Annotated in this window: 49 protein-coding genes and 1 riboswitch (1 of these 50 running past the window's edge); of the genes, 26 read left to right on the forward strand and 23 right to left on the reverse strand. The window is 70.9% G+C overall.

Annotated features, from left to right (window positions below):
• Positions 1-336: 336 nt before the first annotated feature.
• The 5 genes from ACIG5F_RS46155 to ACIG5F_RS46175 form a co-directional block, all read right to left on the reverse strand.
• Complete coding sequence (locus tag ACIG5F_RS46155) at positions 337-1,203, reverse strand: transporter substrate-binding domain-containing protein (RefSeq protein WP_396526620.1); 867 nt, start codon at positions 1,201-1,203, stop codon at positions 337-339.
• Between the two features lie 194 nt (positions 1,204-1,397).
• Positions 1,398-2,144 carry a succinate dehydrogenase/fumarate reductase iron-sulfur subunit gene (locus tag ACIG5F_RS46160; RefSeq protein ID WP_396526621.1) on the reverse strand — a complete coding sequence of 249 codons (747 nt, stop codon included), beginning with the start codon at positions 2,142-2,144 and terminating at the stop codon, positions 1,398-1,400.
• 1 nt (position 2,145) lies between these two features.
• Entirely contained in the window at positions 2,146-4,056 is a 1,911-nt protein-coding gene (locus ACIG5F_RS46165) for a fumarate reductase/succinate dehydrogenase flavoprotein subunit (RefSeq protein WP_396526622.1), read from the reverse strand.
• A gap of 30 nt (positions 4,057-4,086) precedes the next feature.
• The gene (locus ACIG5F_RS46170; RefSeq protein WP_396526623.1) at positions 4,087-4,875 is read right to left on the reverse strand and encodes a hypothetical protein; all 789 of its coding nucleotides are present in this window, start codon (positions 4,873-4,875) and stop codon (positions 4,087-4,089) included.
• A 75-nt stretch (positions 4,876-4,950) separates the two neighbouring features.
• Positions 4,951-5,241, reverse strand: a complete 291-nt coding sequence (locus tag ACIG5F_RS46175) for a hypothetical protein (RefSeq protein WP_396526624.1) — start codon at positions 5,239-5,241, stop codon at positions 4,951-4,953.
• A gap of 371 nt (positions 5,242-5,612) precedes the next feature.
• Between ACIG5F_RS46175 and edd the strand changes: the two genes are divergently transcribed.
• The 6 genes from edd (at position 5,613) to ACIG5F_RS46205 (ending at position 14,933) form a co-directional block, all read left to right on the forward strand.
• Positions 5,613-7,460 (forward strand): phosphogluconate dehydratase, encoded by a 1,848-nt coding sequence (gene edd / locus ACIG5F_RS46180; RefSeq protein ID WP_396526625.1) that lies wholly within the window; start codon positions 5,613-5,615, stop codon positions 7,458-7,460.
• A gap of 5 nt (positions 7,461-7,465) precedes the next feature.
• Positions 7,466-8,089 carry a bifunctional 4-hydroxy-2-oxoglutarate aldolase/2-dehydro-3-deoxy-phosphogluconate aldolase gene (gene eda, locus ACIG5F_RS46185; RefSeq protein ID WP_396526626.1) on the forward strand — a complete coding sequence of 208 codons (624 nt, stop codon included), beginning with the start codon at positions 7,466-7,468 and terminating at the stop codon, positions 8,087-8,089.
• Between the two features lie 203 nt (positions 8,090-8,292).
• Entirely contained in the window at positions 8,293-9,972 is a 1,680-nt protein-coding gene (locus ACIG5F_RS46190) for a PQQ-dependent sugar dehydrogenase (protein WP_396526627.1), read from the forward strand.
• A 171-nt stretch (positions 9,973-10,143) separates the two neighbouring features.
• On the forward strand, positions 10,144-12,102 hold the full coding sequence (locus tag ACIG5F_RS46195) for a PEP/pyruvate-binding domain-containing protein (RefSeq protein WP_396526628.1): 1,959 nt from the start codon (positions 10,144-10,146) through the stop codon (positions 12,100-12,102).
• Positions 12,099-13,457, forward strand: coding sequence for an MFS transporter (locus ACIG5F_RS46200; RefSeq protein ID WP_396526629.1), 1,359 nt, complete (start codon positions 12,099-12,101; stop codon positions 13,455-13,457). The genes ACIG5F_RS46195 and ACIG5F_RS46200 overlap by 4 nt, the downstream gene beginning before the upstream one ends.
• 141 nt (positions 13,458-13,598) lie before the next feature.
• A complete protein-coding gene (locus tag ACIG5F_RS46205; RefSeq protein ID WP_396526630.1) occupies positions 13,599-14,933 on the forward strand; it encodes an MFS transporter in 1,335 nt (444 codons plus the stop codon).
• On the opposite strand, the gene ACIG5F_RS46210 is transcribed toward ACIG5F_RS46205, so the two are convergent.
• On the reverse strand, positions 14,890-15,546 hold the full coding sequence (locus tag ACIG5F_RS46210; protein WP_396526631.1) for an HAD family hydrolase: 657 nt from the start codon (positions 15,544-15,546) through the stop codon (positions 14,890-14,892). The two genes, ACIG5F_RS46205 and ACIG5F_RS46210, sit on opposite strands and share 44 nt — an antisense overlap.
• A 213-nt stretch (positions 15,547-15,759) precedes the next feature.
• Here ACIG5F_RS46210 and ACIG5F_RS46215 point away from each other — a divergent pair, with 213 nt between their 5' ends.
• On the forward strand, positions 15,760-15,951 hold the full coding sequence (locus tag ACIG5F_RS46215; protein WP_396526632.1) for a hypothetical protein: 192 nt from the start codon (positions 15,760-15,762) through the stop codon (positions 15,949-15,951).
• A gap of 366 nt (positions 15,952-16,317) precedes the next feature.
• Here ACIG5F_RS46215 and ACIG5F_RS46220 read toward each other — a convergent pair whose 3' ends face one another.
• The 3 genes from ACIG5F_RS46220 to ACIG5F_RS46230 form a co-directional block, all read right to left on the reverse strand.
• A complete protein-coding gene (locus ACIG5F_RS46220) occupies positions 16,318-16,860 on the reverse strand; it encodes a regulatory protein RecX (RefSeq protein WP_396526633.1) in 543 nt (180 codons plus the stop codon).
• A gap of 7 nt (positions 16,861-16,867) precedes the next feature.
• Positions 16,868-17,908 carry a recombinase RecA gene (gene recA, locus ACIG5F_RS46225; protein ID WP_211766269.1) on the reverse strand — a complete coding sequence of 347 codons (1,041 nt, stop codon included), beginning with the start codon at positions 17,906-17,908 and terminating at the stop codon, positions 16,868-16,870.
• A gap of 191 nt (positions 17,909-18,099) precedes the next feature.
• The gene (locus ACIG5F_RS46230; RefSeq protein ID WP_396526634.1) at positions 18,100-18,294 is read right to left on the reverse strand and encodes a DUF3046 domain-containing protein; all 195 of its coding nucleotides are present in this window, start codon (positions 18,292-18,294) and stop codon (positions 18,100-18,102) included.
• Positions 18,295-19,022: 728 nt separating this feature from the next.
• Here ACIG5F_RS46230 and ACIG5F_RS46235 point away from each other — a divergent pair.
• The 6 genes from ACIG5F_RS46235 to ACIG5F_RS46260 all read left to right on the forward strand — a co-directional run bounded on the left by ACIG5F_RS46235 (position 19,023) and on the right by ACIG5F_RS46260 (position 23,723).
• Positions 19,023-19,631: a cyclodeaminase/cyclohydrolase family protein gene (locus ACIG5F_RS46235; protein WP_396526635.1), complete on the forward strand. Its 609-nt coding sequence runs from the start codon at positions 19,023-19,025 to the stop codon at positions 19,629-19,631.
• Positions 19,628-20,449: a bifunctional 5,10-methylenetetrahydrofolate dehydrogenase/5,10-methenyltetrahydrofolate cyclohydrolase gene (locus ACIG5F_RS46240; RefSeq protein WP_396526636.1), complete on the forward strand. Its 822-nt coding sequence runs from the start codon at positions 19,628-19,630 to the stop codon at positions 20,447-20,449. Before ACIG5F_RS46235 ends, ACIG5F_RS46240 begins: the two co-directional genes overlap by 4 nt.
• Positions 20,450-20,528: 79 nt before the next feature.
• Positions 20,529-20,585, forward strand: a riboswitch (cobalamin riboswitch).
• Positions 20,586-20,653: 68 nt separating this feature from the next.
• On the forward strand, positions 20,654-20,860 hold the full coding sequence (locus ACIG5F_RS46245) for a CbtB-domain containing protein (protein ID WP_184869016.1): 207 nt from the start codon (positions 20,654-20,656) through the stop codon (positions 20,858-20,860).
• 25 nt (positions 20,861-20,885) lie between these two features.
• Positions 20,886-21,728, forward strand: a complete 843-nt coding sequence (locus ACIG5F_RS46250; RefSeq protein ID WP_396526637.1) for a CbtA family protein — start codon at positions 20,886-20,888, stop codon at positions 21,726-21,728.
• The gene (locus ACIG5F_RS46255) at positions 21,644-22,294 is read left to right on the forward strand and encodes a histidine phosphatase family protein (RefSeq protein WP_396526639.1); all 651 of its coding nucleotides are present in this window, start codon (positions 21,644-21,646) and stop codon (positions 22,292-22,294) included. The genes ACIG5F_RS46250 and ACIG5F_RS46255 overlap by 85 nt, the downstream gene beginning before the upstream one ends.
• Positions 22,295-22,463: 169 nt before the next feature.
• Positions 22,464-23,723 (forward strand): glycoside hydrolase family 27 protein, encoded by a 1,260-nt coding sequence (locus ACIG5F_RS46260; RefSeq protein WP_396526640.1) that lies wholly within the window; start codon positions 22,464-22,466, stop codon positions 23,721-23,723.
• Here the strand turns inward: ACIG5F_RS46260 and ACIG5F_RS46265 are convergent.
• The 4 genes from ACIG5F_RS46265 to ACIG5F_RS46280 form a co-directional block, all read right to left on the reverse strand.
• Positions 23,663-24,985 (reverse strand): MFS transporter, encoded by a 1,323-nt coding sequence (locus ACIG5F_RS46265; protein ID WP_396526642.1) that lies wholly within the window; start codon positions 24,983-24,985, stop codon positions 23,663-23,665. The genes ACIG5F_RS46260 and ACIG5F_RS46265 overlap by 61 nt on opposite strands.
• 43 nt (positions 24,986-25,028) lie before the next feature.
• Positions 25,029-26,882, reverse strand: coding sequence for an Hsp70 family protein (locus tag ACIG5F_RS46270; protein ID WP_396526643.1), 1,854 nt, complete (start codon positions 26,880-26,882; stop codon positions 25,029-25,031).
• A 129-nt stretch (positions 26,883-27,011) separates the two neighbouring features.
• Positions 27,012-27,593, reverse strand: coding sequence for a sigma-70 family RNA polymerase sigma factor (locus ACIG5F_RS46275; RefSeq protein WP_396526644.1), 582 nt, complete (start codon positions 27,591-27,593; stop codon positions 27,012-27,014).
• A gap of 804 nt (positions 27,594-28,397) precedes the next feature.
• Positions 28,398-30,077 (reverse strand): chitinase, encoded by a 1,680-nt coding sequence (locus ACIG5F_RS46280; RefSeq protein WP_396526645.1) that lies wholly within the window; start codon positions 30,075-30,077, stop codon positions 28,398-28,400.
• Positions 30,078-30,244: 167 nt separating this feature from the next.
• Here ACIG5F_RS46280 and ACIG5F_RS46285 point away from each other — a divergent pair, with 167 nt between their 5' ends.
• Positions 30,245-34,810, forward strand: coding sequence for an ATP-dependent helicase (locus ACIG5F_RS46285; protein ID WP_396526646.1), 4,566 nt, complete (start codon positions 30,245-30,247; stop codon positions 34,808-34,810).
• Between the two features lie 46 nt (positions 34,811-34,856).
• Positions 34,857-36,023, forward strand: coding sequence for a type I restriction endonuclease (locus tag ACIG5F_RS46290; RefSeq protein WP_396526647.1), 1,167 nt, complete (start codon positions 34,857-34,859; stop codon positions 36,021-36,023).
• A gap of 6 nt (positions 36,024-36,029) precedes the next feature.
• Here ACIG5F_RS46290 and ACIG5F_RS46295 read toward each other — a convergent pair whose 3' ends face one another.
• Positions 36,030-37,016 (reverse strand): 1-aminocyclopropane-1-carboxylate deaminase, encoded by a 987-nt coding sequence (locus ACIG5F_RS46295; protein WP_396526648.1) that lies wholly within the window; start codon positions 37,014-37,016, stop codon positions 36,030-36,032.
• A gap of 70 nt (positions 37,017-37,086) precedes the next feature.
• Positions 37,087-37,761 (reverse strand): GntR family transcriptional regulator, encoded by a 675-nt coding sequence (locus ACIG5F_RS46300; RefSeq protein ID WP_396526649.1) that lies wholly within the window; start codon positions 37,759-37,761, stop codon positions 37,087-37,089.
• 211 nt (positions 37,762-37,972) lie between these two features.
• Here ACIG5F_RS46300 and ACIG5F_RS46305 point away from each other — a divergent pair, with 211 nt between their 5' ends.
• On the forward strand, positions 37,973-38,257 hold the full coding sequence (locus ACIG5F_RS46305) for a ribosomal protein L7/L12 (protein WP_396526650.1): 285 nt from the start codon (positions 37,973-37,975) through the stop codon (positions 38,255-38,257).
• Between the two features lie 18 nt (positions 38,258-38,275).
• Here ACIG5F_RS46305 and ACIG5F_RS46310 read toward each other — a convergent pair whose 3' ends face one another.
• Complete coding sequence (locus ACIG5F_RS46310) at positions 38,276-39,040, reverse strand: maleylpyruvate isomerase family mycothiol-dependent enzyme (RefSeq protein WP_396526651.1); 765 nt, start codon at positions 39,038-39,040, stop codon at positions 38,276-38,278.
• Entirely contained in the window at positions 39,037-39,495 is a 459-nt protein-coding gene (locus ACIG5F_RS46315; RefSeq protein WP_396526652.1) for an SAV_6107 family HEPN domain-containing protein, read from the reverse strand. Before ACIG5F_RS46315 ends, ACIG5F_RS46310 begins: the two co-directional genes overlap by 4 nt.
• Before the next feature lie 159 nt (positions 39,496-39,654).
• On the opposite strand from ACIG5F_RS46315, the gene ACIG5F_RS46320 reads away from it, so the two are divergent.
• Together ACIG5F_RS46320 and ACIG5F_RS46325 are read left to right on the forward strand one after the other, a co-directional pair.
• The gene (locus ACIG5F_RS46320; RefSeq protein ID WP_396526653.1) at positions 39,655-40,152 is read left to right on the forward strand and encodes a YbaK/EbsC family protein; all 498 of its coding nucleotides are present in this window, start codon (positions 39,655-39,657) and stop codon (positions 40,150-40,152) included.
• Positions 40,149-40,718: a GNAT family N-acetyltransferase gene (locus tag ACIG5F_RS46325; protein WP_396526654.1), complete on the forward strand. Its 570-nt coding sequence runs from the start codon at positions 40,149-40,151 to the stop codon at positions 40,716-40,718. Before ACIG5F_RS46320 ends, ACIG5F_RS46325 begins: the two co-directional genes overlap by 4 nt.
• A 76-nt stretch (positions 40,719-40,794) precedes the next feature.
• On the opposite strand, the gene ACIG5F_RS46330 is transcribed toward ACIG5F_RS46325, so the two are convergent.
• The gene (locus ACIG5F_RS46330; RefSeq protein WP_396526655.1) at positions 40,795-42,477 is read right to left on the reverse strand and encodes a DUF885 domain-containing protein; all 1,683 of its coding nucleotides are present in this window, start codon (positions 42,475-42,477) and stop codon (positions 40,795-40,797) included.
• An 80-nt stretch (positions 42,478-42,557) separates the two neighbouring features.
• Here ACIG5F_RS46330 and ACIG5F_RS46335 point away from each other — a divergent pair, with 80 nt between their 5' ends.
• The 3 genes from ACIG5F_RS46335 to ACIG5F_RS46345 all read left to right on the forward strand — a co-directional run bounded on the left by ACIG5F_RS46335 (position 42,558) and on the right by ACIG5F_RS46345 (position 43,872).
• A complete protein-coding gene (locus tag ACIG5F_RS46335) occupies positions 42,558-43,238 on the forward strand; it encodes a DUF3153 domain-containing protein (protein WP_396526656.1) in 681 nt (226 codons plus the stop codon).
• Between the two features lie 191 nt (positions 43,239-43,429).
• Positions 43,430-43,654, forward strand: coding sequence for a type II toxin-antitoxin system HicB family antitoxin (locus tag ACIG5F_RS46340; protein WP_396526658.1), 225 nt, complete (start codon positions 43,430-43,432; stop codon positions 43,652-43,654).
• Positions 43,651-43,872 (forward strand): type II toxin-antitoxin system HicA family toxin, encoded by a 222-nt coding sequence (locus ACIG5F_RS46345; protein WP_396526659.1) that lies wholly within the window; start codon positions 43,651-43,653, stop codon positions 43,870-43,872. The genes ACIG5F_RS46340 and ACIG5F_RS46345 overlap by 4 nt, the downstream gene beginning before the upstream one ends.
• 66 nt (positions 43,873-43,938) lie before the next feature.
• Here ACIG5F_RS46345 and ACIG5F_RS46350 read toward each other — a convergent pair whose 3' ends face one another.
• Entirely contained in the window at positions 43,939-44,274 is a 336-nt protein-coding gene (locus tag ACIG5F_RS46350; RefSeq protein ID WP_396526660.1) for a hypothetical protein, read from the reverse strand.
• Positions 44,275-44,517: 243 nt separating this feature from the next.
• Positions 44,518-45,402, reverse strand: coding sequence for a methylenetetrahydrofolate reductase (locus tag ACIG5F_RS46355; protein WP_396526662.1), 885 nt, complete (start codon positions 45,400-45,402; stop codon positions 44,518-44,520).
• 111 nt (positions 45,403-45,513) lie between these two features.
• Here ACIG5F_RS46355 and ACIG5F_RS46360 point away from each other — a divergent pair, with 111 nt between their 5' ends.
• The 3 genes from ACIG5F_RS46360 to ACIG5F_RS46370 are packed head-to-tail and all read left to right on the forward strand — an operon-like array spanning position 45,514 to position 48,927.
• Positions 45,514-46,662: a polyprenyl synthetase family protein gene (locus ACIG5F_RS46360; protein WP_396526663.1), complete on the forward strand. Its 1,149-nt coding sequence runs from the start codon at positions 45,514-45,516 to the stop codon at positions 46,660-46,662.
• 1 nt (position 46,663) lies between these two features.
• Entirely contained in the window at positions 46,664-48,190 is a 1,527-nt protein-coding gene (crtI, locus tag ACIG5F_RS46365; protein WP_396526665.1) for a phytoene desaturase family protein, read from the forward strand.
• Positions 48,187-48,927, forward strand: a complete 741-nt coding sequence (locus tag ACIG5F_RS46370; RefSeq protein ID WP_396526666.1) for a lysophospholipid acyltransferase family protein — start codon at positions 48,187-48,189, stop codon at positions 48,925-48,927. Before crtI ends, ACIG5F_RS46370 begins: the two co-directional genes overlap by 4 nt.
• Positions 48,928-48,990: 63 nt before the next feature.
• Here the strand turns inward: ACIG5F_RS46370 and ACIG5F_RS46375 are convergent, their stop codons facing one another.
• Complete coding sequence (locus ACIG5F_RS46375) at positions 48,991-51,426, reverse strand: FUSC family protein (RefSeq protein WP_396526668.1); 2,436 nt, start codon at positions 51,424-51,426, stop codon at positions 48,991-48,993.
• Between the two features lie 49 nt (positions 51,427-51,475).
• Positions 51,476-52,474 (reverse strand): LacI family DNA-binding transcriptional regulator, encoded by a 999-nt coding sequence (locus ACIG5F_RS46380; RefSeq protein ID WP_396526669.1) that lies wholly within the window; start codon positions 52,472-52,474, stop codon positions 51,476-51,478.
• Positions 52,475-52,671: 197 nt separating this feature from the next.
• Here ACIG5F_RS46380 and pgm point away from each other — a divergent pair, with 197 nt between their 5' ends.
• Positions 52,672-54,312 carry a phosphoglucomutase (alpha-D-glucose-1,6-bisphosphate-dependent) gene (gene pgm, locus ACIG5F_RS46385; RefSeq protein WP_396526671.1) on the forward strand — a complete coding sequence of 547 codons (1,641 nt, stop codon included), beginning with the start codon at positions 52,672-52,674 and terminating at the stop codon, positions 54,310-54,312.
• A gap of 41 nt (positions 54,313-54,353) precedes the next feature.
• Here the strand turns inward: pgm and ACIG5F_RS46390 are convergent, their stop codons facing one another.
• A complete protein-coding gene (locus ACIG5F_RS46390; protein ID WP_396526673.1) occupies positions 54,354-56,834 on the reverse strand; it encodes a M14 family zinc carboxypeptidase in 2,481 nt (826 codons plus the stop codon).
• A 176-nt stretch (positions 56,835-57,010) separates the two neighbouring features.
• Between ACIG5F_RS46390 and ACIG5F_RS46395 the strand changes: the two genes are divergently transcribed.
• A protein-coding gene (locus tag ACIG5F_RS46395) for a PPOX class F420-dependent oxidoreductase (protein WP_396526674.1) crosses the window boundary here: on the forward strand, positions 57,011-57,305 show its 5' portion. Its footprint extends 116 nt past the window's final position; the window shows 295 of its 411 coding nt (coding positions 1-295); it begins with the start codon at positions 57,011-57,013; the stop codon falls past the right edge of the window.

Below are 57,305 nucleotides of genomic sequence, written 5' to 3' on the forward strand. Positions count from 1 at the left end.
GAGGGTGGATTTTGCGCGGAGGGGGGCGATGGCATAAGCTTTTTGCGTATCGAGGCAGGCGGAGCCTGCCCGATAGCGCCTTGATACGCCATCGCCCAGAGGCCTCCGCGCAAAATCCACCCGGAGTCACTAACCAAAAAAGCCCATCCCCCAGTCAGACAATGACCCCCGGCCTCTCAATGCAAACCCCACCCCACGGCAACCGCGCGGCGCGGGCACCCAAAGCACAACCACACCCACCAACCACACCCACCACCCACAACCGCACACCCAATGCACACCTCAAACATATGCCCGAAACCTACATTCGCTACGGGGCTAAGCGACTCGCGGGGTTCAGCTGGGGATGGTCGGCGGGGCGGGTTTGGGGCCGGCGGCGCCGAGGGTCTGGTCGTAGTCGCGTTGCCAGGTGCCGTCGGTGACGGCGGTGCGGATGATGCGGGTCAGCCGCTCCTTGAGGCCGGTGTCCCCGCCGGGCAGGGCGATGACGTAGTCCACGGGCTTGGGGGCGGCCAGGGCGGTGACGGCGAGGTTGGCGGGGTCGGAGGCAGCGTAGCCGGTCACGACGGGCAGGAAGTCGGCGACGGCGTCGACGGCGCCGGAGCCGAGTTCGTCGACGCAGTCCCCGATGGAGGTGCTGGCGACGAGTTTCTCGGGGTCGGTGAGCTTGGCGTCGCGGGCCAGGGCCTGCTCGGGCGAGTTGGAGACGGTGCAGACCTTGCGCCCGGCGGCGGTGGCGGCGTCGGTGACGGTGGGCCCGGATTTCCGGTACAGCAGCCCGAGGCCGGCGGTGAGGTAGGGCCCGACGGTGAACAGCCCGGCCTGCTGGGCCCGGTCGGCGGTGGCCCCGCCGAGGAAGATGTCGACGGTCCCGGCGGCCACGGACGGCAGCGCGGTGTCGGGGGTCAGCTGGGTGAAGGTCACCTGCTGGGGTGACAGGCCCAGGCCGGCGGCGATCAGCTGCCCCAATGCCACCTCGAATCCGCTGTATTCGCCGGAAACGGGATTGCGGTGGGACAGTCCGGGGGCATCGGACCGCAGACCGATAATGATCTTGCCACGGTCGGTGACGCGTTTCAGGGTCGCGGATTCGGCCGGCCGCGTGGACGTGGTCGGAGCCGGCTCATCCGGGCCGCCGCACGCGACGACCAGCACCGACGCCGCCGCCACCAGCGCGGCGAGGCCGGTGACTCGCTGGTTCACGCAACCCATCGTGCCCAGGGTTGACGCGACTGTCGACCCGAAGCGGGTGGGACGGCGCCCCCTCGTCGCGTTCCGCGCCGGCGGATTCGCCGCTGAGCCCCCGCCTTCCCTTGGCCGAGTCGGATCCGCCGGCAAGAGGCGATCCGACTCGGCCCGAAGCGGGCAGGAGCGATCCCACCCGCTTCGGAGACAACCTATTTCTTGGAACGCTTGAAGATCCGCAGGATCGGGTCGTAGTAGTGGTCGGCGACCCGTTCCTTCATGGGGATCAACGCGTTGTCGGTGATCTTGATGTGCTCGGGGCACACCTCGGTGCAGCACTTGGTGATGTTGCAGAAACCCAGGCCGTGATCGGTCTTGGCCTCCTGCGCCCGGTTCTCGTGCGCGTCCAGCGGGTGCATGTCCAGCTCGGCCACCCGCATCAGGAATCGCGGCCCGGAGAAGTTGACCTTGTTGTCCTCGTGGTCGCGGACCACGTGACAGGTGTTCTGGCACAGGAAGCACTCGATGCACTTGCGGAACTCCTGCGAGCGTTCCACGTCGATCTGCTGCATCCGGTACTCGCCCGGGGCCACGCCCTCCGGCGGCGCGAAGGCCGGCACTTCGCGGGCCTTCTCGTAGTTGTAGCTGACGTCGGTGACCAGGTCCCTGATCACCGGGAACGTCCGCATCGGCGTCACCGTGACGGTCTCGTCCTCGGTGAACACCGACATCCGGGTCATGCACATCAGCCGCGGCCGGCCGTTGATCTCGGCCGAGCACGAGCCGCACTTGCCGGCCTTGCAGTTCCAGCGCACGGCCATGTCCGGCGCCTGGGTGGCCTGCAGCCGGTGGATCACGTCCAGCACGACCTCGCCCTCGTTCACCTCGACGGTGAAGTCCTGCAGGTCGCCGCCGTCGGCGTCGCCGCGCCACACCTTGAACTTCGCCTTGTACCCCATGTCAGCTCTCCTTCGCGGGGATGTCGGCGAGCTCGCCGGGGGTGAAGTACTTGGCCAGCTCCGAGTACTCGAACAGGCCCATCAGGTCGGGCCGCAGCGGGATCTGGTCCTTGGGCGTCACGTCGATGCCCGTGCCGTCGGTGGTGACGTTGCAGACCAGCAGCTGCTTGCGCCAGTCGGGGTCCATGCCCGGGTGGTCCTCGCGGGTGTGCCCGCCGCGGCTCTCGGTGCGCAGCAGCGCCGCCTTGGCCACGCATTCGCTGACCAGCAGCATGTTGCGCAGGTCGAGGGCGAGGTGCCAGCCCGGGTTGAACTGCCGGTGGCCCTCGACCACGATGTTGCGGGCCCGCTGCTTGAGCTCCTCCAGCTGCACCAGGGCCTGCTCGACCTCGCCGCCACGGCGGATGATGCCGACCAGGTCGTTCATGGTCTGCTGCAACTGGGTGTGCACGGTGTACGGGTTCTCCTGCGCGCCCGCGTCGGAGCCGCCCTCGAACTCGGCGACCGCCCGCCGGGACGCGGCGTCCACATCGGACTCGGCGATGACCGGCTTCTTCTCACCCAGCTCGTCCACGTACGCCGACGCGCCGGCGCCGGCCCGCCGGCCGAACACCAGCAGGTCGGACAGCGAGTTGCCGCCCAGCCGGTTGGAGCCGTGCATGCCGCCGGCCACCTCGCCGCAGGCGAACAATCCCGCCACGCTGGAGGCCGCGGTGTCCGGGTCGACCTCGACGCCGCCCATCACGTAGTGGCAGGTCGGGCCGACCTCCATCGGCTCCTTGGTGATGTCGACGTCGGCCAGCTCCTTGAACTGGTGGTGCATCGACGGCAGCCGCCGGATGATCTCCTCGGCCGGCAGCCGCGAGGACACGTCCAGGAACACGCCGCCGTGGGGCGATCCCCGGCCGGCCTTGACCTCGGAGTTGATCGCCCGGGCCACCTCGTCGCGGGGCAGCAGCTCCGGCGGGCGCCGGTTGTTGCCCTGGTCGGTGTACCAGCGGTCGGCCTCTTCCTCGTTGTCGGCGTACTTGTCCTTGAACACGTCCGGGATGTACTCGAACATGAACCGCTTGCCGTCGCTGTTGCGCAGCACGCCGCCGTCGCCGCGGACCGACTCGGTGACCAGGATGCCCTTCACCGAGGGCGGCCAGACCATGCCGGTCGGGTGGAACTGCACGAACTCCATGTTGATCAGCGAGGCCCCGGCCCGCAGGGCCAGCGCGTGCCCGTCGCCGGTGTACTCCCAGGAGTTCGAGGTGACCTTGAACGACTTGCCGATGCCGCCGGTGGCCAGCACCACCGCCGGCGCGCTGAACAGCACGAACCGGCCGCTCTCGCGCCAGTAGCCGAACGCGCCGGCCACCCGGTCGCCGTCCAGCAGCAGCTCGGTCACGGTGCACTCGGCGAACACCTTGAGCCGGGACTCGTAGTCGCCGGTCTCGCGCTTGTCGTCCTGCTGCAACGACACGATCTTCTGCTGGAGGCTGCGGATCAGCTCAAGGCCGGTGCGGTCGCCGACGTGGGCCAGCCGCGGGTACTCGTGCCCGCCGAAGTTGCGCTGGCTGATCTTGCCGTCCTTGGTGCGGTCGAACAGCGCGCCGTAGGTCTCCAGCTCCCAGACCCGGTCCGGGGCCTCCTTGGCGTGCAGCTCGGCCATCCGCCAGTTGTTGAGGAACTTGCCTCCGCGCATGGTGTCGCGGAAGTGCACCTGCCAGTTGTCGTCGCTGTTGACGTTGCCCATGGACGCGGCGATGCCGCCCTCGGCCATCACCGTGTGCGCCTTGCCGAACAACGACTTGCACACCACGGCGACGCGCTTGCCCTGCTGCCTGGCCTCGATGGCCGCCCGCAGTCCCGCGCCGCCCGCGCCGATGACCACGACGTCGTAGTCGTGGCGTTCCAACTCGGTCATGAAGAACGCTCCACTATTCGGTTGTGGCCTTTAGAAGAACCGGATGTCGGTGATGGTTCCGCCGGCGACGAGCGCGACGTAGAGGTCGGCCAGCGCGACCCCGATCAGGGAGGCCCAGGCGAAGGCCATGTGCCGGGTGTTGAGCTTGGACACCAGCGTCCACAGCTTGTACCGCACCGGGTGCTTCGAGAAGTGGGTGAGCCGCCCGCCCATCACGTGCCGGCAGGAGTGGCACGACGCCGAGTACAGCCACAGCAGGGCGGCGTTGGCCAGCAGCACCAGGGTGCCAAGGCCCATGTGGCCCCAGGCCCCGGTGGAGTCGCGGAAGGCGATCACCGCGTCGTAGGTCAGGATGACGTTGAAGATCAGCCCGATGTAGAAGAAGTACCGGTGGATGTTGTTGAGCACCAGCGGGAAACGGCGCTCACCGGTGTACTTGCCGTGCGGCTCGGCGACCGCGCAGGCCGGCGGCGAGGACCAGAAGCCGCGGTAGTAGGCCTTGCGGTAGTAGTAGCAGGTCAGCCGGAAGCCCAGTGGGAAGATCAGGATCAGCAGCGCCGGGGACAACGTCCACCAGCCGCCGAACACCGCGACCTCGCTCGAGCCCGGCACACAGTTCGTGGCCAGGCACGGCGAGTAGAACGGCGAGATGTAGGGCGCCGCGTAGTAGTCGGCGTTCTGGAAGGCGCGAACGGTCGCGTAGATGATGAACGCGACGAGCACGGCGACCGTGACGGCGGGCTGGACCCACCACCGGTCGGTGCGCAACGTGCGCGCTGAGATCTGCGCCCGACCCGGGGCAGTGGTGCCAGCCGTCATGAAAGCCTCTTCGCTTCTTTGCGATGAAGTTGTGGGTCGGGCGCCTCGTTCAGTCAGCTCAGCCGCAGGCTGGGGTTAGCCGCGGTGGGCCTGGTAGCCGCCGACCCCCTCGTCGTCAGCACCATGCCACAGGGCCGGATCGTAGGGTGTGTCGGGGACCACAACGACTTCCAGCGGATCGGCGGCGCGCGGGGCCGGCGCCGGCCGCGACTGGCCGAGGTCCTCCGCGTCGATGTCCAGCCGCTCCAGGTCGTTGACCAGGCGCTTCACCACCGTCGCGTCGCCGTACTGGGCTTCCAACGCGGTGATGCACTGCCGAAGCTGTCCGATGGCGCGACGCAGGTTCGCGATCTCCGAAGTGGGCATTCCGGCACCTCCAAAGGCGTGTCAAGGCGTCAACGTGTTCGGCGCCACATCGCGCCCCTCACCATGCACTCTGCCTGAACCACAGCCCTGTGACAAGTGCCACACGCGATCTTGGCAGCCAGGTCTGCACGCGAGTTCTCCCAGCATCGGCGCCGGATCCGCGACCGGGGCGGACGACCAGGGACAAGACCAGCAAATCCCTAGACAGTGGCGAAGATCACGACTACTGGGCATTTCACTGAATCGGTTTTGATTCCCTCGGGGGACATCGATTAGTGTGGGACCCGTCACGTTGCCCGTGAACCGACGCCAGTGCCGTCGTCCGCCGGGCCGCACAGGCGGCCCGTGAATCCGGACAGGAGTACCCGGCTATGGCGCTTCACCCCGTGATCGAGCAGGTCACCGCCCGTATCGCCGTACGCAGCGAACGCACCAGGGCCGACTACTCACAACGAATGCGGGCCGCCGCCACCGAGCGGCCCGCACGCGCCGGCATGGCGTGCAGCAACCTGGCCCACGGCTTCGCCGCCTGCGCCGGCGAGGACCGGCTGGCGGTGCGGGGCCTGACCAAGCCCGGCGTCGCGATCATCTCCTCGTACAACGACCTGCTGTCGGCCCACCAGCCGCTGCACGAGTACCCGGACTGGCTCAAGGCCTCGGTGCGGGAGGCCGGCGGCGTAGCCCAGTTCGCCGGCGGCGTGCCGGCCATGTGCGACGGCATCACCCAGGGCCAGCCCGGCATGGAGCTGTCGCTGTTCAGCCGCGAGGTCATCGCCATGGCCACCGGCATCGCGCTGTCGCACGAGATGTTCGACGCGGCGCTGCTGCTGGGCGTGTGCGACAAGATCGTGCCCGGGCTGCTGATCGGGGCGCTGGCCTTCGGGCACCTGCCGTCGATCCTGGTGCCGGCCGGCCCGATGTCCTCGGGGCTGGCCAACAAGGAGAAGGCCCGCATCCGGCAGCTCTACGCCGAGGGCCGCGCCACCCGCGAGGAGCTGCTGGAGGCCGAGTCGGCGTCCTACCACGGGCCCGGCACCTGCACCTTCTACGGCACCGCCAACTCCAACCAGATGGTCGTCGAGGTGATGGGCCTGCACCTGCCCGGGGCCAGCTTCGTGCCGCCGAACACGCCGCTGCGCCGGGCCCTGACCGAGGAGGCCGGCCGCCGGGTCGTCGGGCTGGCCCGGTCGGTGTCGCTGGCCGAGATCGTGGACGTGAAGGCCGTGGTCAACGGGGTCGTAGCGCTGCTGGCAACCGGCGGCTCGACCAACCTGACCCTGCACCTGCCGGCCATCGCCGCGGCCGCCGGCATCGAGCTGACCTGGGACGACTTCGCCGACCTGTCGGCGGTCGTGCCGCTGATGGCCCGCGTGTACCCGAACGGCAGCGCCGACATCAACCACTTCCAGGCCGCCGGCGGCGTGCCGTTCCTGGTCGGCCAGCTGCTCGACGCCGGGCTGCTGCACCCGGACGTGAACACCGTCGCCGGGCCGGGGCTGGACCGCTACCGGCAGGAGCCGTTCCTGGACGACGGCGAACTGGGGTGGCGCGACGGTCCCACCGAGAGCCTGGACCTAGCAGTGCTAAGGCCGGCCGCTGACCCGTTCTCGGTCGACGGCGGCCTGCGCATGCTGTCCGGCAACCTGGGCCGGGCCGTGATGAAGGTGTCGGCCGTCGCCCCCGAGCACCGGGTCGTGCAGGCCCCGGCACGGGTGTTCACCACGCAGGAGGCTTTCTCGATGGCCTTCAAGGCCGGCGAGCTGGACCGGGACGTCGTGGTGGTCGTACGCAACCAGGGCCCGCAGGCCAACGGCATGCCCGAGCTACACAAGCTCACCGCGCCGCTGGGCGTGCTGATGGACCGCGGGCACCGGGTCGCGCTCGTCACCGACGGCCGGATGTCCGGCGCCTCCGGCAAGATCCCGGCGGCGATCCAGCTGACCCCGGAGGCCGCGACCGGGGGACCGCTGGCCCGCGTCCGGGACGGGGACGTCATCCGGCTCGACGCCAACCGTGGCAGCATCGAGGTGTTCGTCGACGTCGCCGAGCTGTTGGGGCGGCGGCTGGTGGACGGGCCGCCGCACGAGCCCACCGGCGCCGGGCGCGAGCTGTTCGGGGCGCTGCGCCGGGCCGTCGGCCCCGCCGACGAGGGCGCCAGCGTGTTCGGCAGCGCGCTGACCCCGGAGAAGTTCGCCGTCCCCGTGACCGCCTGGAAGTGAGGATCATGACAACGCCGGCCGAGTTGCTGGAACTGTCCCCCGTGATGCCCGTCGTCGTGCTCGACGACGTCGCGCACGCCGTGCCGGTGGCGCAGGCGCTGCTGCGCGGTGGCATCCGCGTGATCGAGGTGACGCTGCGGACTCCGGCCGCCCTGGCCTCCATCGAGCGGATCGCCGCCGAAGTGCCGGACCTGGTCGTCGGCGCCGGCACCGTGACCGCCCCGGAGCACGCCAAGCAGTCGGCGGACGCCGGTGCGCGGTTCATCGTCACGCCCGGGGCCACCGACGGGCTGTTGGACGCCGTCGCCGCCACCGGGCTGCCGTTCCTGCCCGGCGTGAGCACCGTGTCCGAGGCGATGCGGGCGGCCGAGCGGGGCTGCACCGTGCTGAAGTTCTTCCCGGCCGAGGCCGCGGGCGGGGCGGCGTACCTCAAGTCGATCCACGGCCCGCTGCCCGGCCTGCGGTTCTGCCCCACCGGCGGCATCACCGTGGAATCGGCCCCGAAGTACCTGGCGCTGCCCAATGTCGGCTGCGTCGGCGGCTCGTGGCTGACCCCGAAGGACGCCCTGGCCGCCGGCGACTGGGGCCACGTCGAGGCCCAGGCCGCCGCCGCCTCCCGCCTGCGCTAAACCTCCGCGAGTCCCGCTTACGTCACACCGAATGTCTGAATCCGTTTCATTCATTCGGTGTGACTGTGGGCGGGACTCGCCGATGGTGTGATCGGTTCCGTCGCTTGTGAGTCTTGCTCGCCGGATCGGCTGTTGACCGTGCTGCAACTTTATGAAAACGTTTGTGGCCCGCCGCCGCGATACCGAACCACCGGGAGGTATCCGTGGCACCACGCACACGGCGGTCGCTGGCCGTGGCCGGCGCCCTGCTCGCCGGCGCACTCGCCGCCGGCCTCGCCCTGACGACCGTGCCGGCGCTCGCGTCCACCCAGGGCGTCGCGGCGGTCCCCACACCGCCGAAGAACCTCAAGGCCGCCAACATCACCGAGACCACGGTGGACCTGTCATGGAGCGCCTCGACCAGCTCCGTCGGCCTCGCGGCGTACGACATCTACCACGACGGCCAGCTGACCAAGTCGGTCGACGGCAAGACGCTCAAGGCCACCGTCACCGGCCTGACCCAGAACACGTCCTACGGCTTCTACATCAACGCCCGCGACACCAAGGGCGGCGTCTCCCAGGCCAGCAACACGGTTCAGGTGACCACCAAGAAGTCCAGCGACAACACGCCGCCGAGCGCGCCGACCGGCCTGAAGGTCTCCGGTGTCACGGCCAACTCCATCTCGTTGGCCTGGACCAGGTCCACCGACAACGTCGGCGTCACCGGCTACACCGTGCTTGAGGGATCCTCACAGGTCGGGCTGGCCACCACGAACTCGTTCACCGTGCAGGGATTGGCCCCGAACTCCTCGCACACCTACACCGTCACCGCCCGCGACGCCGCCGGCAACGTGTCCAAGGCCAGCGCCGCGGTCACCGGCAAGACCTCCGGCGGTGGCGGCGGCAGCGGCACCACGCCCGGCCAGGTCACCAAGGTCGCCGACGACAAGGACGTGCCGTGGGGTCTGGCGACCCTGCCCGACGGCTCGATCCTGTTCACCGAGCGGGACACCCACAACCTGGTGCGCCTGGACCCGAAGACCGGCGCCAAGACCACCGCCGGCACGGTCCCCGGCGTGTCCGGCACCAACGGCGAGGGCGGCCTGCTCGGCCTGGAGATCTCGCCGACCTTCACGTCCGACAACTGGATCTACGTCTACTTCACGACTTCGTCGGACAACCGCATCGCCCGGTTCAAGTACACCGACGGCAAACTGGACACCGGCAGCCAGCAGGTGCTGCTGAAAGGCATACTGCGCAACCAGTTCCACAACGGCGGCCGGCTGCGCTTCGGGCCGGACGGCAAGCTGTACGCCGGCGTAGGCGACGGCGAGAACGGCAACAACGCCCAGGATCTCAACTCCCTCAACGGGAAGATCCTGCGGCTCAACCCGGACGGCAGCGTGCCGTCGGACAATCCGTTCCCCGGCAAGTACGTCTGGAGCTACGGCCACCGCAACGTCGAGGGCCTGGCCTTCGACTCCCTGGGCCGGCTGTGGGAGGCCGAGCTCGGCAACTCGGTGATGGACGAGCTGAACCTGGTCCAGAAGGGCGGCGACTACGGCTGGCCGTCCTGCGAGGGCACCTCGGGCAGCGGCTGCGGCAACGCCAAGTTCATCAAGCCGGTGCAGACCTGGCCGGTGGCCAACGCCTCGCCCAGCGGCCTGGCCATCGTGCACGACGTGCTGTTCATGGCGGCGCTGCGCGGCCAGCGGCTGTACCGGATGGAGATCACCGGCAACACCACCACCAAGCCGGTGGCCTACTTCAACGGCACCTACGGCCGGCTGCGCACCGTCGAGCCGGCGCCGGACGGCGGCCTGTGGCTGACCAACTCCAGCGGTGACAAGGACAGCACCGGCAACAACAGCAAGGATTCGATCTTCCACGTGCAGCTGAACTAGCGGCGCGCGGATGGCGGAAGCGGGGGCCTCCCGGGCGGGTGAGGTCCCCGTTTCTCGTATTCGAGGGCACTAATCAGGTGATACCGAGCACTCCCCCACTTTGCTAGGGGAATCCCTTTTGTCGCTCGTGGTAGGTTCCCTCGCCGTTCGCACGAGACCTGGGGAGTGACAATGGACGCGCCGGCGTTGATCGACGCACAGCTGACTATGACCGCCTTCACACAATTGGCCGGCCGCCTGGGCGGCTACCCGTTCGTGAAGGTGGTGGTCGACCGGCCCGGCGGACACATCCACTTCATCAACGACGCGCGGTACTCATTCCACGCCGAGTACATCGCGGCCGAGATCCTCGGCATCTCCCGGGCCGAAATCGAGGCCACGATCGACGAGTTCAATCACAGCGTCTATCAGGCCGAAGATCGACGGTTCTATCTCGGCATCCTGGCCCTGCACACCACCGACGACCGCGCCCTGCTCTCGCTGGAGACGGTCGAGGTGGACACCATGTCCGGCCCGATGCTGGCCTACTTCTACCGGGCCGTGCGGGACGCGGTCGACCCGGCGCTGCCGATCCTGGTGAAGCCGGCCAACCACCGCCAGGAGCAGCTGCTGGCCGAGATCCCCGCCGCCGAGGTGCCGCGCATCCGGGCCCACGAGCTGTTCTCGTCGGCCCGGTTCGTGCCGCTCAACGCCGGCTCCGCGCACGGCCGGCTGCGGGCCTTCCGCACCGAGGCCGACTACCGCGCCGCGGCGGATTCCCTTGAGTGGTACGACATCATCGTCATGCACCGGGTGCCCGACGACGTGCCGCGGCTGGCCGGCATCGTCAACGCGCACCACACCACCCCGCTGTCGCACACCAACGTGCTGGCCTCGGGCTGGCAGATTCCCAACGCCGTGCAGCTGGGCATCTTCGACCGCATCGACGCCGAGCAGCTCAACGGCCGCTGGGTGCGCTACTCGGTCGACCCCGACGCCGACGAGATCACGCTGACGCCGACCGAGGACGCCGTCGACATCGGCCGCAAGCCGGCCTGGTACGCGCAGCGGATCGTGTTGGAGGAGCCCGAATCCCACACCTCGCCGATCACCAGCCTTGACCGGCTGCGGCTGCACGACCGGCACCGCTACGGCACCAAGGCCGCCAATCTCGGTGAGCTGCACCATGTTCTGGCCAACGGCTCCGGCCGGCTGCTGGGCTTCTACCAGGTGCGGCGGCCTCCGCGCGAGAACCTGTTGCCGTACCTGGCCAAGCTTCTGGACGTGCCGGTCGACGCCGACCTCAACGACGCCGCCATCCGGCTGCTGCGCGAGAACATCGCCGTGCCAAGGGGAATCGCCCTGCCGTTCTCGGTGCAGCGGCGGTTCCTGGAGTCATCGCCGCGGGTGCAGCAGGCCATCGGCAAGCTGAAGATGGCTCTGGAGCTGGATGTTCCCGACGTCGACCGGCTCTGTCTCGAACTACAGCGGCTCATCCGCCTGACCCGCATCCCCGACGACCTGAGGGACTCCGTCGACGCCGCCCTGGTGGCCGAGCTCGGCGGCGTGCGCACCTTCGTCGTGCGCAGCTCCTCCAACGCCGAGGACCTGGCCGGGTTCTCGGCCGCCGGCATCTACGAGTCGATCAACCACGTGACCACAGCCGACCGGATCTTCGCGTCCATCAAGGAGGTCTGGGCCTCCCTGGTGTCGCCGCGCAGCGTCCGGCTGCGCCAGCAGGCCGGCATCTCCCTGGACGACAGCTACATGGGCGTGATCGTCCAGGAGCAGGTCGACGGACAGCGCGGCGGCGTCATGGTCACGACCAACCCGTTGAACCGCAACGACTTCCGCAACGTCTACGTGAACGTGTCGGTCAACTCCGTGATCGACGTCGTCTCCGGTTCGACGCTGCCCATCCAGTACCTGTACAGCACCGTCGAGGGCGACGGCCGCACCGTGTCCCTCGGCGACGCCACCGAGGACCTGGATGTCGGCGCCCGCCAACAACTCCAGCGCCTCGCCGTGGCCGGACGCCTGCTACAGGCCCACTTCTCGCCCGACTACACGTTCGACTCCCCCGTCGACGTCGAGTGGATCGCCGACGACTCCCGCGTCACCGTCGTCCAGCTCCGCCCCTACAGCGCATGAGCGCCGTCAAGCGGGCGGTGTGGCTGAGCTACTCCTTCCAGTTCTTCTTCGGGCTGCTGCTCTGGCTGCCGGTGTTCTACGAGTACCAGCGCCAGATCGGCCTGTCCGACGCGCAGATCTTCGGCATCCAGAGCATCTACTACATCGCCTTCTGCCTGCTCGAGATCCCCACCGGCATGGTCGCCGACCGGTTCGACTACCGGCACTGCCTCGTCGCCGGCGGCGTCGTGCTCATCGCCGCCAACATGACGCCGGTCTTCCTGTCCGACTACACCGGCTTCCTCGTCCACTTCCTGCTCATCGCCCTGGCCCGCTCGCTGGTCTCCGGCGCCGCCAGCGCCTACCTGTACGAGTACATGCACGCCGCCGGCGCCGGCGCCGACTACCTCCAGGCCGAGGGCTACGGCCGTTCCTACAGCCTCATCGGCAAGGTCGTCTGCTGGCCCGTCGTCGGCCTGCTCATGCAGTGGAACATGCCGTCCCCGTACTGGCTCAGCGCCATCAACGCCGCCATCGCCGTGCTGGCCGCCGTTCTGCTGCCGGCGATCCCCTTGCGTCCCTCGGCTTCCGCCCCATCGGACAGCTCTTCTCGAGCCGTGGATTCCGCCGACTCCGGCCGCTCTTCTCGGGCCGTGGACATGGATTCCCCCACGCCTTCGGGCGAACCCGTCTCCGGGGCTGCCGGCGCTTCGCCCGTCGCCGCGCCGACCCCGTCCGGTCGGCCTCCCCGGCCGCCGATCTTGGTCGCCCTGCGCGGCGCCTTCGCCCAGATGCGGGGTTCCCGGCTGCTCGTGCTGTTCATGGTGCAGGGCGTCGCCATCTTCACCCTGGCCCGGATCTGCACCGTCAACCTGTTCCAGCCCATCCTGGACAGCAAGCAGACCCCGGTTGTCCTCTACGGCGTCGTCATGGCGATGATGACCCTCTTCGAGTCCTTCGGGGCCGCCCGGCCCAACCTGCTGCGCAAGCGGATCAGCGATGTCCGGTCCGTGTTCGTGCTCACCGTCGTCATGGCCGTCGCGCTCGCGCTGGCCGGCGTGCTCGGCATCGCCGGCTCCGTGATCGCCCTGGGCGTGTTCTCCCTGGCGTGCGGGCTCTCCTTCCCCATCCAGCGCGCCCTGCTCAACGCCGCGATCACCGATTCCCGTTACCGGGCAACCCTGCTGTCCATCGAATCCATCATCGACCGCGCCGTCTGCGCCCTGGTCGCCCTGGCCCTTGGCTCCTATCTGCAGAACGGCCGACTCACCGATTTCCTGGTGCAGACCGCCATCGTCACCTGCGTGGTGATGGTCGTCATCGCCGCCCTGATCACCATCACCCGCCGCCGCACGGGAGCCACCACCCCGGCCTGACCACCACTCACCCCGCACCGACACGGCACGGTCGGCGCCCCCGGCCGTGCCGTTCCTTTCGCCGCAACGATCGGCCAGCCGCCACTGTGGGCCGACCTTCGGCAGGCCACGCGGCCGGGTCGGGACCGGTACCGTGGGCTGATGTTCCGCTCGGTGCTGGCGGTGGGGGACTTCCGGTGGCTGTGGTCCGGTGAGGCGCTGTCCCAGGCCGGAGACCAGCTGGCGCGGGTGGCGCTGGCCGTGCTCGTGTTCCAGCGGACCGCATCGCCCGCCCTCACCGCCCTGTCCTACGCCCTCACGTTCGTGCCGACATTGGTCGGCGGCGCACTCCTCGGCTGGGTCGCCGACCAGGTGGCCCGGCGGACGGTCATGGTCACCTGCGACCTCATCCGAGCGGCCCTCGTCGCCCTCATGGCAGTCCCGGGCATGCCGCTGCCCGTGCTCTACCTGCTGCTCATCGCCGTCACCCTGCTCGGCGGTCCCTTCCGCGCCGCCCAACAGGCCTTGCTCCCCGACATCCTCGACGGCGACCTCTACGTCGCCGGCCTCGCCATTCGCGGCATGACCATCCAGGCCGCCCAACTGGCCGGCTTCGCCGGCGGCGGCCTCCTCGTCGCCGCCCTCACGCCGTACTGGGCCCTTTTTGCCGACGCCGCAACCTTTGTGGCCTCAGCCCTGCTGGTGCGTTTCGGCGTCCGGCACCCGGCGGCGGTGACGCCGCCCGTCACCACCGCACCCCTCGCTGCCGCGCCACCACCTTCCCTTCCCCCGCCTCGCTCTCCCACGCCTCCTCCCACGCCTGTCCTTCCCGCATCTCCCTCTCCCCTGCCTCCGGCCCGGCCGGGGTGGAGATCTGGCGGCGGGTCGGTGCTGGCCGGGTTTCGCGTCGTGCTGAGGGACCGGGCGGTGCGGGCATTGGCGGTGCTGAGTTGGCTGGCCGGGTTCTACGTGGTCCCGGAAGGGCTGGCGGCGCCATACGCGGCGGCGATCGGGACGGGCACGGTGGGTGTCGGTCTGTTGATGGCGGCGGACCCGGCGGGGTCGGTGGTGGGGGCCTTCGTGCTGGCGAAGTGGATCCCGGAACGGCTTCGGCCGCGACTGATCGGATTGCTAGCGGTGCTAGCGGGCCTGCCGCTGCTCGTGTGCGCAGTGCAACCGGGGCTGCTCGTTTCCCTAGCGGCGCTAGGGATCTCGGGCGCGCTGGCGCAGGCGTACCAAACACAGGACACGGCGTCGTTGGCCCGAGCGGTGCCGAGTGCGGGACGGGCGCAGGTGATGGGCATCGTCGTCAGCGGTCTCGTCACCGTGCAGGGCATGGGTGTCCTGGTGGCGGGCGTTCTCGCCGACGTGATCGGGACACCACTGACCATCGGGCTGGCCGGACTGGGCGGCATCGCCGTCGGCGTGCCGGCCGCGCTGTCATGGCATCGCGCTACGCGTCGATCAGCGCCAGGGCTTCCGGAATCGAGTCGGTGACCGGCACGCCCGCCGCCTCCAGCCGCGACCGCGGCATCATGCCCGTGGTCACCAGCACGCACTGGGCCCCGACCTGCGCCGCGGCCTCGGCGTCGTCCACGACGTCGCCGATCAGAACGACCTCGGCGGGATCCAACTCCTGCGCCTTCAGGTGCTCGACCAGGTGCTGCGCCTTCGAGCCGCCCATGTTGTAGCCGCGCAAGCCGTCCACCCGGGCGAACAGGTCCATCAGGCTCAGCTTGCCGACCAGCGGCACCAGCTCGTCGTGGAACCACATCGACAGCAGCGACTGGGTGCGGCCGGCGTCCCGCCACTCGTGCAGCAGGTCCGGCACCCCCGCCGCCAGGCCACACGTGTCCAGCTCCAGCCGGTACGCGCTGTGGTAATGCCGGTCGATCACGTCCCAGTCGGCTTCGGTCAGCGGCTGGGCCAGCACCTTCTCGTAGCAGGCGAGGATCGGCCGGCTGAACACCGCGCGCCACTCGTCCAGCGTCACCGCCGCCCGGCCGTACTGCGCGCACACGGAGTTCACCGCTGCTAACACCGCGTGGTTGTCGTCCAGGAGCGTTCCGTTCCAGTCCCAGACCACATGGCGTGCCCGCAGCTTCGTCACCGGATCAGCCTACGTAACACGCCGCCGCGATCGACGCCCGCGGCATCCCCGCCGCCACGACTGCCCTCAGGTCCCGGTGAATCACCCGAAGCTCGTGGCGGATCGGACATACGCCCGGTTCCGCTCATCCCAAGGAGTGAAGTCCGGGACTTTCCTCGCACCGATCCGCGGTGGCGCTGAGCACATCCGGCTCTCACCGCGTAGATGAACGACATGAGCAGCGATGACCCGGACACCATCCGCTTCCACCGCTTCGTGCCGCCCGAGGAGGGCGACGAGATCGAGGCCCAGGCCCGCTTCTTCGGCGTCACCGTGGACCAGATGATCCAGGACACCGAGACCCGGACCATCATGACCGGCGGCGGCCGTCACCAGGCCATCCACGAGTTCCACTGGCAGCGCTGACCACCCGCGACACGCACCCGGCCGATCTCGGCGCTCCGCCCGTGGCCCAGCCCGGCGCCGAGCTCATCGGCCCCTACCCCGGCCCCGTGACGCCGCCGATCCGGAGCCCGAACCAAGCCCGGCCGGCACCGCAGGAGCCGAGCCCGGTCGCCGTCAACACCGCGGGGATTGCCGACCGAGGCGCGGCCGGTCGGCGGAGCGTCGGGCCGGAAGGCGGTGCGGCACTGCCGGCCGAGGTGGGTCTGCCGTGATTCGATCCCGCTGTTCGGCGTGCCGACGGCGATGAAGGACCTGACGTGGTGAAGGCGCTGCGGTGGCCGGGCACATCAGCCCGGGCAAGACCATGGCCTGCCCTCGGGGCGGCGGTCAGAAGTCGTCGTCGGGGAGGCCGGGGGCACCGTCGCGGCTGAGTTCCTCACGCACCACCCGGACCGCCATGCCTTCGGGGTAGCCCTTGCGGGCGAGCACGCCGACCAGGCGACGGAGCTTGGTGGTGTCGTCGAACCGGGCGACGGAGGACAGCTTGCGGCGCACCAGGTCGCGGGCTCGCTCCAGTTCGCTGTCCTCGTCCACGGCGGCGACGGCCTCGGCAGCCACCGAACTGTCGACGCCCTTGCGGCGCAGCTCGTCGGCCAGGGCCCGCTTGGACAGGCCCCGGTGGTTGTGCCGGGAGGCCACCCATTCGTGCGCGAACGCCTCGTCGTCGATCAGGCCGGCCCGGTCCAGGCGGCCGAGCACCAACTCGGCCACCTCCTCTTCGACCTCTTTACGCGCCAAGGCCTGCCGTAGCTCGGTGCGGGACCGGGCCCGCACGCTGAGCAGGCGCACGCAGAGATCCTGCGCCCGGCGCACCTCCGGCGCGTCACGCACCGTCGGAGTCTCGCCGGACGCCTCCTCCCGCTTCGTCACCGCGTTCTCAGAAGTCGACCGGAGCCGGCGCGTCCTCGGCGTCGACCTGGGCGCCGATGCCCAGCTTCTCCTTGATCTTCTTCTCGATGTCGTTGGCCACGTCCGGGTTCTCCAGCAGGAACTTGCGGGCGTTCTCCTTGCCCTGGCCCAGCTGGTCGCCGTCGTAGGTGTACCAGGCGCCGGACTTGCGCAGGATGCCCTGCTCGACGCCCATGTCGATGAGCGAGCCCTCGCGGCTGATGCCGTGGCCGTACAGGATGTCGAACTCGGCCTGCTTGAACGGCGGGGCGACCTTGTTCTTGACGACCTTGACCCGGGTCCGGTTGCCGACCGCGTCGCCGCTGTCCTTGAGCGTCTCGATCCGGCGCACGTCCAGGCGCACCGAGGCGTAGAACTTCAGCGCCTTGCCACCGGTCGTGGTCTCCGGCGAGCCGAACATGACGCCGATCTTCTCGCGCAGCTGGTTGATGAAGATGGCGGTGGTGCCGGAGTTGTTCAGCGCGCTGGTCATCTTGCGCAGCGCCTGGCTCATCAGGCGGGCCTGGAGGCCGACGTGGTTGTCGCCCATCTCGCCCTCGATCTCGGCCCTGGGCACCAGCGCGGCCACCGAGTCGATCACCAGGATGTCCAGCGCGCCCGAGCGGACCAGCATGTCGGCGATCTCCAGCGCCTGCTCGCCGGTGTCCGGCTGGGAGACCAGCAGGGCGTCGGTGTCCACGCCCAGGGCCTTGGCGTAGTCCGGGTCCAGCGCGTGCTCGGCGTCGATGAACGCCGCGATGCCGCCGTTGCGCTGGGCGTTGGCCACCGCGTGCAGCGCGACCGTGGTCTTACCGGAGGATTCCGGGCCGTAGATCTCGATGACCCGGCCGCGCGGGTAGCCGCCGATGCCCAACGCCACGTCGAGCGTGATGGAGCCGGTCTGGATCACTTCGATGGGCGCCCGGGTCTCCTGGCCGAGGCGCATCACCGAGCCCTTGCCGAAGTTCTTGTCGATCTGGGCGAGAGCCAGTTCGAGCGCCTTGTCCTTGTCCGGTGCTGCTGGTGCCATGGAAGTCCACCTCTGTCTGTCTGGCCGGCCCGCTTGCCCCGTCTGACTGCTTGGGTCTGACTGGTTGGCCCGCCGCCGGGGTTGTCGTCACCGAGGACGCTACGGGGAGGGTCTGACAATTTCGGCGGCCTGCGGATCCCCAGGCTAGCCGAACACCTGTTCGAGGGAAAACCGACACGCCGTCCGCGTCGTCAGCGCCGCTCGACCGGGACGTCGAACGCCTCGCACACCACCCGCCAGATCGTCCTGGTCGGCACGCCGGCCTCCAGCGCCTGGTCGACAGTGCGCCCGTCCAGCTCGGAGAACACGTGGTCGCGGGCGATCATCTCGGACCGGACCCGTCCGAACTCCTCGGCCATCAGGGCCCGAAAGGCAGTGATACGCATCGTGGTCAAGCCTACGCTGACAGCAAATTGCAGAAAGTGGGGACCGAGGGCTTCCCTGCCCCGGGAAACACGCTATCCTTGGTGTGGGCCCGTGATCCCCCCGACCTCAGCAGTTGGAAACTCACGGCGAGGCGCCGCAGTCGACCCCCAGGGCTGCGGCGCTTCTTTATGTCCGCGGACCGATGGCATTTCCACAGGTCAAGGACGCTTTTCGCCTCGGCAGGAGAGGCGAGGCGCCGACGCCGCGCGGCCGAGCCGGGCGCGACGAGGGCGGCCCCCGTGGCCGACAGCGCAACGAAGGCGGACCTCGCGGCGGAACCAGGCCGGCGGCGCCGATTGAGCCCGCAACCGGCAGCCCGAAGTCAAATGGTGACGATGAGTGACTTCCGCGGCGATCGACCGGGATGACCAAGAACCAAGGGCGGCCTTGGGTGCGAGGGACGCCACGAAGGCGGACCTCGTGGCCGACCATCGGATGCGGCCAAGGCGCGCCGGCAGTCACCCCCAAGGCGACAGGCAGAAGCGAAGGCGGCCTTGGGTGCGCATGGGGCAGCGAAGGCGGGCCTGGTGGCGGGGGAATGGGGTGTCCGGGCGGGCAGGGGTTGGGGGCCGCGGGAACGGGAGCGGTGGGCCGGAAGTGGGAACTGGGGGCCTTGGGGCAGGACTCGAGGACGGCTGGGGCGGCCTGTGCCACTTTCAGGGGTGGGAAGCGGTTCTAGGCTTGATCCATGCGGGAGCAGACGATCGGGAGCTGGCTCGGCGAGCTGGCGTCGGCGGAGCCGGCGCCGGGGGGCGGGGCGGTGGCGGCGATGCACGCGGCGATGGCGGCGGGGCTGGTGTCGATGGTGTGCGAGCTGACGGTGGGCCGCCCCAAGTACGCGGAGCACGAGGCGACGATGCGAGAGGTGCTCAAGGAGGCGGCCGAGCGGCGGGAGGAAGCGGTCGGGCTCGCGGAGGAGGACGCGAAGGCGTTCAAGGGGGTGACGGACGCCTACAAGCTGCCGAAGGGGACCGACGAGGAGAAGGCCAGCAGGACCAAGGCCATCCAGGAGGCGCTGGTGGAGGCGGCCGAGGTGCCGCTGCGGACGGCGGCGCTGGCGGCCGGGATCCTGGAGCTGGCGAAGAGGATCAGGCCGGGGGCGAACGTGAACGTGCTGTCGGACGTGGCGGTGGCGGCGGTGTCGGCCCGGGCGGCTCTGCAGGCGGCGGCGGTGAACGTGGCGGTGAACCGGGCGTCGATGACCGACGTAGTCGCCCGAGCCCGACTGGAAGCGGAACTGGCCCGTATCGGCGACGAGGTCGCCGCGGCCGAGAAGTTCATCAAGGAGATCCGATGACCCTGATCGACGGCCGCGAGGTGGCCGCCACCATCCGTGCCCAGGTCGCGGCGGACGCGGCCCGGCTGCGGGCCGCCGGCATCACGCCGACGCTGGCGATCGTGGTCCCGACCGACGACGAGGCGACGGCGTGGTACGTCCGCTCCCTCGTCCGCACGGGCGAGAAGATCGGCGTCGCGGTGCGGGTGGTGGACGAGCACGAGATGGTGGGCCCGTGCCTGGCCGAGCTGTCGGCGGACCCGACGGTGCACGGCGTGATGTGCCAGACGCCGCTGCCGCCGGGGATCACGCGCGACGAGGTGGCGATGCACATCGACCCGGTCAAGGACGTGGACGGCGCGAACCCGGCCAGCCTCGGCCGGCTGGCGGCGGGCCTGCCGGCGTTCGCCCCGGCGACGGCGCAGGCGGTGGTGGAGCTGCTGCACGCGCACGGCACGACGCTGGCCGGCGCGGACGTCGTGGTGGTGGGCCGCAGCACGGTGGTCGGCAAGCCGGCGGCGCTGCTGCTGCTCGCGGAGAACGCGACCGTGACGGTGTGCCACTCCCGCACCAAGGACCTGGCGGTGCAGACGAGCCGCGCGGACGTGGTGGTGGCCTGCGCCGGCAGCGCCCACGTGCTGGGCGCGGCGCACATCCGGCCGGGCGCGGTGGTGATCGACGTCGGCACGAACCCGACCGCGGACGGCGGTCTGATCGGCGACGTGGACACGGAGGCGGTGGAGCCGATCGCGGAGGCGATCACGCCGGTGCCGGGAGGTGTCGGACCGGTGACGACCGCGCTGCTGTTGCGCAACGTCGTGACGGCTGCCTCACACTGATTTCATACGCCCTGCTCGGCGGATTGACGTGCGGCGATCGAGATCCGTAGTGTGCCGCGCTGAGTGATGGAGTGCGTAAGCCGGTGGGATTCCGGCACGGTCGCGCCACTGTGAGCCCGGAGACGGGCGAGTCAGACACCACGCCATCGCCTGCCCCACGAACGAACGGGACGCACGATCCCCGAAGGAGGCCCCGTGAGCACCATGCCCGCGACCACCGCGGTACCCACACCGGTTGTCCTGCCGCTGCCGAAGGCGATCCTGTGGCTGGGCGGCACCGTCCTGCTGGCACTGGCGCTGTACTACTTCATCGGCATCGACCAGGGCGCCACGTCGGTGTTCGGCGACAACATGTACATCCACGAGTTCGTGCACGACGCGCGCCACTTCCTCGGCTTCCCCTGCCACTGACCGATCAGAGGCGGGACAACCGAACATGGAAAAGCGAATCATCCTGCGGGGCGTGCTCGTCGGCGCCCTCGCCGGACTGCTGGCGTTCGTCTTCGCCCGGATCTTCGCCGAGCCGCAGATCCAGGCCGCGATCGACTACGAGAGCGGACGGGACGAGGCGCAGGCCGCCCTGGACAAGGCGGCCGGCCTGCCGGTCGGCGACGAGGGCCCGGAGATCTTCAGCCGGGCCGTCCAGGCCAATCTCGGCATCGGCGCGGGCATCGTGCTGTTCGGGGTGGCCATGGGCGCCCTGTTCGCCGTGGCCTACGCGATCTGCCTGGGCCGGGTCGGCAACCTTCGGCCCCGCACGCTGTCGGTGCTGGTCGCCGGCGGCGGCTTCCTCGGCATCTACCTGGTGCCGTTCGTGAAGTACCCGGCCAACCCGCCGTCGATCGGCCATCCGGAGACGATCGGCGTGCGCGGCGCGGTGTACGTGCTGATGATGGTGTGCTCGGTGGCGTTCCTGATCGGCGCGGTCATCCTGGGCAAGCGGCTGGCCAAGCGGTTCGGCAACTGGAACGCCACGTTGCTAGCGGCGCTGGCTTTTGTCGTGGTGATCGGGGTCGTGATGGCGTTGCTGCCCTCGCTGGGCGAGCTCGCCGCCAACGTCCGCGACTACGGCCCGCAGGCGACCGAGACGCCGCAGCCGCTGCGCAACCCGGCCGGCCAGATCGTCTATCCGGGATTCCCAGCCGATCTGCTGTGGGACTTCCGCTTCTACTCGGTGGCCGCGCAGGCGATCCTGTGGGCGGCCATCGGCCTGCTGTTCGCGCCGCTGGCCGAGCGGCTGCTGGCCCCCAAGGCCAAGGCCGAGCAGGTGGCGGCCTGAACCGGATCTTCCTGGTCTGCCACGGCGCCACCGACGCCGTGCGGCAGGCCCGCTTTCCCGCCGACGAGCCGTTGTCGCGCCAGCAATCGACGCGACAGCAATCGACGCGACAGCCGGCGGCGCTGGCCGGACCGGCCAGGACGGATGCTCTCAGCCGGGGCCCGGAGCTGCGCTGCGCGCAGACCGCCGAGGCCCTCGGCTGGGACGCCGTCGTCGACGACGCCCTGGCCGATCTGGATCACGGCTCGTGGCGCGGACGGTCCCTGGCCGAGGTCGAGCAGGCCGAGCTGATGGCGTGGATGACCGATCCGGACGCCGCCCCGCACGGTGGCGAGCCGGTCAGCGGTGTGCTCAAGCGGGTCGCCGCCTGGCTGGACCGGCAGAACGACGTCGGCCGGCTGGGCGTGGTCACCTCGCCGGCCGTGATCAGGGCAGCGGTCCTAGCGGCGCTAGGGGCGCCCGCCTCGGCGTTCTGGCGGGTGGACATCTCGCCGCTGACGGTGACCCAGCTGACCGGCGGACCCGGCCGGTGGACGGTGCGGGAAACCGGCCTGCCCCTCGAATGACCGCCGGCAAGGGCTAGCCGGGTGTCCTCCGCCCACCTACACTGCAAACGTTTCCACAACGTTGCAAGGCGCCGCCGCCGCACGACGTGGGTAGGAGGATCCCGTGCGCCGGTATGCGTTACCGCTCGCCCTGCTAGCGGCGCTAGCAGTGGTAGCGACGACAACACCTGTGGCCAATGCCGAGAACAACGGCCTGGCGGCCAAGCCGCCGATGGGCTGGAGCAGCTGGAGCTTCATCCGCAAGGCCCCGACGGCGGCGAAGATCGAGGCGCAGGCGGACGCGATCAAGAACTCGGGCCTGGCCCAGCACGGGTTCGAGTACGTCAACCTCGACGACTTCTGGATGAAGTGCGACGGCAGCGGTCCGGTGGTGGACGGCAACGGACGCTGGGTGGTGGACCCGGCCAAGTTCCCGGACGGCATCAAGGCCGTGGCCGACCACGTGCACGCGGACGGCCTGAAGTTCGGCTTCTACGTCACGCCCGGCATCGCCGAGAACGCGGTGAAGGCCAACTCCCCCATCGCCGGCACGAGCTATCACGCGAAGGACATCGCGGTGACCTCGACGCTGGAGAAGAACTACAACTGCAAGCACATGTACGGCATCGACTACGGCAAGCCGGGGGCGCAGGCCTTCGTGGACTCCTGGGCCAGGCAGTTCGCGGACTGGGGCGTGGACTACCTCAAGATCGACGGCGTCGGCAGCCCGGACATCCCGGACGTGAAGGCGTGGTCGGCGGCGCTGAGGAACTCGGGGCGTCCCATCCACTTCGAGCTGTCCAACAACCTGGCCATCGCCGACGCGAAGACCTGGCAGCAGTACGCGAACGGCTGGCGCACGCAGGGCGACGTGGAGTGCTACTGCGGTGCTAGCGGCGCTAGCTTCCCCTTGACCGACTGGAAGCACGTGTCGGCGCGGTTCGACACGGCCTCGTCGTGGCAGCAGTACGCGGGCCCGGGCGGCTGGAACGACCTGGACTCGCTGGAGATCGGCAACGGCGACAACACCGGCCTGACCAGCGACCAGCGCCGCAGCCACCTGACGCTGTGGGCGATGGCGGCGGCCCCGCTGCTGCTGGGCACCGACCTGACCCAGCTGGACGCCACCGACAAGGCGATGCTGACCAACGACTCGGTGCTGGGCGTCGACCAGGACGCCATCGCGGCGAAGCGGCTCACCAAGAGCGGCAACACCCAGGTGTGGGCCAAGAAGGAGCCGTCCGGCGGCTACGTCGTCGCCCTGTTCAACACCGGGACCAGCGGCAACGCCACCATCACGGTGAACTGGTCGCAGGTCGGCATCACCACCGGCAGCGCCGCGGTGACGGACCTGTGGGCGCAGAAGGCCAAGGGCACCGTCAAGACGAGCTACAGCGCGACGCTGCGCCCCGGCGAGACCCGGCTCATCCGGGCGGTTCCGGTGTCCTGAGGCTCGACCTCAGGGGGCGCCTCGGCCGGCGCAGCCACGGGCCGCAGCGTGGTGCCCATGCACGCCATCAGCACCGGCAGGGCGGCGAAGCCCACGACGAGTCCGAGCACGGTGAACGACGAGGTGCTCATGATGACGCCGGCGAGCAGGCCGCCGAGCACGCCGCCGCCGTTGAGCACGAGGTCGGCCAGGCCCTGCGTGGAGGGGCGCAGGGCCGCCGGCACCGACTCGGTGAGCAGCGCGGAGCCGGCGACGACGCCGGCCGACCAGCCGCAGCCGAGCAGGACCATGCCGATGGCCATCTGGGGCGCGTCGTGGGCGGAGGCCATGCCGCACACGCCGGCCCCGGCCACCACCAGGGCCGCGCCGAGGGCGAGCACGGGCATCCGGCCGATGCGGTCGGCGAGCACGCCGAACAGCGGGCTCGCGGCGTACATGCCGGTGACGTGCACGCTGACGACGATGCCGACCACGGTCAGCGTCGAGCCGCCGCCGGTCATCTGCACCGGCATCATCGACATCATCCCGGTCATCGCCGTGTTGCAGAGGGCGACACCTAGCAGTGCTAGCCGAACGTTGGGGCCGAGCGCCCACCACACCTCGGCCCGGGTGTGCCGTTGGGGCAGCTCGGAAGCGCCTACGCCGCAACAACTGTCGCCGACGACCACGGCGACTCGCCCGGCCAGCAACGGATCCGGCCGCAGGCCGAGCAGAACTCCGGCGCCGGCCAGGACAAACGCGCAGGTCGAGAGCAGGAACGGCCCGCCGGCACCGAAGGCGCCGGTCGCCGGCGCGGCCAGGTTCGGCGCGGCGATGACGCCGATCGTGGTGGCCCACACGACCGTGGACATCGCGCCGGCCCGCCGTCCGGGATTGGCCAGGTCCGCGGCCGCGTAGCGGGCGGCCAGGGTGGCGGCCGTGCCGCCGCCGAAGGCCGTCAACGCGAGCAGAAGCAGTTGCCACGAACCGAAAGCCGTCGCAGCGGCGCAGCCGACGCCGCCCAGCGCGCCGACGCCGTAGGCCGCCGCCAGCGCACGCCGTCGTCCGAACCGGCGGGCGAGCGCGGCGACCGGCACCGCCAGCAGCGCCGCGCCGACGGCGATCGCGGTCGCCCCCAGCCCGCCGACCGCCACCGACCCGGACAGCGTTGTCGCGGTGAGGGCTCCGAGCGTGATGCCGGTGCCGACGCCGACGGAACCGATCGCCTGAGTGCCCACGAGAAATCCGAGCACCCGGCGCTGCGCGGGATGGCGGCGGTCCACCATTTGATCGTCACACGCGGTGGCCATGGCCGTTGACGACCAATCAGGTACCGGGCTGCACCGAACGTTCGAACATGCCGCCCGCCTTCGCTGCCGTGAGTGAGCTCGGCGACGAGGTGGCGGGCGCGGTGAGCACGCCGACGAGCGGGCGGTCCGACACCGTGAACACCACGACGCCCACGCCGCTCGGCGCGAGCGCCTCGTAGTCGCCGGACAGCCCGTTGCCCTTCCACCGCGCCTTCACCTTGGCGCTGCTGGGGTAAGCGTCCATCATCGCGGCCACCTTCCGGTTCACCTCATCGAGCGACGTTGCCTGGATGTAGACAACGGTCTGCCCGCTGGTGTGACAGGTGACGGTGCTGCCGGCCAGTCCCGGCACGGTGAGGCCGCTGCCGTCGTAGCCGCCGTGGCAGTCGCCCTGGTCGGCCACCGGGCCCGCGAGCTGGCGGGTGCAGCTGGTGAACCCCTTGCCGTCCGGCGACCCCGGCTGGCCCGTGCAGTCCGCCGCGCTCGGGAAGCTCCGCTGGCCGAACACCAGGAAGCCGCCGAGCACGAGCAGCGCCACGGCCACGATCGCCCCCGACGCCACCAGGGTCGCCTTCGATGCGCCTCGGCGAGCGGGGGCGGCCTCTGGTGGCAGCTGGGGAAAGTTGGCCCCGGCCATGAAGTCGCCGGAGCCGGCGGCGTTCTGGGGAGAAGGCGCGGGCTGGGCGGGTTGCGGGTAGGTCGATGACTGATAGACCGACGACTGCTGGGACGCGAACTGCTGGACCGAGGGCTGGCCGGCCGGCAGCTGCGACCGGGCGGGTTGTGGGAAGGCCGTCTGCTGCCCGTGAGTGCCCGTCGGCGTCGGATGCACGGCGCCGGCCGCTCGGTGCGAGACGCCGTTGCGGGGCACGAGGTGTGCGCCCAGGGCGGCGGCAGCCGAGGGGTGGTCGGCGAGGGTGGGCACAACCCCCAGGCGTTCGCCGATGAGGGCGGCGACGAGTGGCATGCGGCTGGCCCCGCCGATGAGGTAGACGCCGGAAGGGCGTGCCCCGCTGGCGGCGACGGTGGAGGACAGGAGCTCAACGCTGTGGATCAGGCCGGGGCGGACCAGGGCGGCCAACTCGGGCCGGGTGAGGAGCACATCCGAGAAGGGCTCGGGCATGGGCAGCTCGGTCTGTGGCTGGCCGGAGAGGGCCTCACGGGCGGCGCGGACCTCGGAGAGCAGGGCCCGGTGGTCGAGCTGTTGCCACTGGGCGGCGCCACGGTTGGAGACCTGGCGGCCGACGTACTCCAGCAGCAGCCGGTCCATGGCGGAGCCGCCGAGGTCGGGCCGGGAGTCGGAGGAGAGGACGGTGAAGCCTTGGCCGGTGGCCTCGATGACGGCGACGTCGAAGGAGCCGCCGCCGAGGTCGTAGACGGCGACCGAACTGCCCGGGGCGAGGCGGGAGTGGGCGGCCGCCGCGACCGAACCGGGCACGAGCACGATGTCGCCGGTCATGCCGGCGAGCCGGGCGGCGGACATCAGGGTGTTGCGCCGGGACGGACCCCAGTGAACCGGGTAGGTCATCCGGAACTCGTCCGGCAAGGCCCCGCCGAGCTGGCGAACGGTCTCGTCGAGCACCCGCCGCAGCACGGCGGCGAGCGCGTCGGCTACGGGCACGACACTGCCGCCGAGGCGCAGCACGCCGTCGTCGATGCGGCCCAGCGGGGCGGCCTCGAAGCGTGCGGGGTCGACGCGGGCCTGCCGTTCGGCGTCCCGGCCGACGAGGATCACGCCATCCTCGCCGGCGTGGACAGCGGACGGCATGACGGCCGCGCCGTCGACCTCGACGACGCGGGGATCCTGACCGGGCACGGCCAGCACCGCCACCGTGTTCGACGTCCCCATGTCGATCGACAGCACCCGCACGCGCGCCCCCTGAACCCGCTGGCCTCGCGCAGATGCTGCCACACGGCACGGTGTCCGGCGGCCCGGTTCACCAAGCCCGTCACGAGCCCGATGGGATGACACTCCCTCACCCCATCGGGTGCCCGACCTTCAGAACTCCTTCGTGCTGCCGACCAGCTTGCGCAGCCTGGTCAGCGCCCGGTGCTGGGCCACCCGAACCGCTCCCGGGGTGGACCCGACCAGGTCGGCGGTCTCCTCGGCGGACAGGCCGACGACCACCCGCAGCACCACGATCTCGCGCTGCTTGTCCGACAGGACCGCCAGCAGCCGGTCCATGTTGCTCTTCAACTCGTCCTGCAGCACCCGCTGCTCCGGACCCGCGACCGTCTCCGGCCGGTCCGGCACCTCCGGCACCGGCAGCGACCGGTTGCGGGCGGCGGCCCGGTGCGCGTCGGCGACCTTGTGCTGGGCGATGCCGTACACGAAGGCCAGGAACGGCTGCCCCTGGTCGCGATAGGACGGCAACGCCGAGATCACCGACAGGCAGACTTCCTGCACCACGTCGTCCGCGGAGGCGAACGACCGGTCCAGCCGGCCGATCCGGGCGCGGCAGTACCGCAGCACGATCGGCCTGATCGACTCCAGAACCCGCTGCGTGGCAACCGGATCGCGGTTGACCGCGGCGTCGACGAGCTGACGGAACTGCTCGTCCTGCGGACCGTACGCTGCCACCGGCCTCACCGGTGCGACGGCCGCCCTCACAGGCAGAACCTGTGCCAAGTTATTCATCTGTCCCCGCACGTGAAATTGGGTGATAATCCGCCGTTGACGGAGAATCTCCGGCGAATCGACTACGGTTGTGCACCCCACGCGCCGGGTAATCAGGCCGTCTCCGCCGTGGCCGGCGACCCGAACACCCCCGACACCCCTTGCCCCGTGCTGCCGCGCCGTCGGACCATTCCCAAAGCCTTCCGGTGCGGCGTGTGCCCGGGTTGTCGTCCCACCGACTTCCCGGGCGCACCGAGAACGCTAACGCTGCGTGGCCGCCCTCACAAGGACCCTGGGAAAGTTTCCAGAAATGGATCCGCGCTGGTGAACACGCAGCTACCGACCGTGAGGAGTATGCAGTCTTCGGCCGCATGGTCCAGGGCGGCTCGTGCAGACACACCAGGAAAAGGTGCATCACCCGGCTCGAGGACACTCCCTCCTGCCAGGGAGAACACGAAACGCAACCGTGACCTGGGCGCCGCGTCGCCGCCGTGGTCACGCTATGGCAACGACCCACAGTTGTCGTCACAACCACCGGTGAGCGTTACGCGCCCGTCCGAACACCGGACGTAGTACGTCCAGGTGAATGCCCAAGAAAAGGCTTTCCATCGGCCTACTCATTGGTAATCGATAATCCGGGGCATTGCCCCGAGATACTCGTTCGATCGAGTGACAGTCCAGAACGAAGGGACCCATTCCTGCGAGAATGGGCCCCTTCGCGATAGTCGACACGGATTAAGGGTTACCGCGAGTACGGTGTCGAACGTCCTACAGCGAGCCGAGGTGCGGGTGCACCGTGTTGGCGAAGGCGTAGCCGTTGGACGCGTCCCAGTTGATCGACCAGGTCATCGCGCCGCGAATCGTGGGATACGTGGCGCTCGGCTTGAAGCTGCCGCAGTTCGTGCCCTTGGCCAGGCAGTCCAGCGCCGCGTTGACCGTGGACGGCGCGGTGTAGCCGCCGCCGGCGGCCGAGCCCGACGCCGGCAGGCCCAGGCCGACCTGGTCGGCCCGCAGGCCGCCCTGAAGCTGGATGCAGGCCAGCGCGGTCAGGAAGTTCTCCGAGCCCTGGGCGTAGACGGCCTGGTCGCAGCCCAGCATCGTGCCGGAGTTGTAGTACTGCATGTTGACGATGGTCAGGATGTCCTTGATGTTCAGCGCCAGCTGGAAGTACGCCATGCCGGTGGACTGCATGTCGATGGTCTGCGGGGCCAGCGTCACGACCAGGCTGGAGCCGACCTTGCCGGCCAGCGAGTGCAGCGCCTGGCCCATGTAGGTGGCGTTGACGCCGTTCTCCAGGTCGATGTCGATGCCGTCGAAGCCGTACTTCTGGATCAGCGAGTACGCGCTGTTGGCGAAGTTGGCGGCGGCGGTCGCGTCGCCGACGCTGATGGTGCCGTTCTGGCCGCCGACCGAGAGGATCACCTTCTGGCCGCGGGCGTGCAGGGTGGCGATGTCCGCGGTGAACTGGGCGTCGGTGTAGCCGCCGACCTGGCCGGCCAGCCCGGAGTCGAGGGTGAACGAGATGGCGCCGGGGGTGCTGGTGGCGTCGGCGAAGGCGACCGCGACGAGGTCGTAGGTCGTGGGCACGTCAGCCAGCTTCAGGGCCTTCGCGCCGTTGTAGAAGTTCTGCCAGTAGCCGGTGAGCACGTGCGTGGGCAGCGTGCCGCCGCCGGGCGGGTTGCCGCCGCCGGCCGTGGTGGTCGCGCTGATCTGGTTGGACTTGGGCGACTCGCCGACCGAGTTGTAGGCCGTCACGGCGTAGGTGTAGCTGGTGGAGGCGGACAGCCCGCTCGCGGTGTACGAGGTGCCCGAGGCCGTGCCGACCTTCGCGCCGTTCTGGTACACGTTGTAGCCGCTCACGTCGCCGGACGGGGCCGTCCAGGACAGCGACACCGAGGACGACGTAGTGCCGGTCGACCGCAGGCCCGTGGGCGCGGCCGGGGCCGTCGGGGTGGTGCCACCGCCGCCGGGGCCGCTGAGCACGAAGTCGTCGGCGTAGTACGTGGGCTGCCCGTACCAGCCGTGGATGTAGATGGTGACGCTGGTGGTGCTGGCGCCCGTGGTGAAGCTGGTCGACAGCTGCGAGTAGCTGCTCGACGAGGTCCAGGTCTGCGGGTCGGTGCCGCCGGTGCCGGTGGCGCCGAGGTAGATGTAGCTGCCCTGCACGTAGGCGGACAGCGTGTACGCGGAATTGGGCAGCACGGTGACCCGCTGGCTGCACTGCGCGTAGTCCTGGCCGGCAGGGGTGGCGGCCAGCGCGTACGAGCCGCTGTGCACCGGGCTGCCGACCGTGGTCGCGCCGCTGCACGTCCAGCTGCTCGTGTTGCCGGCCTCGAAACCAGGGTTGGCCAGCAGGTTGGTGGCCGCGGCCGCGGTGGCGACCGAGCCGAGCACGACCGTGGCGGCGGCGACCGCTCCGGCTAACCAGCGTGTCCACTTCCGTGACATAGCTGAACCTCCATGCGCAGGGGTGGCGGCCTGGGCATCGAAGTGACGCGCACACGTATCCGTGAACAATGGACTAGACCATTTCCCCGGTCAAGAGAAAGTCACGTTTCCGCAGGTCAAGACCTCTTGCACGGGAAGTGTCATACCCGCTTGCCATGATGGTGGGCATGGCGGAAGCGCTGTCGGCGTTCTCCCCCGCGACCAGGGACTGGTTCACGGGGGCCTTCGTCGCGCCCACGGCCGCCCAGGAGGGGGCCTGGGCGGCGGTGTCGGCCGGCGAGCACGCGCTGGTGGTCGCGCCGACCGGCTCCGGCAAGACGCTGGCCGCGTTCCTGTGGGCGCTGGACCGGCTGGCCTCGCAGCCGCCGCCGGAGAACCGGCAGCACCGCTGCCGCGTGCTGTACGTGTCGCCGCTGAAGGCCCTCGCGGTGGACGTGGAGCGCAACCTCCGCGCCCCGCTGGCCGGCATCCGGCAGGCCACGCACCGGCTGGGGCTGCCGGAGCCGTCGATCACCGTCGGCATGCGGACCGGCGACACGCCGCCGGAGGAGCGCCGCGCCTTCAACCGCACGCCGCCCGACATCCTGGTGACCACGCCGGAGTCGCTGTTCCTGATCCTGACGTCGCAGGCCCGGGAGTCGCTGCGCGGCGTCGAGACGGTGATCGTGGACGAGGTGCACGCCGTCGCCGGCGGCAAGCGCGGGGCGCACCTGGCGCTGTCGCTGGAACGGCTGGACGCGCTGCTGCCCAAGCCGGCGCAGCGGATCGGGCTGTCGGCCACGGTCCGTCCGGTCGAGGAGGTCGGCGCGTTCCTGGCCGGCGGGCGGCCGATCAAGGTGGTGCAGCCGGCGGCGAGCAAGACCATCGAGGTCACCGTCGAGGTGCCGGTGCAGGACATGGCGACGCTGGGCGAGCCGACCGGGGAAGTCAGCGGCTCGGCGTCCGGTCCCGAACAGCGCACCTCGATCTGGCCGTCGGTGGAGCAGCGGGTGCTGGAGCTGGTGCGCCAGCACCGGTCGACCATCGTGTTCGCCAACTCGCGGCGGCTGGCCGAGCGGTTGACTGCGCGGCTCAACGAGCTCGCGGGCGAAGAGTCCGTGGAGATGGAGCGATTCCCGGCAGAGGCCGTCGGTGGTTCGGGGATAACCACCGGGGCCCTGCCGGTGATCGCCAAGGCTCATCACGGCTCCATGTCCCGGGATCAGCGCACCCTGGTCGAGGAGGAGCTCAAGTCGGGGCGGCTGCCGTGCGTGGTGGCGACGTCCTCGCTGGAGCTGGGCATCGACATGGGCGCGGTGGACCTGGTGGTGCAGGTGGAGGCGCCGCCGACGGTCGCGTCCGGGTTGCAGCGGGTCGGCCGGGCCGGGCACCAGGTCGGCGCGGTGTCCAAGGGCGTGGTGTTCCCGAAGTTCCGCGGCGACCTGGTGGCCTGCGCCGTGGTGGCCGAGCGGATGGCCGCCGGGGCGATCGAGTCCGTGCGCTATCCGCGCAATCCGCTGGACGTGCTGGCCCAGCACATCGTGTCCATGGTGGCGATGGAGCCGTGGTCGGTGACCGAGCTGGGCTCGGTGGTGCGGCGGGCCGCGCCGTTCGCCGGGCTGCCGGAGTCGGCGCTGAACTCGGTGCTGGACATGCTGGCCGGGCGCTACCCCAGCGAGGAGTTCGGCGAGCTGCGGCCGCGCGTGGTGTGGGACCGGATCGCCGGCGAGCTGCGCGGCCGGCCCGGCGCGCAGCGGCTGGCCGTCACCTCCGGCGGCACCATCCCCGACCGCGGGCTGTTCACCGTGATGACGCCCGGCGGCGAGGACGGGCGGCCGGGGTCGCGGGTCGGCGAGCTGGACGAGGAGATGGTGTACGAGTCGCGGGTCGGCGACAACATCCTGCTGGGCACCAGTTCCTGGCGTATCGAGGACATCACCCACGACCGGGTGGAGGTCGTGCCGGCCCCCGGCCAGCCGGCCCGGCTGCCGTTCTGGAAGGGCGACACCGTCGGCCGGCCGCTGGAACTCGGCCGTGCGCTGGGAAAGTTCGTCCGGGAACTGTCCAGTATGGACTCCGCGAAGGCCCGGGCGCGCGCGGTCGAGGCCGGGCTGGACGAGTGGGCGTGCGACAACCTGCTGTCCTATCTGGACGAGCAGAAGTCGGCGACCCGGCACGTGCCCGACGACCGAACCGTGGTGGTGGAACGGTTCCGGGACGAGCTGGGCGACTGGCGGATCGCCGTGCACTCGCCGTTCGGGGCGCAGGTGAACGCGCCGTGGGCGCTGGCCATCGGGGCCCGGCTGCGCGAGCGGCGCGGGCTGGATCCGCAGGTCGCGCACTCCGATGACGGCATCGTGGTGCGGCTGCCCGAGGCCTTCGACGACACCGGGGCCGATGTGCTGCCCTCGGCCGAGGACATGCTGCTCGACCCGGAGGAGGTCGAGCAGGTGGTGGTGGCCGAGGTGGGTGGGTCGGCGCTGTTCGCCTCGCGGTTCCGGGAGTGCGCCGCGCGGTCGTTGTTGTTGCCGCGCCGGGATCCCCGCAAGCGGCAGCCGCTGTGGCAGCAGCGGCAGCGGTCCGCGCAGCTGCTGGCCGTGGCGTCGCAGTACGAGCAGTTCCCGGTCGTGCTGGAGGCGATGCGGGAGTGCTTGCAGGACGTGTACGACCTGCCCGGCCTGCGGGAACTCATGGGCGATGTGCGGGCGCGGCGGGTTCGCGTCGTGGAGGTGGAGACGCCGCAGCCCTCGCCGTTCGCGCGCAGCCTGTTGTTCGGCTACGTCGGCATGTTCCTGTACGAGACCGACACTCCGCTGGCCGAACGCCGGGCGGCGGCGCTGTCCCTGGACACCACGCTGCTGGCCGAGCTCCTCGGCTCCGAGGCGATCCGCGAGCTGCTCGACCCCGAGGTGCTGGCCGAGATCGAGCAGCAGCTCCAGCGGTTGGCGCCCGACCGGCACGCCCGCAACGTCGAGGAGACCGCCGACCTGCTGCGACTGCTGGGAGATCTCACCGTCGAGGAGGCCGCCGAGCGCGGGGCTCGGGTGGAGTGGCTGGAGCAGCTGGTGGCCGAGCGGCGGGCCATCCAGGTGCGGATCGCCGGTTCGGCGCGGTACCTCGCCATCGAGGACGCCGGCCGCGTGCGCGACGCCCTCGGCGCGGCGCTTCCCGTTGGCGTGCCCGAGGTTTTCACCGAGCCGGTGGCCGATCCGCTCGGGGACCTGCTGACCCGGTACGCCCGGACGCGGGGCCCGTTCCCCGCAGCCCAGGCGGCCGAACGGTTCGGTCTCGGCGTCGCCGTCGTGCACGGCGTCCTGGACCGGCTGGCCGGCGCCGGCCGGCTTGTCCGGGGCGAGTTGCGGCCCGGCGGCATGGGCACCGAGTACTGCGACGCCGAGGTGCTGCGGCGGCTTCGACGGGCCTCGCTAGCACGACTTCGGGCCGAGGTCGAGCCCGTTGAGCAGGCGGCATATGCCCGTTTTCTGCCCATTTGGCACGGCATTGTGTCTTACGGGACACCCGCACCCGGGCTCCGGCGGCTGCGGACCGCCCCGACCGTCGACGACGTGCTGTCGGTGGTGGAGCAGCTGGCCGGGGCCCCGCTGCCGGCCAGCGGCCTGGAGTCGCTGATCCTGCCGTCGCGGCTGCCCGGCTACAACCCGGCGCTGCTGGACGAGCTGACCGCCACCGGCGAGGTCACCTGGGCCGGGTGCGGGGCGCTGGCCGGCGGCGACGGCTGGATCGCGCTGGCCCCGACCGATGTCGCCGACCTCGTGCTGCCCGATCTCGAGGAGACCGCGCCGGAGTCGCCGCTGCACTCCGCCGTGCTGGCCGCCCTGGCCGGCGGGGCGCTGTTCTTCCGTCAGCTCACCGACCGGGTCACCGGGCTGGTCGAGGATCCCGTGGACGATCCGGCCGTGGTCGCCGCGCTGTGGGACCTCGTGTGGGCCGGGCTCGTCACCAACGACACCTTGGCCCCGCTGCGTTCCCTGGTCTCTGGCCGCGGGGCCGCCCACAAGCCCCGCCGACCGTCGCCGCGTGGCCGCTATGCCCGGCTCGGCCGGGCCCAGATGCCCAGCCGCACCGGGCCGCCGACCGTGGCCGGCCGCTGGTCGCTGGTGCCGGCCCGGGAAGCCGACCCGACCCGGCGGGCCCATGCCCGGGCCGAGGTTTTCCTTGAGCGGCACGGAGTTCTCACCCGCGGGGCGTTGGACACCGAGCGGGTGTCCGGCGGCTTCAGCGGCGTGTACCGGGTGCTTCGGGCCATGGAGGACTCCGGGCAGGTCGTCCGCGGCTACGTCGTCGAGGGTCTCGGCGCCGCCCAGTTCGCCGCCCGTGGCGCCGTCGACCAGCTTCGGGCCCAGTCCCGCCCCGACGAGGCCGCCCTGAACTCCCTTGTCCTCGCCGCCGCCGACCCCGCCCAGCCTTACGGCGCCGCCCTGCCGTGGCCCGACCCCGTCGGCGACGGCAAGCACCGCCCCGCCCGCAAGGCCGGCGCGTTGGCCGTCCTCGTCGACGGCTCCCCCGTCCTCTACGTCGAACGCGGCGGCCGCTCCCTGCTCTCGTTCACCGAGGCCGAACCCCAACTCCGCCACGCCGCCGAAGCCCTCGCCCGCTCCGTCCGCGACGGCTGGCTCGGCCAACTCGCCGTCCAACGCGCCGACGGCGAAGGCGCCCTGGGCTCCAAGCTCTCCGTCGTCCTCCAGGACGCCGGCTTCCGCGCCACCCCCAAGGGCCTACGCCTGCGCGCCTAGCCGATCAGCAGGTAACGCGACGACGCAGGCGGTCGATGTGGCGGCCATGGAGATCGCCGAACGCACGGGGGCGTTGGCCCTCAAGATTCGCAAGCACAAGGCGGACATCGAGACGGAGGAGGCGACCAAGAACGCCTTCGTGATGCCGTTCATCAGCACCGTTCTCGGCTACGACGTGTTCAATCCCGCGGAGGTGATCCCGGAGTTCACCGCGGACGTCGGCACCAAGAAGGGCGAGAAGATCGACTACGCGATCGCCCACAACGGACAGGTGCAGCTGCTGGTCGAGGTCAAGAAGATCAGGGAGCCGTTGCGCCCCGAGCACGCGTCCCAGCTGTTCCGGTACTTCTCGGTGACCAATGCCAGGATCGCGATCCTGACCAACGGTGAGACCTACGAGTTCTACACCGACCTCGACGCGCCCAACCGGATGGACGCCAAGCCGTTCCTGGTGCTGGATCTGTCGGACATCGACGAGACCCTGCTGCCCGAACTGGCCAAACTCACCAAGGAGTCGTTCGACCTCGACTCGGTGATCAGCGCGGCCGGCGAGCTGAAGTACATCGGCCAGATCAAGCGGATCCTGGCGGCCCAGTTCAAGGAGCCCGAGGACGAGTGGGTGCGGTTCTTCACCAGCCGCGTGTACGACCGGTCGTTCACCCAGCGGATCCGCGAGCAGTTCGTTCCCCTGGTGGAGAAGGCGGCCCGGCAGTTCCTCAACGAGCAGGTCAACGACCGGCTGAAGAACGCCCTCGGCGGACCGGACAGCTATCTGGTCATGCCCAGCGACGCCGGTGTTTCCAGCGAGGCCGTCGCGTCGACACCTGCGGACAGCACGCCGGCCGAGGAAATCCGATCGAGCGACAAGGACATCGTCACCACCGAGGACGAGCTGGAGGGCTACCGGATCGTGCGGGCCATCGTGTGCGGCGAGGTGGCTGCCGCCCGGGTCGTCGCCCGCGACACGAAGACCTACTTCGGCGTGCTGCTGGACGACAACAACCGCAGGCCGATCGCGCGGTTGTGGTTCAACCGGTCGAAGAAGTACCTCGGGGTGTTCGACGAGAACAAGATCGAAACCCGGATCCCGGTCGACCGGACCGAGGACATCTACCACCACGCTGACCACCTGCGGAAGACGGTGGCCCGCTATCTGGCCGGCACGACCACTGTCGAAACGCCGGCCGCGGGCGAACTCGGCGCCGCGTTCTAGTCCGGCCTAGCCGATGGCGCTGTAGGCGCTCAGGGCCGGCTGGCCGCCGAGGTGGGCGTAGAGGACAGTGCTGGTGGCCGGGATTTCCTTGCGGGACACCAGGTCGATGAGGCCGGCCATGGACTTGCCCTCGTAGACGGGGTCGGTGATCATGCCCTCGGTGCGGGCGGCCAGGCGCATGGCGTCCAAGGTGGACTCGTCGGGAACGCCGTAGACGCCGGCGTGGTAGCGGTCGTCGAGGATGACTTCCAGGGGCTCGGCGCCGATGAGGTCGGCGGTGTTGTCGGCGATGCGGGTGACCTGGTCGAAGGTCTCCTTGGGCTTGGCCGAGGCGTCGATGCCGATGACGCGGCGGTCGCGGTTGGTGAAGCCGGCGAGCATGCCGGCCTGGGTGCTGCCGGTGACGGAGCAGACGATGACGGTGTCGAAGAAGACGCCGAGTTCGCGTTCCTGGCGCTCGACCTCGCGGGACCAGCCGGCGAAGCCGAGGCCGCCGAGGCGGTGGTCGGAGGCGCCGGCGGGGATGGCGTAGGGCTTGCCGCCGGCCCGCTCGATCTCGGCGATGGCGTCCTGCCAGCTCTGCTTGAACTCGATGCCGAACGAGGACTGCACGAGCCGGACGTCCGCGCCCATCAGACGGCTGAGCTGGATGTTGCCGACACGGTCATAGCCCGGGTCGGCGTACTCGACCCAGCTTTCCTGCACCAGCACGCATTTCAGCCCGGCCCGGGCCGCCGCGCCGGCGACCTGGCGGGTGTGGTTGGACTGCACGCCGCCGATCGACACCAGGGTGTCGCAGCCCTGCGCCAGGGCGTCGGCGACCAGGTACTCCAGCTTGCGGGTCTTGTTGCCGCCGTAGGCGATGCCGCTGTTGCAGTCCTCCCGCTTGGCCCACACCCGCGCGCCGCCCAGGTGCGCGGTGAGCCGCTCCAGTTCGTGCACGGGCGAGGGGCCGAAGGTCAGCGGATAACGGGCGAAGTCCTCGAGTCCCAAGGGAAAACTCCGTTCACTGGGTGGGGGTGATGGTCGCGCCGGACGATCGAACCGGTCGGGCGGGCGGGCATTACTTCGTCGGCGCGGGCGGCTCGTCGGTGTGCTTGGCCAGTTCGGCGGCGAGGGTGGCCCAGTTGCGTTCGGCGAGGCGGCTGGCGAGGTCGCCGTCGCCGCGTTCGCAGGCGACGACGATCTCCTCGTGCATGGCGACGGAATCGGCGCCGCAGCTGGAGGAGAAGCGTTGGTACTCAAGGCGTCGCACCAGCGGGGTGTAGCGCTGGATGGTGGCGGCGACGGCGAAGTTGGCGCAGGCCTCGACGGGGACGCGGTGGAAGTCGTCGTCGGCGGCCAGGGCACCGGCGATCTCGCCGGCGGACAGGGCGGCGTCGAAGCGGGTGTTGGCGGCGCGCATCCGGGCCAGGTGGTCGACGGTGAGCAGCGGCACGGCGAGCCGGTGGGCGAGGCCGTGCATGGCCTGCACGACCTGGAGGGCATCCCGCACGGCGACGGGATCGATGGGCGTGACCCGGGTGTAGCTGTGCGGCTTGGACTCGACCAGTCCCTCCTCGGCCAGGTGGCTCAGGGCCTCCCGGACCGGCGTGCGGGACAGGCCCAGCCGCTCGGCCAGGTCCAGGTCGCGAATGGCCTCGCCCGGCACCAGGTCCCCGGACACGATCGCCTGCCGGATGGTGGCCAGCGCCCGATCCCGCAGGAGCGGCCGGTCCAGGCGACTAATATATTGCATTTCAGTATGGTGGCCGGTCGGGGCGCGGCAGTCAAGGGCGGCGACAACCGTCCTGGACAAGGCGGGGAGCCTGCCGCTGGCCAGCAGCGTCCGCACCCTCACCACCGGCCAGCCGACCACCCTGAACATCCCGGCCGACCTGCGCGAGAAGTGGCTGGACGCGGGCGTCTGCCCGGCAGCCAAGGCCTGAGCCACCGGCTACCGTGCAGTGGTGGATCCCACGACGGTGATAGTTCTCGGAATCGCGGTGGTGGCGCTGCTCGGCGCGCTGATGAGCCGAACCGGCTCGACCAGGCTGCTGGAGCGGCGGCTGGAACGCCTGGAACGCAAGGTCGACCAGCTGATGCAGCACGTGGGCGTCGAGCAACCGGGCCCCGACCAGGACGTGCTGCATCTGGCCCGGGCCGGCCGCAAGATCGAGGCGATCAAGCGCTACCGCGAGCTCACCGGAGCGGGCCTCAAGGAGGCCAAGGACGCGGTGGAACGCCTGCACTAGGCGGTCCACCGCGCCGGCTCAGTGCGTGGCCAGGCGGAGCAGGGCCCACAGCGCGGCCACGGCGTCCACGTCCCCGGTGATCCGGACGGCCGTGAACGGCAGCCGGCCCCACAGCCACAGGTACACCGTCATCGGCTCGCCGGTGACGGTGGCCTGGACGGACTCGGCGTCGACCGGCGCGGCCCGCCAGGCGGCCTTGTTGTCGCCGTGCGACGAGACGAGCCAGACCCGGCCGCCGGATCGGACGGCGACCTTGAACTCGGAGCTGCCGGAGACGCCGATCACCGACAGCCGGTGGGCGAACCACAGCGTGAGGGCCTCGTCCACCCCGTCCACGGCGACGTCGTCGTCGACGGTGATGAGCGGGGTCCGGGTGGCCGACTGGAGGTCGACCCGGTGCATGGTGGCCTCGTGGGCCATCCGACGGCGCCAGAAGCCGTAGGTCTGGTCCAGCGGCCACCAGGTGTCGCAGACCGCGTCGGCGGGATGCGCCGACAACTCATCGACCAGCTCGTGCAGGCCGCCACGCAGGAACTCGACGAGCGCGCCGCCCGGGGGCGGAGTGCTCTCCCAGCGCACCGGACCGTTGCCGCCCCGCAGCCGGGCGGCGACCATCCGGAACACGCCGCCGACGTGGCGGACGGTGTCGGCCAGGGTGCTGGTCGGCTTGCTGGGGACGGGCAGGTCCGCCGGGGCGCCGTCGGCCGTGCTGGCCATCAGCTCCCCTTCGGCGACAAGAACGTCGAGCAGGCGGTCGTGGTCGATGAGGGCCCGCCCGGTCACCGCCCCGCCCCGTGCACGGCACGGTCGACGAGGTCCACGAACTGGCCGGCCTGCCGGACCAGGTCGTCGGCGCTGCGGGCGGACACGAGTCGGGTGATGCCGGACTCGACCGCGTGCCGGGTGGACGCGCAGGACTGGAAGAACGAGGCCCACTCGGCGAACTCGGGCGCGACCTTGGCCAGCAGCACCCAGGCGCTCATGGGCTTGGTACGGGTGCGGTGCGGCCGCCCGCGCAGGGCGAGCACCGCGGCGGCGGCCCGCAGGGCGGCCAGGTGCGCCCGCACGAAGCGCTCGGCGGCGTCGGGCTCGTGCTCGGCCTGGAGCAGCCCCTGGCGGGCCTGGGCCAGCAGCGTCCGCGCCGACGGGGACGCGCCGGGCGAGGGAACCGCGCGAAGTCGGGACCTGGGCGGGGTGGGCACCAGGAACGACTCGGGAAGACGAACGGGCACAGACATCAGCGGCCTCCTCGCGGCGTCGTGGGCTCGACGTCTCCGCCGTGGGGAAGCCGGCGGCTCGTATCGAACATCTGTTCGATACATCGAGGATAGCGCGTTCGGGACGGCCGGTTCAACCCCGTTGGGGCCTGCTACCCCAGCCGTGGTGTCATTGGTTTCGTGAGCGATCAGGAGCACCCCGGGGTGAGCACGGTCCGCAGCGCCCTCGTCGAGAGGGGCGCGACCGGCGCGGCCGCGGGAATTCGAGTGCTCGATGACGCCGTCCGCACCGCCGCGGCGGCGGCCGAGGCCGTCGAGGCGCCGGTGGGCGCGATCGCCAACAGCCTGTTCTTCCTCGCCGACGGCGCGCCGCTGCTGGTCCTGACCTCGGGCGCGCACCGCGCCGACACCAAGCGGCTGGCCGAACTGGTCGGCGTGGCGAAGGTGCAGCGGGCCGACCCGGATTCGGTCCGCACGCACACCGGCCAGGTGATCGGCGGCGTCTCGCCCGTCGGGCACCCGGCCCCGATACGTACCCTGGTGGACGTGCACCTCGCCGAGTACGACGTCGTCTGGGCCGCCGCCGGGCATCCCAACGCCGTCTACCCGACGACGTTCGACGAGTTGGTCGCCGTCACCGGCGGCATCCCTGCGACCGTGGCCGGAGACCAGCGATGACAGCGTCGCCCCAGACCGAGCGGCTGGTCGAGTTCAGCGCCGAGACGCTGCGGGCCCGACTGCCGGAAGCGCTCAACCTGTACGTGACGGCGATGCGCTACCCCGCCGGCACCGCCCAGCAGCGCGCCCCCATGTGGCTCGCGCACATGATCCGGGCGGGCTGGCGCTGCGTCGGCGCGCTCGACCAGGACGGCGCGCTGGTCGGCGTCTGCTACGGCTATCGCGGCGCCGCCGGCCAGTGGTGGCACGAGCAGGTGCGCCGGGGGCTGACCGCCGTATCCACGCCGACCGTGGTCGACGAGTGGATGCGGGACTACTTCGAGCTGACCGAACTGCACGTGCTGCCCGAGGCCCAGGGCCGGGGCATCGGCGAACGGCTGTTGCGAGGCCTGCTCGACGGCGTCGCCTCGGAGCGCGTGCTGCTGTCGACGCCGGAGGGCCCGTCCCGGGCGTGGCGACTGTACCGGCGCGTGGGCTTCCAGGACGTGCTGCGGCACTACCAGTTCGCCGGCGACCCCCGCCCCTTCGCCGTCCTGGGCCGCACCCTCCCCGTCGACCAGTCCTGATTGCTTGGAAGGGGGCTTTCCTGCACTCCGAGTGGAGGAAAGCCCCCTTCCAAGCGTGAGAAAAGGCGAGAGGGGCTCAGATTTGGGCCAGGCGCTCGCGGAGGGTGTCGAGGCCCATCGAGCCCATGTCCAGGGCCTGCTTGTGGAAGGCCTTGAGGTCGAAGGCGTCGCCGTGGCGGGCGCGGGCCTCGTCACGGGCGGCCAGCCAGAGCCGCTCGCCGAGCTTGTACGACGGGGCCTGCCCGGGCCAGCCCAGGTAGCGGTCGATCTCGTCGCGCACGTGGGCCGGGTCGGTGATGGTCCGGGTGAGCATGAACTCCAGGCCCAGCTCCGGCGTCCAGCGCTCGCCGTCGTGGAATCCGCTGCCGGCGGGGATCTCCAGCTCCAGGTGCATGCCGAGGTCGACGATGACGCGGGCGGCCCGGAACAGGTGGCCGTCGAGCATGCCCAGCAGGTCGCCGTCGTCGTCGAGGTAGCCCAGCTCGCGCACCAGCCGCTCGGCGTACAGGGCCCAGCCCTCGCCGTGGCCGGACACCCAGCACATGAGCCGCTGGAACCGGTTGAGCCGGTCGGCGCGGTGCACGGCGGTGGCGATCTGGAGGTGATGGCCGGGCACGCCCTCGTGGTAGACGGTCGTGGTCTCCCGCCAGGTGGAGAACTCCTCACGGTCGGCCGGCACCGACCACCACATCGCGCCCGGACGGCTGAAGTCGTCGGTCGGGCCGATGTAGTACGCGCCGACGCCGCCGCCGGGCGGGGCGATGCGGCAGTCCAGGGCCATCAGCGGGTCGGGGATGTCGAAGTGCACGCCCCGCATGTCGGCCAGGGCCTTGTCGGACAGCCGCTGCATCCAGTCGCGCAGCTCGTCCTGGCCGTGCAGCCGGTAGCGCGGGTCGGCGTCCAGCACGGCGGCGGCCTCGGCCAGCGTGGCCCCCGGCTTGATGCGGCCGGCGACCTCCCGCATCTCGGCCTCGATGCGGGCGAACTCCGCCCAGCCCCACTCGTACGCCTCCTGGAGGTCGAGGCGCGCGCCGGTGAAGTAGCGGGAGTTGAGCCGGTACACGTCCACCCCGACCGCGTCCTTGGCCGGGGCCTTGGGCGCGAGCTCGTCACGGAGGAACGCGGCCAGGTCGGCGTAGCCCTGGGCGGCGGCGTTCGCGCCGGCCTCCAGACGGGTGCGCAGCTTGGCGTCGACGTCGTCGGCGCCGGAGATCAGGTTGGCGAAGAAGGAGGATCCGCCGCTCAGGCCGGCCCAGGTGTCGCACTGCTCGGCGACCCGGGTCACCTGGCGCAGCGCCGACACCACGCCGCGGTCGGCGGCCTTGGCCAGCGATGCCCGCAGCCCGGCCAGCGCCTGCGGCACCTTGGCCAGCCGGACCGCCACCGTGGACCACTGCTCGGGGGTCTCGGTCGGCATGAGGTCGAACAGCTGGCGTAGGTCCTGCACGGGGCTCGCGATCACGTTCAGCGAGGACAGGTCCAGCCCGGCCTCGTGGAACTCCGCGGACAGCCCGTTGCGCTCCAGGAACACCGCCTGGGCCACCCGCTCCGACTCGTCGGCCGGCGTGGCCGCCCCGATGTCGCGGATCGCCCGGGCCGTCAGCTCCGCCCGGCTCTCGTGCCCCTCGGGCGAGAAGTCGGTGAGGTCCTCGTCGTACCCCGTGATGCCGAGGTGGGTCGCCGCGTTCGGGTCAAGAGCGGCGTAGTCCGCAACGTAGTCGTCGCTCAGCTGGTGCACGCCTCGTGGGGTGGATGACATGGCCGGCACGCTACCGGGCCGTGTAGCTCCATCGGGCGTTGATACGCCGTACGGAGGGCCGGCACTGGCAGGATGACCCGGTGCTTGTGGGACGTGTGGCCAGGCCCTTCGCCCGAACCGCCGGGCTGGGCCTGGCGCTGCTGGCCGCGCTGGCGATGCTGACGGGCTGCGTCCGCGCGCGGGCCGACCTGACCGTGTCCGGGGACTACAAGGTGTCCGGCACGATGATCGCCGCCACCGTGCCGACCTCGCCCGACGATCACGGCCCGCAGCTGTCGATCCCGTCCGACCTGGGCGAGCAGGTGCTGGTCCAGCCGTACGCCGCCGACGGCTACGTCGGCACCCAGCTGTCGTTCGCCAACATGGACTTCGACCAGTTCACCACCCTGGTCGGCGGGTCGAGCGCGGCCAGCAGCAACTACCAGCTGCTGCTGCGCCGGGTCGGCGACCTGGTGTACTTCACCGGCTCGGTCGACCTGCGCACCATGCCGACCGACCATGCCGACGTGGAACTGAAGGTCACCTTCCCGGCCGGCGTCAGCAGCACGACCGGCGAGGTCGCCGACCAGACCGTGACGTGGCAGCCCAAACCGGGCTCCATCACCTCGCTGTCGGCCACCTCCGACCTGTCCACGCTGGCCACCGCGGCCTGGATGCGGTGGAGCGTGCTCATCGGGGCGCTGCTGATCGCCACCGTGGTGGTGGTCAGCGTGCTGGCCCTGCGGGGGCACCGCCGCAGCCTGCGGGTCCGCCGGCGGTGAAGGCGCGGGGCCGGAACTGAGCAGCCCCCGTTTTCCAGGCTAGACCGCGAAGCTGGCAATGCCGGTCGTCCGGCGGGGCGGGAAGAGGTCGGCGGCGGTGGGGCGTTCGGAGCAGCCCCCGAATCGAGGCTAGACCGCGAACCTGGCAGCGCCGGTCCTTGCGACGCCGGTTCCCCGTCTATCCTGCTGGTATGGCCGAAACGCGCGCACTCACAGCCGCGGTGCACCAGGAAGAGGACTGGTATGTCGCCCAGTGCCTCGAGGTCGACGTGGCCAGCCAGGGTCCGACCATCCAGGAGGCGCTGGCCAACCTGGCCGAGGCCGTCGGACTGTACCTCGAAGAGGTCGACGACCCCGCCGAGCACATCACTGCCACGCCGCTGGTGACCTCGTTCCAGGTGCCGGGCGCCGCGTGAGCCCAGCCCTGTCGGACCTCCCGGTCCGCAAGGTCACTCGCGTCCTGGAATCCCTCGGCTTCGCCTACGTCCGGACCAAAGGCAGCCACGCCGTCTATCGCCACCCGGACGGCCGTGCGGCCGTGATCCCTCAGCACGGTGCCGTGAAGCGGGGTGCCCTCGCGTCGATCGTTCGCCAGGCCGGTCTCACCAGCGCCGAGTTCCTCGACCTGCTGTAGGAGCACCCTCGCGCGCGAAAACGGGGCGTGCCCCGGAGGGCCCGCCCCGTTTCTGTCGCGCCGGACTCAGCCGGCGGTGTTCGAGCTGTTGTCGGCGTTGGAGCCGAGGTACTCGAGGTAGCTGCTGATCGGCAGGGTGTTGCCGGCGATCTGGATCGGCAGGAAGTCGGACTCCTGCAGGTCGCCGCCGCCGCCCAGGACGTTGGAGGAGTTGGTGTGGCTGGCGCCGCCGTCCACGTACTCCTCGGAGGACACCGGCACGTGGTTGTCCACGATCTGGATCGGGACGTAGTGCGTGACCTGGGTGTCGCCGCTGTCGCTCATGACCAGGTCGCCGTACGGGGCGTCCGCGAACGCCGGCGAGCCGACGATCATCAGACCGGCCGCGACGCCTGCGATCATTCCGGCTTTCTTCAGCACGGACTCCACACTCCTTGAGTTGCATCGCTGTTCATGACAGGCACCGCTTCGGCGCTGAACGCCTCGGCCATGCAGGCGTGGAAATTACCGCCATTCGGAGCAATCCCGCTGAGTGAGGACCCCATTGAGTGACAGCGCGGGCGCCCGGCGTGTCGACGCCTCTACCCCGGTTGACCAGCGGGTTCACTCGCCCGCCGGCCTACGGGGTGTCACCCGGCCGAACGATCATGCCCGGGCCGGCAGCAGCCCCAGCCGGCCGACCACCTCGGTGGTGGCCCTGGACATGTTGAACGTGTAGAAGTGCACCCCGGGCACGCCCTCGTCGATCAGGCGCTGGCCCAGCTCGGTGACCACGTCGATGCCCTCGGCCCGGAAGGCCTTGGGGTCCTCGGCGTAGCGGTCAAGCCGGCGCGCGATCGACGCCGGCACGGGCGCGCCGGACAGCTCCACGGTCTTGCGCAGCGTCCGAACGGTGGTCAGCGGCAGGATCCCGGGCAGCAGCGGCGCGTCGCAGCCCCGCGCGGCCATCCGGTCCCGCAGCCGCAGGAAGTCCTCGGCCTCGAAGAACAGCTGGGCGATGGCGAAGCTGGCCCCGGCCCGGAACTTGCGCACCAGGTTCTCGGTGTCGGCGTCCAGGTCGGTCGAGCGGGGATGCCCGTACGGGAACGCCGCCACGCCGACGCAGAAGTCGCCAAGGGAGCGGATGAGCGACACCAGCTCCTCGGCGTAGGTCAGGCCGCTCGGGTGCCGGATCCACTCCCCGTTGGGGTCGCCGGGCGGGTCGCCGCGCACGGCCAGGATGTTGTGCACGCCGACGGCGGCGTACCAGCCGATGACGTTGCGGAGCTCGGCCACGGAGTGGTCGACGGCGGTCAGGTGTGCCATCGGCAACAGCGAGGTCTCCTGCACCACCCGTCCGGTGGTGCGGATGGTGCGGTCCCGGCTCGAGCCGCCGGCCCCGTAGGTGACCGACATGAACGCCGGCTCGCACCCCTCCAACTGCCGGATCGCCAGCCAAAGCCGCTGCTCATCGGCGGCGTCGCGGGGTGGGAAGAACTCCACCGAGAACACGGGTCGCGGCCCGCGGAGTCGCTCCACCACCGACGTCATGGTTCTAGATTACGGCTAGCAGCCTCCGAGTAGTGCTTGCGGCCGGGCCACGTACTGTTGGCCCTACGCGCTGTTGGCACCGCACGCGTTGGGCGCACAACGGAGGTTCGCATGAGCAAGCCGGGCACTCTGGTCGAGGTCTGGCCGGAACAGCCCAGCGACGACCTGTCGGCGTCGCATCCGTGCGACACCGGCTTTCTCGGCCTGGTCGAGCGCTCGCTGACCGACTACCTCAACCGCCGCCGCACCGAGGCCGCGCTGGTCGACGAGAACTTCGCGGTCGCCGTGGACGAGCTGACCCGGTTCGTGCTCGGCGGCGGCAAGCGGATCCGGCCGACGTTCGCGTGGTGGGGCTGGCGCGGCGCGGGTGGCGACCCGCGCGGCGCGGACACCGAGGCCGTGGTGATGGCGGTCAGCGCCCTGGAGCTGATCCAGGCGTGCGCGCTCGTGCACGACGACCTGATGGACGCCTCGGCGGTGCGCCGGGGCTCGCCGACCGTGCACGTCGAGTTCGGCGAGCGGCACCGCTCGGCGAACTGGGCCGGCACGTCGGAGCGGTTCGGTCAGGCGGCGGCGGTGCTGCTGGGCGACCTCGCGCTGGCGTGGGCCGACGACATGCTCCGCGAGTCGGGGCTCGGCGCTGGCCAGCTACTGCGGGCCTTCGAGCCGTGGCGGGCGATGCGCACGGAGATGCTGGCCGGCCAGTACCTGGACGTGCTCACGCAGGCGCACGCCGACGAGTCGGCCGCCGCCGCGTTGCGGGTGGACCGGCTCAAGACCGCCGCCTACACCGTGGAGCGGCCGTTGCACCTGGGGGCCGTGCTGGCCGGCGCGGGCGACGGCCTGGTACAGGGCCTGCGGCAGTTCGGCGTGGACATCGGCCTGGCCTTCCAGCTGCGGGACGACCTGCTGGGCGTGTTCGGCGACCCGGCCGTGACCGGCAAGCCGGCCGGCGACGACCTCCGTGAGGGCAAGCGGACGCTGCTGGCGTCGCTGGGCCTGCACCACGCCGAGCGGCAGGGCCGCGCCGCCGACGCCGCGCTGCTGCGCTCGGCGATCGGCCGGCACGACCTCGACGAGCCGGCGGTGGACGAGATCCGGGCACTGCTGGTCGACCTCGGCGCGGTCAAGGCCGTGGAGGCCCGCATCGACATGCTGCGCGACCAGGCGCTGGCCACGCTGGCGGCGACGCCGGTGGCCGAGCCGGCCGCGTCCGAGCTCGCCCGCCTGGCCGTGGCCGCGACCAGGCGCAACCACTGAGATGAAGGCCATCAAGGGGCGCACGGACCACGTCGTGGTGGTCGGTGCCGGGCTGGCCGGGCTCTCCGCCGCGCTGCACCTGCTCGGCGCGGGCCGGCAGGTGACCGTGGTCGAGCGCGACCGGGTGCCGGGCGGCCGGGCCGGGCAGCTCGACGTGGACGGCTACCGGCTCGACACCGGGCCGACCGTGCTGACCATGCCCGAGCTGCTGGACGAGGCGTTCGCGGCGGTCGGCGACTCGCTGGCGGCGCGGCTGGACCTGACGCCGCTGCACCCGGCGTACGTGGCGCGGTTCCCGGACGGCAGCTCGATCGACGTGCACAGCGACGGCGACGCCATGGAGGCCGAGGTGCTCCGGGTCGCCGGCCCGACCGAGGCGGCCGGCTACCGGCGGCTGCGACGGTGGCTGACCGACCTGTACGCGACCGAGCGGGACCGGTTCATCGGGGCCAACTTCGACTCACCGCTGGACCTGGTCGGCCCGCAGCTGGCCAAGCTGGCCGGCATGGGCGCGTTCGGCAGCCTCGGGGCGAAGGTCGGCGGCTTCGTGCGGGACCGCCGGCTGCGGCGGATCTTCTCGTTCCAGGCCCTGTACGCCGGGGTGCCGCCGGAGCGCGCGCTCGCGGCGTACGCGGTGATCGCGTACATGGACACCGTGGCCGGCGTGTACTTCCCGCGCGGCGGCATGCGGGCCGTGCCGGAGGCGATGGCCGCGTCGGCGGCGCGGGCCGGGGCGGAGTTCCGCTACGGCACGACCGTGGCCTGGCTGGAGCGGATCGGCTCGCGGGTGGCGGCGGTGCGGACCACGCACGGCGAGCGGATCCCTTGCGACGCCGTGGTTCTGACGCCCGACCTGCCGGCTTCCTACCGCCTGCTGGGGCATCTGCCCCGTCGCCTCGTGCCGCTGACCTGGTCGCCGTCGGCCTTCGTGCTGCACGCCGGGACCGACCGGTCCTGGGATTCCCTTGGCCACCACACGATTTCCTTCGGGGCGGCGTGGCGGCGCACCTTCGAGGAGATCACCGCGCGGGGCCAGCTGATGAGCGACCCGTCGCTGCTGATCACCCGCCCGACCGCGACCGATCCGAGCCTGGCCCCGGACGGCCGGCAGCTGCTGTCGGTGCTCGCGCCGGCACCGAACCTGGAGCTGGCCCCGATCGACTGGGACCGGGTGGGCCCGGCCTACCGGGACGAGCTGGTCGGCGTGCTGGAGAAGCGAGGGCTCACCGGGCTCGGGGATTCGGTAACGGTGGAACGGGTTCTGTCGCCGGCCGACTGGGCCCGGCAGGGGCTGGCCGCCGGCACGCCGTTCGCCGCCGCGCACACGTTCGCCCAGACCGGGCCGTTCCGGCCGCGGAACCTGTTGCGGGGCATCGACAACGTGGTGCTGGCCGGCTGCGGCACGACGCCCGGGGTCGGGGTGCCGCCGGTGGTGATCTCGGGGCGGCTGGCCGCCGACCGGATCACCGGCGGGCGGATCGCCGACAGCGGCCAGTCGCACCACGACCTGGCCCGCTCGGCGACATGACCACACCGCACGGTTTCTGGACGAAGATCCGCCTCACGCTGAGCACTCCCCGGCGTGGGCGCGGGTTCTGGTACGGCCTGGCCATCGACGCGCTGTGGCCGTTCGTCATGGTTTTCACGCGGTCGAGCTGGCAGGGCGGCGAGCACATCCCGGCCACCGGCCCGGTGCTGATCGCCAGCAACCACGTGTCCTTCGCGGATCCGGTGACCGTCACCGCGTACGTGTTGGGGCACGGGCGGATTCCCCGCTACCTGGCCAAGGCCGGGCTGTGGAGGATCCCCGTGGTGCGAAGCGTTTTGAGCGGTGGCAAGCACATTCCCGTGCACCGCGGGAGCGCCCGGGCCACCGACGCCTATCGGGACGCCGTGAAGGCAATCGAGAACGGCGAATGCGTGCTGGTGTTCCCGGAGGGGACCTTCACCGCCGATCCGGACGGCTGGCCGTCGGTGCAGCAGGCCAAGAGCGGCATCGCCCGCCTGGCCCTGGCCACCGGCGCGCCGGTGGTGCCGATCGGGCACTGGGGCACGCAGTTCGTGTTGCCGCAGCAGGCCCGCTTCCCCCGCCTGCTGCCCCGCCAGCGGGTCGCCATCCGCGCCGGCGCGCCGATCGATCTGTCGGATCTCGTTGGCGTGGAACAGACTCGCGAGGTCGTCGAGGAAGCGACCCGGCGGATCATGGCCGGCATCACGGAGCAGCTGGAAGTGGCCCGCGGCGAGAAGGTGCCACAGGCAGGGTGACCCGGACGCGCAGGCCGCCTTCGGGACGGGCGCATGGCGGTGAGGAGTGCTCGCGGGGGCTGCTCACCGCCAGGCGTCGCGTTCCTCGTCCAGCACCACGTCCCGGACCACCGGCCCGGCCGGCACGGTCACGAGATCGGCGCTGGGATGCCGGCCCGGGCTGGACGCGATCAGCAGGTACGTCCCGCTCTGCGGCACCTCGATCCGGAACCGGCCGTCGTCGGCCGGCGCCGACCGGCCGACCTGCCGGCCCTTGCCGTCCACCAACGTGAGCGCGGCGTCGGCGACCGGCTCACCGGAACCGTCCCGGACCTGGCCGAGCACACGGGAGGTGACCCGGTCGACGTCCTCGGAGGGCTCGGTGTCGGTGTCGTCGCCGAGGCCAAGCGGCCGGGCCATGGCGACGACGAGCTCGTCGAGATGGTCGAAGCCGGCCATGATGCGCCGGGCGACGGCGTCGTCGGCGTCGGTGGCCCCCTCGGCCAGGTGCCGAGGGCGCACGTGGGTGGAAAGTCCGTCGCCGGCAACGACTTCCCGGCGGTCGCCGGCCGTGCCGCCGACGACGGCGATCAGCCGGCTCAGGTTGTCGGCGATGCGGTCGCTGGTGCGGGGCAGCCGGTCGTCGGCGGCGAGCAGGGCCGGCTCGGCGTTGGCGGCCAGGTCCCGCACGTGGTAGGCGCAGCTGCCGAGAATGGCCAGCAGGTGCCGCAGTTCGCTGCGCTGGTTGCGGTACGGGCTGATCACGTGGGTCATCGGCTCGGCCGCCCTGCGCAGCTCGGCCAGCTTCTTGTCGATCTCCCGGGACTGGTCGATGAGGTCCACGGTGTCGGCGTCGCGCAGCAGCCCGGTCGCGCCGCCGACGAAGCCCCGCAGGGCCTCCAGCACCGCGGCGATGTCCTCCTTGATGATGGTTCTGGTCCTGGTCGGCAGCACCAGCACGGCGGCGATGCCGCCGGCCAGCGCGCCGAGCACGGTCTCCTCCAGCCGCAGCACCAGCACCTCGGGCGTGAAGGTGCCGATCAGGCTGTAGAGCAGGGCCAGCATCATCGTCATGAAGAAGGTCATCAGCCCGTAGGAGACCTGCACGACGTAGACGCCGAGGCTGACGCAGCCGATGATCAGGATGAGGATCAGCACGTTCTGGCCGGTGACCAGGGTGGCCGCGACCATGCCGGCCAGGATGCCCAGCAGCGTGCCGACGGTGCGGCGGAAGCCGCGGATCAGGATGTCGCCGCGGGTGGTGGTGTTGGCGAACACCAGGAACGCGGTGATCACGGCCCAGTACCAGCGCGACGGGGACACGAGCTCGCCGGCGAGGATGGCCAGCGCGGCGCCGATCACGGCCTGGATGGCCTGCCGCGTGGTCAGCCGGAGGCCGGTCTGGGGCGCGGGCGGCGCGGGCGCGGCCACCGGCGCGGCGTCGGCCGCCCGGTGCCGGCCCGGGTGATCGTCCTCGAGCACCAGGGACGGGGTGTCGGACTCCAGTTCGGCCCGGGCGGTGGTGATGCTGACCGCCAGCTCCCGGATCGCCCGACGCAGCCGGGTCACGTGCGGCGGGTTGTCCAGGGCGTCGAGCCGGCGGCCGATCGCGCTGAGCCGGCTGATCGACATGTCGTCCTCGTAGGCCAGCGCCGGCCGCGGGTCCCGACCGGCCAGCACCCGCAGCTCGGCCAGCTCGGCGGCCAGGCCGTCCCGCACCTCGGGCTCGATGTCGGCCCCGGCGACCAGCCGTCGGGCGGCGATGGCCAGCCGCTCGCCGGTCAGCTCCACGTCCACCACGTCCTGCTGCCACTGCTCGAACTCGGCCGGCGCGACCAGGTCGGTCAGCTCGGTCTCGACCATCAGCGCGCACTCGTGCAGCCGGGCCACCCGCCGCCGCAGCTGCTCCTGGCGGCGGTTGTCCGGGGCCTCGACCAGGTGCGCGGCCGCGTCCACCAGCTGGGCGAGCCTCGCTCGGAAAGCGACCACGATGCGCCGCAGGTTCAGCCGCGGCCGTCGCGGCACCAGCACGAAGTGCGACAGCGCCGAGCAGCACAGCGCCACCACCACCGCGAACAGCAGCTGCGGCAGCTGCTCGACGGTGGCGTGGATGAACAGCGAGAAGAAGAACACCATGAACGCGACCATGCCGACGGCGAAGCCGCGCGGGGCGTATCGCCGCAGGTAGACGGCCACGAAGATGATCACAAGGAACGCTCCGTCGCCGACCAGCGGCAGCGGCGCCAGCAGCGCCCCGGCCGCGATCGACACCCCGGCCGACACCGGCAGCAGCAGGAACGTGATCGCCTTGGCCCGAACCGTCTTGTCGTTGACGGTCATCGCCGACATCATCGCCACGATGGTGCCCAGCATGATCGTCGTGATGGGCAGACCTAGCAACGCTAGCAAGGCGATCGCCAGCACGACGCTGGCCGCGGTGCGGATCGCCTGTCGGAGCCGGAGCATGCCCGGATCGGCGGCGGAGAACCGATCGAACACGACGTCGAACACGTGCCTCATAGACCGACGACTATGCCCTACCGGCCCCGGTCCCGATCAAGACATACCGTCACGCTGAGCGACGAATCACCAGTCTTGGGCGCACGACCGGCCACTGGATGGCCGGCTGCTCGGCCAGGATGAGGCCGACCTGCTCCACCGCCAGCTCGCCGATGCGGCGCTTGTCGATGTGCAGGGTGGTCAGCGGCGGATCGACCAGCTCGCCCAGCTCCAGGCCGTCGAAGCCGATCACGGCGCAGTCGGCCGGCACCTCGCGGCCCAGATCCCGCGCGGCCCGCACGGCGCCGATGGCCACCAGGTCGTTGAAGGCGAACACGGCGGTGGTGTCGGGGTGGGCCCCGAGCAGCTTCGCCATCGCGCTCGCGCCGCCGGCCACCGAGTGGTCGCAGTCGAAGATCCAGTTCTCGTCGACGGCCAGCCCCAGCTCCCGTGACACCTCCAGGTAGTGGCGCCGGCGGCCGCTCTGCGACGGGTACGGCGCGCCGTCGAGCATGCCGATCCGGTGGTGCCCGGAGGACACCAGGTGCCGCATGCCGGCCAGCATGCCGCCCTCGATGTCGATCCGCACCGACCCCAGCCGCGATGAGGAGCTGGGCCGCTCCAGCAGCACCAGCGGCACCCCGCCGGCGTGCCGCTCCAGCTCGTCGTCGGGATTGCCGAGATAGCCGACGATGGCGTCGGCCTGGTGCGACAGAACTTCTAGCGCCGCTAGCTCCCGTTCCAGCGAGTACTGGGTGTCGCACACGACCACATGCCAGCCGCGGTGCTCGGCGGCGGCCAGCACGCCGGCGGCGACCTCCGGGAAGAACGGGTTGACCAGATCGGAGACGATCAGGCCGATGGTGGTGGTGTCCTGCTTGACCAGTCCCCGCGCGAAGCGGCTGGGCCGGTAGCCGAGGGTGCGCACCGCGTCCAGCACCCGCTGCTTGGTGGACGGCGTTATCTCGGCCATGTCGTTGACCGCCCGGGAGACGGTCTGACGTGACACCCCCGCCAGTTTGGCGACGTCCTCGATGGTCGCTCGGCCCCGGCGTCCAGGTCTGCTCACTGCGGCACCTCGCTGGCGCGCGGTGTCCGCGTTCGCGGACGCTCTGCGCTGGATGATTCGCTCGCAGGCTCGCTCATGTGTCCTTCCTCGTCGAAAATCCCCGCTAGTTACCTGATTGCATCCCGGCCCGGCGGAACACCGCCGTCAGAGTGAGACAATGCCGACCCCGATCAGCCACCAATCGAGGAGGAGCCCGGATGTCGGTGCACCCCAGGGCCGGACTGCCCGCGGAGCCGTCCGATCTGGTCGACCTGGCCAAGCTCGTCACGGCCTACTACGCCGAGCACCCGGACCCGTCCGTGCCCGAGCAGCGGGTCGCGTTCGGCACCTCGGGCCACCGCGGGTCGTCGCTGTCCGTCGCGTTCAACGAGGACCACATCCTGGCCACCAGCCAGGCCATCTGCGAGTACCGGGCCGGGCAGGGCATCACCGGGCCGCTGTTCCTGGGCAAGGACACGCATGCCCTGTCGGAGCCGGCGTTCGTGAGCGCGCTGGAGGTGTTCGCGGCCAACGGGGTGCGCGTGCTCATCGACAGCCGAGACGGCTACACGCCCACCCCGGCGCTGTCGCGGGCGATCTTGGCGCACAACGCGGACGGCGGCGACCGGGCCGACGGCGTGGTCATCACGCCGTCGCACAATCCCCCACGTGATGGCGGTTTCAAGTACAACCCGCCCAACGGCGGGCCCGCCGACACCGACGTGACGCGCTGGATCCAGGACCGTGCCAACGAGTTGCTGGCGACCGGGCTGGGCGGCGTGAAGCGGGTGACGTACGCGAAGGCTCTCGCCGCGGAAACCACCGGCGCCTACGACTTCCTCGACGCCTACGTCAGCGCGCTGCCCTCGGTCGTGGACCTGGACGTGATCCGGTCATCGGGCCTGCGGATCGGCGCGGACCCGCTGGGCGGGGCCAGCGTCGCGTACTGGGGCGAGATCGCCGACCGCCACAAGCTGGCCATGACCGTGGTGAACCCCTTGGTGGACGCCACGTTCCGGTTCATGACGCTGGACTGGGACGGCAAGATCCGGATGGACTGCTCCTCCCCCAACGCGATGGCCTCGCTGATCAGCCGGCGGGCCGAGTTCGACCTGGCCACCGGCAACGACGCCGACGCCGACCGGCACGGCATCGTCACGCCGGACGCCGGGCTGCTCAACCCCAACCACTTCCTGGCCGTGGCCGTGGACTACCTGTACCGGCACCGGGACGGCTGGTCGGGCGACGCCGCCGTGGGCAAGACCCTGGTCAGCTCGTCCATGATCGACCGGGTGACCGCCAGCCTGGGCCGGCGGCTGGTCGAGGTGCCGGTGGGCTTCAAGTGGTTCGTGCCGGGGCTGCTCGACGGCAGCGTCGCCTTCGGCGGCGAGGAAAGCGCCGGGGCCTCGTTCCTGCGCCGCGACGGCAGCGTCTGGACCACCGACAAGGACGGGCTGCTGCTCTGCCTGCTAGCGGCCGAGATCAGCGCTAGCACTGACAGGACTCCTAGCCAGCGCTATGCCGAGCTGGTCGGCGAGTTCGGCGACCCCAGCTACGCCCGGGTCGACGCCCCGGCCACCCGGGAGGAGAAGGCCAAGCTGTCCAAGCTCTCCCCCGAGGACGTCACCGCCACCGAGCTGGCCGGCGAGCCCATCACCAGCCGCCTCACCGCCGCCGCCGGCAACGGCGCGGCCATCGGCGGCCTCAAGGTCACCACCGAGTCCGGCTGGTTCGCCGCCCGCCCCTCCGGCACCGAGGACGTCTACAAGATCTATGCCGAGAGCTTCCAGGGCCCCGAGCACCTGGCCCGCATCCAGCAGGAGGCCCGCGACGTCGTGTCGCAGGCCCTGGCCGGCTGAACCGGCGGGGTGCGGCCGGACCGGCCGCACCCCGCTCGGTGTCATCGGGCCCCGGAGGGGCGCTGCTTCTGCGAGCGGGCCGAGCTGGTGCAGACCTCGCCGACGTCGACCGTCTGGCCGCGGTCGGCGAAGACGTCGGCCACGCCGACCAGCTTGCCCTTGGGCGAGGTGCAGGTCAGCTGGTAGGCCTCCTTCGGGCCGTAGGTGGCGGGGGTCGGCGAGGCGAACGAGACGCTGCCGGTCCAGTCGTCCACGGTCGTGGGATCGGTCTGGTCGAAGTTGACCACCACCGCCTTGTAGTCCCCGGCCGGCGGGTCGAACAGCACGGCGTGCTCGGCCGTGGTGTTGCCGTTGGCCGACGAGGTCACCAGGTTGCCGGCGGCGTCGTAGACGAACAGGTCCCAGTCGGTGGTGGGCTTCGCCCAGTTGATGTCCACGCTGAACTTGCCGTTGTCGGCCTTGGGCGGGCCGTCGACGTGGAAGGTGAAGCTCTCCGCCGTGGGGTCGGCCGGGTAGTTCTGGTTGATCGGCGGCACGCCCGCCGGGTTGGTCACCACCAGCCCGGACTGGGCCGGGCCCTTCGGGTCACGCCCGTAGCGGCCGGCCACGTAGGGCCGGGTGGACGGGTTGACCGACCAGGCGAAGCGCCCGCCGGTGGCGGTGAGCGTGGAGTTGAGGTCGTCGGTGTAGTAGAGCGGCGGCGTGGTGGTGCCGTCGGCCTGGATCACCGGGGACGTCGGCGTCTGGAAAGTCTTGTGCAGCTTGAGTTGGTAGCCCTTCGGGGCCGAGCCGATCAGCGTGGCGTGCTGGGCCGGGTCGGCGGTGTTGCCGAGGAAGTCGAGGAACGCCTGGCGGTTGCCGCCCTTGCCGGCGCCGGCGGCCGGGGCGAGGCCCTCGTACTCGGCGACGACGTTGTCGGCGAACGGGCCGTGGAAGCCGTTGCCGCCGACCTCGATGGTGAAGCCCCAACCGCCGGTGGCCCAGTAGGTCCAGTCCTCGGTGGTGCCGCTCGTGTCGTAAAGCTGCCAGCTCGGCTCGCTGGTGTATCCGTTGCGGGAAGCCATCTTGTCGCCCAGCGCCCGGTACGCCGGCTCGTCCAGCGGCGGCCGGGTGTCGGCGACGCCCGGCACGCGCAGCACCAGCGCCGCCACCGTGTGCAGGGTCAACAGGTTGGTCACCTGACGGGCCGACACCAGCCAGCGCACGTTGCGCGTCTCCGGCTCCGAGAACGGGGCCGAGCCCCGGAAGGTGTCGCCGCCCCAGGCCAGCTCGGCCCCCGCGCCGCCCCAGAACCCGGCGTAGTTGCGGTTCGGGTCGGTGCCGCGCAGCCGCCCGGCCGGGTTGGCCTTGCACACGCCGGTCGCGTACTGCGCGGGCGAGTCGTTGACGTTGCAGTTCTTGCGCTTCATCTCGTAGTCGAACCGGCTGAAGTCGCCCTTGGGCTCGGCCTCGCGCGAGATCTCGAAGCCGTCCGGGTTGATGATCGGCACGATGATGTTGCGGGTGCGGCCGACCAGCCCGCGGACGGTGTTGTCGTGGTAGTAGCCGTTGATCAGCTCGTACGCCCATTCCATGGCGTGCTCGCCGGCCGGCCACTCGCGGGCGTGGTGCACGCCCATGGTGAAGTCGACGGGCTTGCCGTCGCTGATGTTCTTGACGTCGGTGGCGATCTCCAGGCCGACGACGTCGCGGCCCTCCCAGGTCGACTCGGGCATGGTGAACGCCGAGACCAGGGTCGGGTACTTGCGGGCCAGCTCCTTGATCTCGTACTCGTAGTCGTAGAGATGCCGGTAGGTGGTGCGCCCGGACGGCAACGCCGAGCTCGGGGTCGTGGCCGCGTAGGTCCGGTCGGTCGCGGCGTCCCGCACCGACTTCGCGCCCAGGTCGGCGTCGACCACCGTGGACTTGAAACCGGCGTCGGCCAACGTCTTGCGGTCCTGGTCGTCGTTCAGCACGACCTCGATGCCGGTCGCGTCGCCCTTCTCGGTGACGTCGAGTCCCAGCGAGTTCAGGCGGTTCTTGTCCGCCCGCGTCAGCGTCTCGACCCGAACGAGCTGCGCCGGCTGGCCGGTCGGCGTGCCCTGTGGGGTGATCGCCAGAAAGTCAACCCCCAACTGGACCGTGCGCGCCGAGCCGCCGTAGCGGCAGGCCTGCACGACCAGCTGTTGTCCCTTCTTCACAAAGCTTTCCGCCACCTCGCGGCTGCGCAGCGCCGCTGAGGCCGCGACGACGCCGCCGGTGGCCTTGTCGAACACCGCCAGGTCCCAGTCGCCCTCGGCGCCCGCGTCGGGCTTGAGCCGGGCCTGGACCAGACCGTCCACAGTGGACGTGAACTCGCGTTGATCGCTGGCCGGCGCCCCCTTGGGCAGCAGGGACGCGAAGCACGAGCGGGCCACCGACCTGTCGGCGTGCAACACGTTCGGCGCGGCGACCGCGGTGCCGGCCGGCAACGAGACGAACAGGCCGGCCACCACCGCGGCCGCGCCCAGCACCACCAGTTGTCTTCTGGGTAACTTCCCCACAGTCAACCCCTCCTTGACCGAGTCCGGGACCGTGACGAACCGGAATCGATCGACCGTAATGGAGGAATCGGGCGACGGTAACCCGCCGCAAGTCGGAGGAAACCCGGCCACCCTCGAGGGGAATGCGCCGGCCGACACAGCGGTTCGCAGTCAGTAACGACCGAGGAGGAGACCCGATGGATCTCGACGCCGCCAGGGACGTCATCCGCAGCCAGCACCGGGCGGTGCTGGCCACGACCCGGGCCGACGGCTCGACGCAGATGTCCCCGGTGACGGTGGACGTGGACGACGAGGGCTACGTGGTGATCAGCACCCGGGAGACCGCGTACAAGCTCAAGCACATCCAGCGCAGCCCGCGGGTGGCGGTGTGCGTGCTGCCGGACGACTTCTTCGGCCGCTGGATCCAGGTCGAGGGCACGGCATCGGTGGTCCATCTGCCCGACGCGATGGACGGCCTGGTGGCCTACTACC

This window comes from Kutzneria sp. NPDC052558 (assembly GCF_044547355.1).
GTDB lineage: Bacteria > Actinomycetota > Actinomycetes > Mycobacteriales > Pseudonocardiaceae > Kutzneria.

Coding starts and splice junctions, on each gene's coding strand:
- ACIG5F_RS46160 (WP_396526621.1), bottom strand. CDS start 2,144: ATGGGGTACAAGGCGAAGTTCAAGGTGTGGCGCGGCGACGCCGACGGC.
- ACIG5F_RS46165 (WP_396526622.1), bottom strand. CDS start 4,056: ATGACCGAGTTGGAACGCCACGACTACGACGTCGTGGTCATCGGCGCG.
- ACIG5F_RS46170 (WP_396526623.1), bottom strand. CDS start 4,875: ATGACGGCTGGCACCACTGCCCCGGGTCGGGCGCAGATCTCAGCGCGC.
- ACIG5F_RS46175 (WP_396526624.1), bottom strand. CDS start 5,241: ATGCCCACTTCGGAGATCGCGAACCTGCGTCGCGCCATCGGACAGCTT.
- edd (WP_396526625.1), top strand. CDS start 5,613: ATGGCGCTTCACCCCGTGATCGAGCAGGTCACCGCCCGTATCGCCGTA.
- eda (WP_396526626.1), top strand. CDS start 7,466: ATGACAACGCCGGCCGAGTTGCTGGAACTGTCCCCCGTGATGCCCGTC.
- ACIG5F_RS46195 (WP_396526628.1), top strand. CDS start 10,144: ATGGACGCGCCGGCGTTGATCGACGCACAGCTGACTATGACCGCCTTC.
- ACIG5F_RS46200 (WP_396526629.1), top strand. CDS start 12,099: ATGAGCGCCGTCAAGCGGGCGGTGTGGCTGAGCTACTCCTTCCAGTTC.
- ACIG5F_RS46205 (WP_396526630.1), top strand. CDS start 13,599: ATGTTCCGCTCGGTGCTGGCGGTGGGGGACTTCCGGTGGCTGTGGTCC.
- ACIG5F_RS46215 (WP_396526632.1), top strand. CDS start 15,760: ATGAGCAGCGATGACCCGGACACCATCCGCTTCCACCGCTTCGTGCCG.
- recA (WP_211766269.1), bottom strand. CDS start 17,908: ATGGCACCAGCAGCACCGGACAAGGACAAGGCGCTCGAACTGGCTCTC.
- ACIG5F_RS46230 (WP_396526634.1), bottom strand. CDS start 18,294: ATGCGTATCACTGCCTTTCGGGCCCTGATGGCCGAGGAGTTCGGACGG.
- ACIG5F_RS46235 (WP_396526635.1), top strand. CDS start 19,023: ATGCGGGAGCAGACGATCGGGAGCTGGCTCGGCGAGCTGGCGTCGGCG.
- ACIG5F_RS46240 (WP_396526636.1), top strand. CDS start 19,628: ATGACCCTGATCGACGGCCGCGAGGTGGCCGCCACCATCCGTGCCCAG.
- ACIG5F_RS46245 (WP_184869016.1), top strand. CDS start 20,654: ATGCCCGCGACCACCGCGGTACCCACACCGGTTGTCCTGCCGCTGCCG.
- ACIG5F_RS46250 (WP_396526637.1), top strand. CDS start 20,886: ATGGAAAAGCGAATCATCCTGCGGGGCGTGCTCGTCGGCGCCCTCGCC.
- ACIG5F_RS46280 (WP_396526645.1), bottom strand. CDS start 30,077: ATGTCACGGAAGTGGACACGCTGGTTAGCCGGAGCGGTCGCCGCCGCC.
- ACIG5F_RS46285 (WP_396526646.1), top strand. CDS start 30,245: ATGGCGGAAGCGCTGTCGGCGTTCTCCCCCGCGACCAGGGACTGGTTC.
- ACIG5F_RS46290 (WP_396526647.1), top strand. CDS start 34,857: ATGGAGATCGCCGAACGCACGGGGGCGTTGGCCCTCAAGATTCGCAAG.
- ACIG5F_RS46300 (WP_396526649.1), bottom strand. CDS start 37,761: ATGCAATATATTAGTCGCCTGGACCGGCCGCTCCTGCGGGATCGGGCG.
- ACIG5F_RS46315 (WP_396526652.1), bottom strand. CDS start 39,495: ATGTCTGTGCCCGTTCGTCTTCCCGAGTCGTTCCTGGTGCCCACCCCG.
- ACIG5F_RS46325 (WP_396526654.1), top strand. CDS start 40,149: ATGACAGCGTCGCCCCAGACCGAGCGGCTGGTCGAGTTCAGCGCCGAG.
- ACIG5F_RS46330 (WP_396526655.1), bottom strand. CDS start 42,477: ATGTCATCCACCCCACGAGGCGTGCACCAGCTGAGCGACGACTACGTT.
- ACIG5F_RS46340 (WP_396526658.1), top strand. CDS start 43,430: ATGGCCGAAACGCGCGCACTCACAGCCGCGGTGCACCAGGAAGAGGAC.
- ACIG5F_RS46350 (WP_396526660.1), bottom strand. CDS start 44,274: ATGATCGCAGGCGTCGCGGCCGGTCTGATGATCGTCGGCTCGCCGGCG.
- ACIG5F_RS46355 (WP_396526662.1), bottom strand. CDS start 45,402: ATGACGTCGGTGGTGGAGCGACTCCGCGGGCCGCGACCCGTGTTCTCG.
- ACIG5F_RS46360 (WP_396526663.1), top strand. CDS start 45,514: ATGAGCAAGCCGGGCACTCTGGTCGAGGTCTGGCCGGAACAGCCCAGC.
- crtI (WP_396526665.1), top strand. CDS start 46,664: ATGAAGGCCATCAAGGGGCGCACGGACCACGTCGTGGTGGTCGGTGCC.
- ACIG5F_RS46370 (WP_396526666.1), top strand. CDS start 48,187: ATGACCACACCGCACGGTTTCTGGACGAAGATCCGCCTCACGCTGAGC.
- ACIG5F_RS46375 (WP_396526668.1), bottom strand. CDS start 51,426: ATGAGGCACGTGTTCGACGTCGTGTTCGATCGGTTCTCCGCCGCCGAT.
- pgm (WP_396526671.1), top strand. CDS start 52,672: ATGTCGGTGCACCCCAGGGCCGGACTGCCCGCGGAGCCGTCCGATCTG.